The organism is Frankia sp. CeD (assembly GCF_000732115.1).
In the GTDB taxonomy this organism is placed as follows: Bacteria; Actinomycetota; Actinomycetes; order Frankiales; family Frankiaceae; genus Frankia; species Frankia casuarinae.
In genome coordinates, this window is sequence record NZ_JPGU01000017.1 from 1 (window position 1) to 57,671 (window position 57,671).

Here is a 57,671-nt window from a genome sequence, read left to right on the forward strand (position 1 = left end):
TGTGAAAGGTTTACGATCATGGCTGATATTAGTGTTGTCGAACGGCGTACCTACACCGTCGATGAAGTGGCGGTGCTTCTCGGTGTGAGTCGTGGTGTGGCTTATGTCATGGTGCGTTCGGGTGAGATTCCAGCGATTCGGGCCGGTGTCCGCCGTTGGGTGGTCCCCCGGGCGCGTTTCGATGCGTGGATCGCGGGACGGGTGGAGGCGGCCTAATGGGGCATATCGTAAAGACCCCGTCGGGGACTTGGCGTGCGAACTGGCGTGACCCTTCCGGTCGACAGCGAGCCAAGACCTTCCGCACGAAAAAGGATGCGTCCGGTTTCCTGGCGACGGTGGAGGCGGAGAAATCGCGGGGGACCTACCTCGATCCCTCGGCAGGGCGGGTGCTGTTTCGTGACCACGCCCGTCGTTGGGAGGAAAGCCGTCGGGTGGAACTGACGACGGCGGATGCTGCGAAATCTCGGATGCGGTGCCATATCGTTCCGCAGTGGGGAGACTGGCCGTTGAATAAGATCTCTTTCCTCGATGTTCAGGCGTGGGTGACTCGCCTGGCGGGAAGCCTTGCGGCGCAGACGGTGATCTCCTGTTTTGGCATCATGTCCTCGATCATGAAGGCCGCTGTCCGGGGCCGCCTGATCGCGATCAACCCATGTGAGGGCGTCCGTCTGCCTGCGCGCCGCAAAGGTTCGGTGGCAGACGAACTCATCACCCGTGAGGAGTTGGCGGGGAAGCTCCTGCCAGAGGTACCGGAACGGTATCGGGCGCTCGTCCTCGCTGCGGCCTACGCGGGGCTCCGGTGGGGTGAATGCGTCGGTCTCCACTGGCGAAACGTTGACCTGCTGTCCGGACGCATCGTCGTGGTGGAGACGGCGGTGGAAGTCTCGGGGGGTATCAGCATGAAGTCGTACCCGAAGACGGAAGCCGGGCGGCGGGTCGTGCCCGTGCCATCCCTGCTCGGGGCTGCGCTCCGGCGGCAAGCTGGGGTCGTCCCTACAGGACATGATGATCTTGTTTTCCCTGACTCGGTCGGGCATCACCTGCGGCGCTCGAACTTCCGGCGGAACGTGTGGGTGCCTGCGCGTGACGCTGCCGGACTACCTTCCTCGCTGACTTTCCACAGGCTCCGGCACTGCTATACGACGTGGCTCGTCTCGGAAGGGGTGCCGGTGAATCTGGTTCAGGCGGCGTTGGGGCACGAGCACGCCAGTACGACTCTCGATCGATACACCCACCGACCGGCGGACTATGAAGATCGACTTCGAGCGGCGCTCGATGACCCTGCTGACGATCCGCTGACGGGCACCGACTAACAATGATCGTCGATCATGCAAACCTGCTGGTGGAGACGAGGGGACTCGAACCCCTAACCCCTGCCTTGCAAAGGCAGTGCTCTGCCAATTGAGCTACGCCCCCCGCGGGACGCACTCCGGCCGGGACGGAACCACCCGACGATGACCACCTCGGCGAAGCGCTTCACAAGCGTACGGCATGACGGTCTCCTCGGACGTTGGTCCGGCACGGGAACCATAGGGGGACACCGATGCTCGGGTTGATCCGGTCTTCCGGCGATCACAGTGCCCGCCTACGACCATCGGGCCCCGCGGGCGCCCTGTGGATAACCGGGCCGCGACTCCCCCAATCGCCACCCTGTGGATAACCGGCCCGCCGACGCCGCCGTCAGCGATGGCTACGGCTACGGCCGTGCCGGCACCGGCCGCGAGGCCCGTCGGTCAGGACCGGCGCAGGGTCGGATCGATGAAGGCCAGCCGCTCCCGCACCTTAACCGCGAGATCCCGGAAGTCGGAGTAGCAGCGCCGCACCGCGCTCTGCGTACCGCCGAGTGCGCCGTCTCCGGCCCGCAGCTCGAACATCGGCTTACGGGCGTCGTGCGCCAGCGGGATCAGGTTCGCGTAGTGCCCCAGGGTGGCGATCTCGAAGGAACGGTCATGCGGTCCGGGGTTCCCGCTGGTGAGCACCGAGGTCGCGAACACCTCGGGAATCCGGTCGAGCCACCGGTCGTGCGCCTTCGCCGGCCGGTCGGTCCGCGTCGGCGGCTGCATCACGATGTACCCGATCGGCATCATCAGCCCGCGCGGGGCCGAGATACGCTCGGGAATCTTCGGCAGCACCATGCCCTGCCAGGTGGAACGCCACTCCCGCAGTGTGGGGCCGAGGTTGCGCAGCCCTCGCAGCGAGAATAGGTCCGCCGTCAGTGGCATGAGCACGGTGTCGGCGGACAGCAGCGCGGCCCGGTTGATGGCCCCCAGATTGGGCCCCACGTCGATGAGCACGATCTCGGCGCCGACCGAGCGGGCACCATGGTCGATGACCCGGTGCAAAGCCGTCGTCGTACGCAGCGCCGCGATGTCCTTGCCGAGGAAGCTGTTCGGCCAGGCGGCCGACAGCCGGTCCTCGAAGACGCTCAGCTCGACGTCGCCGGGCAGCAGCCACAGACCGTCCTCGATCGTCACCGGATCGAAGAGCGTGACGTCCCCGACCCCCTCCATGATTGGCCCGATCGCCGTCGCCATCGTCCCCGTACCGGGGACGATCCGAACCGGGCGCACGTCGAGGTCGATGATGGACTTCGGCGCGGACGACGCGGTGACCTCCGGCTCCTCCCACAGCTGGGTCAGCTCGTCCTCGTCGAGGAACTGGGCGGTCAGGTTCGCCTGCGGATCGAGATCGACCGCGAGCACCCGGTGACCCATGCGCTGCAGCATGTGCGCCAGGTGGTAGGCGAGGGTCGTCTTACCGACGCCGCCCTTGTTGTTGAACAAGGCCATCGTGATCATGAAAAGCCCCGGCCGCGATCCCCACGTCGCCCGCGCGCCGCCTCACCCCAGTTGTCCCTGTTGTCCAACACGGCAGACATTGTCGCGCTAGCCGGAAACCTCAGAAGAAGCCCGCCCCGTCGCGGGTCCCGCCGGCCCCCGACCCGGGACACCGAGCGGCCGGCCGGTCAGTCCGAGAAAGCGCCGGTCATTCCCAGGGGGCGAGGGTGGGCCAGTCCGGCCGGCCCGGGTCCCGGCCGGCGAGCCAGCGCAGCGTCGGCCTGGTAGGCGCGTCGACGACCACGCGCCGCTGCCCGCGACCGACGGCGGTCGACGGCCGGTCCCCCGGCGCCAGCACGACGGTGATCTCCGGGGGTACTCGGGCCGGCAGCCCGCGCAGGGTCCACTCCCATTCGGCCTGGACGTAGGCCGGGCTCAGGTCCGCCCAGCCGGGACCGCCGAGATCGGCAAGATCGAGGTCGACGAGGTGTATCTCGGTCTCCCGCCAGCGGAGGAAGACCAGATCGGCAAGGGTCGTCAGGCCATAGGTGGCGGTGTGCCCGAGACCCGTGCGCCAGACGTCGACCTGCACGCCGTCCCAGGCCCGCTCCAGCCGGGTCACCGCGGCCACCAGGTCGTCGCGGACGTGCGCGGCGGGCAGATCGCGACCGGCGGCGATGCCGTCCTCCCGCTGCCGCGCGCCCCCGGGATACTGGGCCCGGATCCCACCGGCCCGGGCGGCTTCGACCATGCCGGTGTGACCGTCCGCGTTGCGGGCCAGGTGGGTGAGCAGATGACCGACCGTCCAGCCCGGCAGGCCCAACGGACGGCGCACGACGACGTCGTCCAGCCGGCCGGCCACCTCCAGCAGACGCCGATGGGCCGCCGCGCATCCGGCGAGCCGATCGTGCGGAACCACCGAGGGGAGGTAGGAGGGACCGGACGGCGGCGACGTGTCGATGCTCGACTCCTGAGCGATGCTCACGCCCGCCCCGGGGTCGGCATCGGCTCCCGCGCCGGGAACGAGGGCGTCGGACGGTCGAGACGAGGTCGGGGTGGTCATGGTTCTACGGTGCCTCCCCACGCCACCACACGCCAGGTCAAGCCTTCTGCCAGCGTCTTTACCCGCAGATTCCTTATAGTCGGCACACTCCACGCTCGAGATCCACGCCGCGCCCGACGCTCCCTCGATGGCCGACGTAACGCGGTGGAAACAGCTCCGAGCGAAAATACCCAGAGGAAGATACGGAAAGCATGCACACGGATACCCGACGGAAGGATGAGCGGATGTTCACGACTCCTCGCTTCCTGCAGGGCATTGTCCCCTTCGAGGGCAAAGGTCTGGATGTTCCGATTTCGCTTGGCTCGTCGTTCAGCTACGTCGTCCCAGCCGGCATCACCGCCCAGCCGCTCTACTTTCGGGGCGGTAACTCGACGGACGAGCTGATCTGNCCGATCCTCCTGCGGAACGGGATTCCCATGCGCTTCTTCCCGATCGGAGCACGGGGTTCAATCCACGTGCCGCTGCGCGTCGTCGAGGATTTGGTACCGGAGACGCACATCGAGCTGCACCTCGCCGCCCCGACCGGGCTGGTCGGCACCCTGGTCGTCGACGTGGGCCTAGTCGAGCTCTGAGGCCCTGAGCTGGAAGCTTTGACGGGCTGACNCCTCGGGCNCCTCGGGCCGGGGTGGCAGCCCGGCCTTGCCGCGGACCTCAGCGCCCGCCGGCCGGGGCGCCCGCCGCGGAGGTCGCCTCCCGCCAGAGGTCGATCTCCTCCTTGCCCCTGCCGCGGCGCCGGACGGCGGTCAGCGCGGCTCCGGCGCTCGCCAGTAGAGCCAGCACGGTCACCTTGCGAACCATCTCGTCTCCTTCGTAGGCCNCCTTCNCCCAACGGTATCCCGCCCGCCGGCACCGTGGTCGGACCGGGTCGCATCGTCCTGATCAACGTCACTGCGAACCGATCAACGCCGCAGCAGGCCACGCAGCCGGGATCGGGCCGGCCAGGACGGCGGGGGTCCCGACACCGCATAGGCCGGGAACACCCGCCCGGCCACGTCGACCAGCATCGCCACGTCGATGGGCCGAAGCACGACCCCGGCGGAGAGCACGTAGTCGGCCACCCCGGTGGTGGGCAGCAACAGCACGCCCTCGACGAGGGCCAAGCCGGCGGGAAGATCCGCGCGGGCGAAGGCTACGACCGGCTGGACCTCCAGCTGCCAGCCCGCCGGCAGTTCCGCGAGGAGCTGCGCGGTGGCCTCCTCGCCCATCCACGCGACCAGCCCCAGCATCGCCCGCAATGGAACCTTGCCGGCCCAGACCCCGGCGGTGTTCTGGCGGATCGGTCCCGGATGGGCGTCGGTCTCGATCACCCAGGCCCCGGATGGCCCGATGACGAGATGGTCGATATTGCCGGCCGAGTCGGCCAGCGCACGGTCGTGCAGGACGGTGTAGCCGGCCCGGGCCAGACGGTCCAACGCCCGTGCGGTGCTGCGTTCGGCCTCCGCGTCCTCGCGCCAGGCCTCGATCTCCGGCGGGGACCGGAGAAACCGGGTCGCCGCGACGAGGACCACCACGACGGCCGAGATGATCGCGAGCTGCACGGCCACGAGCGCGGGCAGCCCGGCCAGGAGGATGNCCACGGCGACGANGNGGGNGACGNCNCCCGCCGTGGCCCCGGCGACGGCCATCGCCCGCCGTTTATGATCGCTGCGCTCGGCGACGTAGAGCTGCTTGCGCCGCAGGTACTCGGCCATGGCCGAACGTCCCGCTGACTGCCGATCGGACACGTCCGCGGTCACCACCTCCCGGCGCCGTCACGACGCCGTTGCGCTCGGCGTTGTCTCCGGGTCCGGAACCGGCTCCGCCGTCAGCCAATCACGGCGCGCTGCCGACTCCCGGTCCGTCCCGGTCCGTCCCGGCCACCATTCCATCGAATACACAACAGCGACAGGGTCAAGGGCGTGGAATATGCGAGGGAGAAGAACGTTGGAAACACATCTATACCACCCATCGGCGAGACGGCCGAGGCGACACCGGGTACGGCGGCCGGGTAGGGGGCCGGCGGCGCAGGGGAGAACCCACCGGAGGCCGCCGTCGGGCGCGGTGTCGAACAGTTGCAGTGCCGGAGAGGAGCCACAGGATGCCACGCCACGTGACACCCGAGGGGATCCGGAATGACGAGCCGCAGCCACCACACCCTCACTCACAGCCGCAGCGGCGGGCGATCGACACCGACCAGGTATGGGCCTTCGCGGCCGGCTGCGTCACGCCGGTCCACGGGACAGGCGATGAGGCGGCCTACGGGAACGACCGCGGGAACGACCGCAAGGGCATCCGGGGGAACGACCGCAAGGACACCCGGGGAAACGGTGGCCCGACGGTACCGGGAGGATGCGTCGGCATCGAGACGGAGTGGCTGATCGTCGACNCGCAGGCAGTCCACTGTCTGANCCCGCCGGCCCGCACGCTGGCGTCCCTCGCCCGGATNCCCGGGNCCNCCCCGGGTCCCGGCGGGCCGGTCCTGCCCGGGGGCAGCCGCATCACCTTCGAGCCCGGCGGCCAACTGGAGCTGTCCGGGCCGCCGGCCGAGCTCACCGCGGCCGTGCGGGCGAGCTCCGCCGATCTGAACCTGGTCCGCTCCGCCCTGGCGGTCGACGGCCTGGCCCTCGTCGGCATGGGGGTCGATCCCCTGCGCGTCGGGATGCGGCAGACCACCGCGTCCCGATACGNGGCGATGGAGGAGCATTTCCGGACCGGGGGCGGGGCGTCCGGCACGGTGATGATGTACTCGACCGCCTCCGTCCAGGTCAACCTGGACCTCGGCGGCTCGCCTGCCGAGGCGGCGCGGCGGTTCCAACTCGTCCACGCTCTCGGCCCGGTCCTCACCGCCCTGTTCGCCGCCTCACCCGCGTACGCCGGCCGCCGGACCGGATGGCGGTCGACCCGCCAGGCGGTGTGGGACGGCATCGACGCGAGCCGAACCCGGCCCGTCGCGGCCGCTCTCACGGCCCCGGGGTCCGGGGACACCGAGCCCGATCTCGTCGACCTGTGGGCGCGGTACCTGCTCGACGCCAAGCTGATGATGGTCGAGAATCCCGCCAGGGCCGGCAACCCCGAAGACGATCATCATTTCNTCCCGGTCCGGGACGACTCAACCTTCGGGGACTGGCTCGCCGGCCGCGGCCCGGTCACCCGTCCCCCGACCCGCGAGGATCTCTCCTACCATGCGACCACGGTGTTCCCCCCGGTCCGACCGCGTGGCTGGTGGGAACTGCGCTACCTCGACGCGCAACCGGGTGACGGCTGGCAGGCTGCCGTCGCGATGCCGACGGTACTGCTTGACGACCCGGTCGCCGCGGACGGAGCGTTCGAGGCGTGCCTGGCCGTCGCGCATCGCTGGCCGGCCGCGGCGATGCTCGGCATGGCCGACGAGCCCCTGCGACGCGCGGCGGTGCGCTGCGTCGACCTGGCCGTGAGCGCCCTGCGCCGCGGCGGCGCGACCGATCTCGCCGAGACGGTCGAGTCGTTCGCCGGGCGCTACCTCGACCGCGGCCGATGTCCGGCCGACGAACTGACCGAACGACTTCTCGCGATCGGCCCGGCCGGTCTGCTGCGTGAGGAGGCCCACCGGTGCGTCTCACTCGTCTGACCCGGTCCCCGGCATCCCTGGCATCCCCAGCCGCCCCGGCCGACCGGGAGACCGCCGCCGACCAGGATGCGAAGCCGATCCGGGAGGCGAAGCCGATCACCGCCGACACCGTCGCCGACGCCCTGCGGACCGCACGCCAGCGTTCACTCACGTACACCGACATCGCCGCGGAGGATCTCCTCCGCCAGCACTCGCCGCTGATGTCCCCGCTGGTCTGGGACCTCGCCCACGTCGGCAACTACGAGGATCTCTGGCTGGTGCGCGCGCTGGCCGGCGGCACNGGGACGCGGCNGGGGCTCGACGACATCTACGACGCGTTCCGGCACAGCCGCGCGAGCCGCAGCCGGCTGGCCCTGCTCGGCCCCGCCGAGACCAGGGCGTACCTGCACGAGGTCCGCGGCCGCACTCTCGACCTCCTCGACCGGTTCGGACCCGACCGGTTCGGACCCGACCGGTTCGGACCGATGGCTGGCGCCGGCGCGGAAACCGCTGCCGNACCGGAGCGGGAACGACTGCTCGCCGACGGCTTCGTCTACGGCATGGTCGTGCAGCACGAGCACATGCACGACGAAACGATGCTCGCCACGCACCAGCTCCGCCAGGGACCGCCGGTACTTGCTCCCGGCGCGGCGCCACCGCCCGGCCGCCGGGTGCCGCGGCCGGAGGTCCTCGTGCCGGGCGGCGAGTTCACCCTCGGCACCAGTATCCATCCCTGGGCCTTCGACAACGAGGGTCCCGCCCACCGCGTCCACCTCCCCGCGTTCTGGATCGACACCCTCCCCGTCTCCAACCGGGCGCAGATCGCCTTCATCGACGCCGGCGGATACGACGACGAGCGGCTCTGGTCGGCGGCGGGATGGGAATGGCGCCAGACGGAGGGCCTGAGCGCGCCCGCGTTCTGGTGGCGCGAGGGCGGCACCTGGCTGCGCCGCCGGTTCGGCCGGGTCGAGCCGGTTCCCCTCGACGAGCCGGTCCAGCACGTGTGCTGGTACGAGGCCGAGGCGCATGCCCGCTGGGCCGGCAGGCGGCTACCGACCGAGGCCGAGTGGGAGAAGGCCGCCGCCTANGACCCGGTCACCGGACGTTCACGGCGGTATCCGTGGGGGGACACCGATCCGACTCCGGAGCGTGCCAATCTGGGCAACTGGACGAGCGGCCCGGCCCCGCTGGGGGCCTATCCCGCGGGCGCGAGTCCCTGCGGAGCCGAACAGATGATCGGGGACGTCTGGGAATGGACGGCGAGCGGGTTCACGCCGTACCCGGGCTTCGTGTCTTACCCCTACCGGGAGTACAGCGAGGTCTTCTTTCCGAAGGCCGGGCGGGAGTCGTCCTTCCGCGTCCTGCGCGGAGGCAGCTGGGCGACGGACGCCGTCGCCGTCCGCGCCACGTTCCGGAACTGGGACTACCCGATCCGCCGGCAGATCTTCGCCGGATTCCGGCTGGCCCGCGACGCCGGGTGACGAACGAGCACGCGTGCGAAGGAGACCTCGGTGTGCCGGCACCTCGCCTGGATCGGAACGCCACGGACCCTGGCGGGGCTGACCTTGGAGCGTCCGTACAGCCTGCTGCGCCAGTCGTGGTCGCCGAGGCGGATGCGCCACGGCACGGTGAACGCCGACGGGTTCGGAGTCGGCTGGTACGCCCCGGCGCTGCGGGCAGCGCCGGCCCGGTTCCGCCGGGCCGTGCCGATGTGGACGGACGCCTCGTACGCCTCGATCGCCGGCGCGGTCGCCTCCGGCTGCGTGCTGGCGGCCGTGCGTAGCGCCACCGTCGGCATGCCGATCGAAGAAAGCGCGACGGCTCCCTTCACCGACGGCCACCGGCTGCTCAGCCACAACGGCCGGGTCGACCCGGTGGCCGTCCGGCGGATGCTGCGCGACCGGCCCGACGCTCCGGTCCCGGACTCGACGTGCGACTCCGCGCTGCTCGCCGCGCTGGTGTGGGAGCACGCCGGGAAGCGTCCACTCGCCGAGGCGGTCGCCGAGGTCGTGCTGTCGCTGGACGCGGCGGGTTCGGGCGAGCGGGCCCGGCTGAACCTGCTGGTGGTGGATGGAACCCAGATCGTGGCGACCGCCTGGCGGGACAGCCTGTCATACCGGAGGGAGAAGGATGGAGTCCTGGTCGCAAGCGAACCAGACGATGACGAACCGGGCTGGGTGGACGTTCCGGACCATCACCTCCTGGTAGCCGACACACATCAAGTCACTCTTCGTAACATGATCTCCTAGATCAGTTACCGTGGGTTGCACCACGTTGATGGAGGGTACATCCATGACACCAAGGACTCCGACAACCACCCGAGCGGATGATGCCGTCCCTGAGGGGACGGGCGCGAACGGCACGGCGGAGATCCCGTTCCCGGGCCTCTCCGTCGACCGCCACCTGCACGAGTCGGATCGCGCCGTCACGCTGGCCCGCGACGTGCTCGCCGGCCTCACCGCGAGCCCCCGCGAGCTGCCGCCGAAGTGGTTCTACGACACCACCGGCGGCATGCTGTTCGACAAGATCACCCGGTTGGCGGAGTACTACCCGACCCGGCGGGAACGGGCCATCCTGGTCAGTTACGCCGACGAGATCGCGGCTGCCTGTCCGGCCGACACCCTCGTCGAGCTGGGATCGGGAACCTCCGACAAGACCAGGCTGCTGCTCGACGCGCTGCGGGCGGCCGGCAACCTCCGCCGTTTCATCCCCTTCGATGTCGACGAGGCGGCCCTGGTGCGGGCAGGTCGCGGAATCCTCACCACCTACCCGGGGCTCTCCGTGGCGGCCGTGGTCGGGGACTTCGAACGGCATCTGCACCAGTTGCCCCGAGGTGGCCATCGGTTGCTCGCCTTCCTCGGCGGCACGGTCGGCAATCTGCGCCCTGCGCAGCGGCAGAACCTCCTCCGTACGCTGCGCGAGCAGGCCGAGAGCTCCGACGCCCTACTGCTGGGAACGGACCTCGTCAAGGACGTCGACCGCCTCGTCGCCGCGTACGACGACGGTGCCGGGGTCACCGCCGCTTTCAACCGCAATGTGCTGACGGTGATCAACCGGGAACTCGGGGGCGACTTCGACATCCGCGGATTCGCGCATGTGGCGGTCTGGAACGCCGAGAACTCCTGGATCGAGATGCGGCTACGTTCCGTTCGGGAGCAGCGCGTCTCGATCGCGACCCTCGCCGTTACGGTCGACTTCCAACCGGGGGAGGAGATCCTCACCGAGATCAGCGCTAAGTTCACCCTGGACGGCATCGCCTCGGAGCTTGCGCTGGCGGGCTGGGCGGTGGCGCGGCAGTGGACGGATCCCGATGGGGATTTTGCCGTGACGCTCGCGACGCCGTCGTCCGCCCCCGCCGCCGTCCCGGTCTGAACCCGTCCCGGTCCGAACCAGGCCCGGTCCGAACCAGGCCCGCCCGGACGCCGCCTCATCAGCCGCCGAGCAGACCGACGTCGCGCGCGGCACCGGTGGAGGCCGAGGTCGCCATCGCCGCATAGGCCCGCAGCGCCATGGACACCGGCCGTTCCCGCCCGGTGGGACGGTAGCCGCCGGCCGCCTCCAGCGCCGCGCGTCGGCTCGCCAGCTCCTCGTCGGAGACCACGAGCTCCAGCCGGCGGGCCGGGATGTCGATCTCGATGATGTCCCCGTCGCGGACCAGGGCGATCGTCCCGCCGTGGGCCGCCTCCGGGGAGACGTGACCGATCGACAGTCCGGAGCTCCCGCCGGAGAACCGGCCGTCGGTGATCAGGGCGCACTTCGGGCCGAGACCGCGGCCCTTGAGGAACGCGGTGGGGTAGAGCATCTCCTGCATCCCCGGACCGCCGCGAGGGCCCTCGTAGCGGACGATGATCACATTCCCGGCCTTGACCCGCCCGGTGAGGATGGCGTCGACCGCTTCTTCCTGGCTCTCGACCACGAGCGCCGGGCCGCGGAAGGTCCACTGGCCCTCGTCCACACCGGCCGTCTTCACGACGGCGCCCTCGACGGCCAGGTTGCCGAACAGCACCGCGAGCCCACCCTCGGCGGAGTAGGCGTGCTCGACCGAACGGATGCAACCGTCCCTGGCGTCGGTGTCAAGGGTGTCCCACCGATTGGTGGAGCTGAACGGCTCGATCGTGCGCACGCCACCCGGCGCCGCGTGGAACAGCTCGATCGCGTCCGGCGAGGGGCTCGGGCCGCGGACGTCCCAGCGGTCGAGGAACTCGCGCAGGCTCGCGGAGTGCACCGTGTGCGGGTCCGGGTCGAGCAGCCCGGCCCGGTCGAGCTCGCCGAGGATCGCGGGGATGCCGCCCGCCCGGTGGACGTCCTCCATGTAGTAACGGGTGGAGCTCGGCGCCACCTTGCACAGGCAGGGGNCGGTGCGGGAGATCTGGTCGATGTCGGCGAGGGTGACGTCAACGCCGGCCTCGACGGCGGCGGCCAACAGATGCAGCACGGTGTTCGTCGAGCCGCCCATCGCCACGTCGACCGCGAAGGCGTTACGGAAGGCGGCGGCGGTCGCGATCGACCGGGGCAGGACCGCCTCGTCGTCCTTCTCGTAATAGCGCCGCGCCAGGTCGACCACGAGGCGCCCGGCCTCGACGAACAGCTCACGGCGGGCGGCGGCGGNGGNCAGGGNCGACCCGTTGCCGGGCAGGGACAGCCCGATCGCCTCGGTCAGGCAGTTCATCGAGTTCGCCGTGAACATGCCGGAGCAGGATCCACACGTCGGGCAGGCCGAACGCTCGATCGTCGACAGGTCGCCGTCCGAGACGTCCGGGTTGACCGCCGCCGACATCGCGGTGATGAGGTCCAGCCTGGACCGAGCCGTGCCGCCGGAGATGACCGCGTTGCCCGACTCCATCGCTCCGCCGGAGACGAACACGGTCGGGATGTTCAGCCGCAGTGCCGCGAGCAGCATCCCCGGGGTGATCTTGTCGCAGTTGGAGATGCAGACCAGGGCGTCGGCGCAGTGGGCGTTCACCATGTACTCGACGCTGTCGGCGATGAGCTCGCGGGACGGCAGCGAGTAGAGCATCCCGCCATGCCCCATCGCGATGCCGTCGTCCACGGCAATGGTGTTGAACTCGCGCGCCACCCCACCGGCCTCGGCCACCGCCCCGGCCACCAGCGAGCCAAGGTTACGCAAGTGCACATGCCCCGGGACGAACTCGGTGAAGCTGTTAGCCACGGCGACGATCGGCTTGCCAAAGTCGTCGTCGGTCATCCCGGTCGCGCGCCACAGGGCGCGGGCGCCGGCCATGTTCCGGCCGTGGGTGGTGGTGCGGGAGCGCAGGGCGGGCATCTCGACCTCGAAGATCAATTCAGTGGCACTGCTGGCGGGGACCGCCGGCACTGACAGACGATGACACGACGGTACGCCACCGCCCGGACGGGTCCAGCCTGCCGTGTCGCGCCGCCCGGCCCGCCGGGCGGCGAACGACGAGCGACGGAATCAGGCGCCAGAGACCAGGAACCGGACCAGAAATCAAGAACCCGTGATCAGGAATCAGGGTCCGCCTCGGCCGGTGGCGGGGACGGGGGCGCGCCGGGTGGTAGGCCCCCCGGTCTGGGCCCGCTGGGCGGAACGGCCCAGGGGTAGCCGGCGATCCGCCGACCGGCCCCGCGACCGCCGTCCGGTGCCGCCCGATGACCCGCGGGCCCAGACTGATNCCCCGGCTGACCGGGATCNCCCGCCCCGCCTGCCGGGTCGTCTTCTCCCCCGCCCGGACCGTCTCCTCCCCCGCCCGGGCGGGGCTGATCCGGCTGCGTAAGCGAATATCCGGCGGTCTCGGGATACCCGGATGGACCTCTCGCGACCGGCCCGGCCTGCGGCATGGGGGGGTACGGGTGGCCGGGCTGATGCGGATAACCCGGCTGCACCGGCGGGCCGGGGNAACCCGGCTGCACCGGCTGGACCGGGCCGCCACGTCGCCTGCTCGCCACCTGCCGCGTGCCCAGTGGCCGATGCCGGCGCCACTGCCGCCGAACAGCCCAGAGGAGGGCCAGGGATGCGACGGCGCCGGCCGCCGGCGCGACGTCGTGGCCGGCGTCCAGCACCAGCAGGTAGAGGGCCATCAGCCCGCTGAAGACGTAGCCGGTGACGAAGAACGCGAAGGGCCGCAGGTTCAGCCGGCTCACCACATCCGTGTTCCGGAGCAGGATCGCCGGCACCAGCCAGATGAGGAAACCGAAGAAGAGCGCCGTAAGCGGCGCGAAAAACAGGTACCCGAGGAACGCTGCCATGATCAGAGGTCCGGCGGTCGTCGAGGGTCAGGCCGGGCCGGGAGCGGCGGGGACGTCTGCGCTGTGCGCCACCGTCGGGGTGCCGTCGAAGTACGGGCCGAGGGCGGCACGCCAGCGGACAAACCGCTCCGACTCCCGGAAGTTCGTCAGATGGGCGTCCAGGCTGTCCCACTCGACGAGCAGCACGAAACTCGACGGTGACTCGACCCCGCGGGTCATCCGCGCGGAACGACAGCCCGGCGTGCCGACGAGCTCCGCACGCACCCCGTGATACGCGGCGACGAAATCGTCCTCGCTGCCCGGTTTGATGTCGANCCGGGCAACTTCGAGGNCCGCCCCGGNGGGCCGCCCGCCGTCCCGCCTCTCACTCGCCATGGATGATCCTGAAACTCATACCGCCCAGTCTGGCAGCATCGGGAGATCTGCGGTCCGCCAACATGAACCATGACCACGCCAAACACACCCGGGCACCCACCCGGGCCGCTGGCGGGCCGCTGACGCTCTCCACCCGTGGGCCTCGTCCCGCTCCCGGGCCGAGAATTCAGTTCGCCATGTCGACGAACCGTGAGTAATGACCCTGGAAGGCGACGGTGACGGTGCCAGTCGGCCCGTTGCGGTGCTTGGCGATGATGAGGTCCGCCTCGCCGGCGCGCGCCGACTCCTTCTCGACCGTGTCCTCCCGGTACAGCAGGATCACCGCGTCGGCGTCCTGCTCCAGGCTTCCGGACTCGCGCAGGTCGGAGACCTGGGGACGCTTGTCGGCCCGCTGCTCGGAGGCGCGGTTGAGCTGGGAGATGGCGACCACCGGAACGTCGAGCTCCTTGGCGAGCAGCTTCAGCGACCGCGAGATCTCGCTGACCTCCTGCTGACGGTTCTCCACCTTCTTGGGCGACGACATCAGCTGCAGGTAGTCGAGGATCACCAGACGCAGCTCGTTACGCTGCTTCAACCGCCGGGCCTTCGCCCGGACCTCCATCATCGTCAGGTGCGGGCTGTCGTCGATGAACAGCGGGGCCTCCGCGACCTCGCCTATCCGGCGGGCCAGGCGACCCCAGTCGTCGTCGGTGAGCCGGCCCGTGCGGATGTTCTGCAGGGACACCCGCGCCTCGGCGGACAACAGCCGCATGGTGATCTCCATGCGGCTCATCTCCAGCGAAAAGATGACCGACGCCATCCCGTTCTTGATCGACGCCGCCCGGGCGAAGTCCAGGCCGAGGGTCGACTTGCCCACGGCCGGCCTGGCCGCGACGATCCACAGCTGGCCGCCGTGCAGGCCGTTGGTCAGCTCGTCGAGGTCGACGAAACCGGTGGGCACCCCGGTCAGCGAACCGTCGTGCCCCTGGATGGACTCGATCTCCTCCAACGCCGGGTTGAGCAGCTCCCCCAGCGGCAGGTAGTCCTCGTTCGTCCGGCGCTCGGTCACCTCGTACACGGCCGCCTGGGCGCGGTCGACGACGTCGCTGACGTCCGGAGCCGCGCCGTAGGCGAGCTGCACGATGCGGGTGCCGGCCTCCGCGAGGCGGCGCAGGACCGCCTTCTCCGCGACGATACGGGCGTAGTACCCGGCGTTGGCCGCAGTGGGCACGCTCGAGATGAGGGTGTGCATGTAGGCCGGACCGCCCACCCGTTCGAGCAGATCTCGGCGGCTGAGCTCGGCGGCGACGCTGATGACGTCCGCAGGCTCCCCCCGGCCGTAGAGATCGCCGATGACCTCGTACACGAGGCCGTGCGCGGGACGGTAAAAGTCACCCGTCCGCAGGACCTCGACGACGTCGGCGATGGCGTCTTTCGACAGCAGCATGCCGCCGAGCACACTCTGCTCAGCGGGCAGGTCGTGCGGGGGAGTCCGGTCGAACTCTGCACTCCCACCGGAACCACGCGAGATCTCGGTGACGCTCACGACGCACCCTCCCGGGACTCCCGTAGACCCGTATTCGAACGTATGTTCGTACAGATCGGAACCGCTGTCAACGACCGCTCCGCCCCCGACCGGCCGGGGCTTCCAGCAGGGACCGAACGGGCGGCGCCCGGTGAGCCTCTCGCCGGGCGCCGCCCGCGTCACCGAAGGAGGCCTGGCCCGATCAGGCTAGAAGTACCTTCCTCGGCCTGGAGGGTCCGACCTTACGGACCGGCGGGCACACCCACCAAAAANTTATCCACAGGCCCTTGTGGAAAAGCTGTGGGCAACCGGCCGAAACCTGGGGAGGACATCGGGACGGAAATCGGAAACCTGTGGACACCCGAGACCACAACCTCGACGAAACCTAGCTGGCAGGCGCCTGCATCCCGAGTGCCCTGTGGATGAGAAAAAGTTTCGGATCTGGTCGTCGCCCCTTGCCCCACACACAACGAACTCCCCTGGCCGACCACCTGAGACGGTCGGCCAGGGGAGCCCGTACAGCGAGCGCGGCGGTACAGCGGGAGAAACGGCGGATGCCACCCCGTCAGACCCGCCTGACCTCGGGCCCATCCGGCCGCGATCAGGCCCGCCCTGCCCTGGTCAGACCTGATCAGGCCTGCGTGACCTGGAGCTTCACGGTCGCGGTCACCTCGGGATGCAGATGCACGGCGACGGTGTAGGCGCCCAGGGACTTGATCGGCGTGGTGAGCTCGACGCGGCGCCGGTCGAGCTCGGGGCCACCCGCGGCGGTCACCGCCTCCACCACATCGGCCGCCGTCACGGAACCGAACAGGCGGCCTTCCTTGCCCGCCCGGCTGGTCAGCTCGACCTTGAGGCCACCGAGCTGACCGGCGATCTCCTGAGCGTGCCCGAGATCGCGAACCGCGCGGGCCGACCGGGCCCGCTTGATCTGCTCGACCTGGCGCTCCGCGCCCTTGGTCGCGAGGATCGCGTACCGGCGGGGCACGAGGNAGTTACGCCCGTACCCGTTCGCGACCTCCACGATGTCACCCGGACTGCCGAGACCGGGGACCTCCTGGGTCAGGATGAGCTTCATTGCCACCCCCTACCGGGCCGAGGCGGTGTAGGGCAGCAGCGCCATCTCGCGGCTGTTCTTCACCGCCGTCGCCACGTCGCGCTGGTGCTGGCTGCAGTTACCGCTCACCCGACGGGCCCGGATCTTACCCCGGTCGGAGATGTACTTGCGCAGCAGCGAAGTGTCCTTGAAGTCGATGTAGTCGACCTTGTCCTTGCAGAAAACGCAAACCTTCTTCTTGGGCTTGCGCACGGCCGCCTTGGCCATGGGTGTGCTCCTACCTCGTTGTGTCGTTCGCGAGGACGACGACCGGCCGCTCAAAACGGTGGCTCGTCGGAGTAGCCGCCGGCCGGTTGCGACCAGGGGTCATCGATGGGTGCTCCACCACTACCGCCGCCGTAGCCGCCGCCGGCCGGAACGCCCGCGGGAACACCGGCAGGTGCGCCGGGGGGCGCGCCGGCAGGCGCGCCGTAGCCGCCTCCGCCCCCGTAACCGCCGCCACCACCGCCACGCGCGGCCTTGACGACCTTGGCGGTGGCGTAGCGCAGGCTCGGACCGATCTCGTCGACGTCGAGCTCGATCACGGTGCGCTTCTCACCCTCGCGGGTCTCGAACGACCGCTGCTTGAGGCGGCCGGTGACGATGACCCGAGCGCCCTTCTGCAGCGACTCGGCGACGTGCTCCGCCGCCTGGCGCCAGATGGAGCAGCGCAGGAACAGCGCCTCGCCGTCCTTCCACTCGTTGGTCTGGCGGTCGAGGGTGCGCGGCGTGGATGCGACGGTGAAGCTGGCGACCGCGGCACCGTTCGGGGTAAACCTCAGTTCGGGGTCGTTGGCTAGGTTGCCGACGACGGTGATGACGGTTTCACCGGCCATGGGCACTCTCCCGGAGATCGGCGGCCCACGACGGCACGGGGACTGCCGTCGCCGCGGACCGGATCATGCCGCCGCCCGGCGGCTCTGACGTGGCTTCTTCGGCTCTGGAAGCCGGATGACCTTGGTGCGCATGACCGACTCGTTGAGGACGAGCTGACGGTCGAGCTCGGCGACGACGTCGGGCTCCGCATGAAGGTCGATGACGGCGTAGATGCCTTCGTGACTCTTGGCGATCTCGTAGGCGAGCCGGCGCCGCCCCCAGACATCGACCTTCTCCACCACGCCGCCGCCCTGACGGACGACACCGAGGTACTGGTCGAGAGAGGGCGCGACAGTGCGTTCCTCGAGGTCAGCATCGAGGATCACCATGAGCTCATAATGACGTGCCAAGGCTGAACCCACCTCCTGTGGACTCTGGCGGCCACGGATCTTCCGTGGCAGGAGGGACCGCGACCGGAACCTGTGCCGTCTCGAACGTGCTCGACGCGATGGATCTGAGAGGGAACCGCCCGTCAGCACATCCGGACGATCATCAGGGCACGCGGGCCACCCGGAGGCGCGCCGACCAATCATGACGAGTGGTCGGCCTGGACCAGCGGATGGACACACGTACGCCGGCGCACGGCATGTCCGGCCGAGCTTACTCGATTCCCCCGGGGGCCCTGGCGGCCCCGACCACGAGAACCACGCGAAGCCACGCCGTGAACACCCCGGCGAGGCAGACGAGGTTCACCGTGATCAGGAGGCCACGCATGTGCCGGGAGGGGGAGGGATCCGCGAGGGCGAACACGAGCACCGCGAGCGCCGCGGCGACCGCGACCACCGCGAGCATGCGGGCAGCCAGCTGCGGACCGACGCGCCCGGACCCGGAACCGCCGTGGCTGCCCGGGGAAGAGTCGTGGTCGCTCCCGGACGGGTCGCCGCCGACGTCCCCGGCGCCGGGCTCGGGCTGACCCGGCTGGGTATCCTGCCTGTCCACAGCATTGCCTCCCGTAGTTCCAAACGCCGAAGGCGAGGCGACGGAAACCCCGCACGGCCCCCGATGCCAGGGGCCCCCGCATTGCGCCGAAGGCGCCCGAAGGCTCCCGACGGCTCCCCCAGGAACCTCGCCGAAGGCGAGGCGACGGAAACCCCGCACGGCCCCCGATGCCAGGGGCCCCCGCATTGCGCCGAAGGCGCCATGCGGGGAAAGGCTAGTCCACCCACTGTCCCTGCGTGAAGGCGACGACCAGGGCTGCCATGATCGGCGTACCGGTACATAGATATACCGACTGTACCCAGCTCTGCCGCGCGGCGGCTCGCGCGAGCATCAGATACAACGGAAAGGCCACTAAAATTCCACGGATTCCCGATGCATAATAATTCGTGCAGGCCATTATCACGGTCATCACGCCGAGGAAGGTCGCCTCACCCCACCGTCTCCCGGCCAGCAGGATGATGGTCAGCAGTACCCCGACGACCACCGCGAGCAGTTCCCCGCGCCAGAACCAGACGAAGGTCGACGCACCGTTGCCATCCGTGGCCGATGCCCAGGTGGCGGTCCAGCCCGACCAGGGCCAGTCGAGGCCTCGGTGCCAGCCGTCCCGCATCGCGTCCGTGTAGGAGCCCCAGCCCCCGGTGCGAATCCTGAGATAGCCCAGGTAGGCGAGGACGGGGATGGGTGGAAGCCCCAGCGACAACGCCGGCCGGGCGAACACCGGGAGGCCGGCGGAGCGCCGGCTCGCGACGTACTGCACGGCCAACGCGACCCCGAAGGGAATACCACTGATCCTGGCGGATGCCGCCCCGGCGCCCAGCAGGCCGGCCAACCACCAGCGGCTGCGACGTGCCGCCAGCCAGGACGCCGTCGCGAACCCCAGGAAGATGCCCTCCGAATAGGCGGCGAACAGGAACACCGCGTAGGGGAAGCAGATGAGGCTGAGGACGGCGAACCGCGCCGCGGACTTGCCGACCTCGTCCGCGGCCAACCGCCACAGCGCGGCGACCGCGACCGCACCGGCGAGGAACGACACGACCAGACCCGCGACAATCCAGTCCGGAACGACAATATGGACGATCCGCATCGCGATCGGGAGGCCGGGAAAGTCGACTTCTGTCCGGTCCGAGTAGGCGGGGGAGAGATAACCGTACCGGGCGACCTTCGTGAACAGGCCGACATCCCACCGGTCCCAGAGCGTGCGCAGGCCGGGAGCGTTTCGCGCCGGCGCCGAGGTAAGGACCCGCGCGGCGGCGAGCGCCAGCAGGGCGACCGCGACCCGGCTCCCGAACCAGATCGGCAGCGTGGCCCGGACCGGCTCCGGCAGCCGGGCCCAGGCCGCTCGGACCATCCCCGGCCCGATCGGATCATGCACCGCCGGACCCGGCCCCGTCGGCGCTGCCGGCGCCCGGGCCTCCGGCCGGCTCGCCGGTGGCCGCCGCCGTAACCCACGCCGGCCGGCCGCCGCGGACATCGGGGGCATGGTCCAGCACCCCGCCCGCAGGGTCGTCAACGGCGTCCGGATCGCCGACGGCAGCGGAGCCGACCGCGACACGCGGATCACCCGGGTACGCCATTCCGCCGGTCCGCACGATGTCGGTATGCGGATGCAGGATCTCCCGGACGACGAATCCGGCCAGGACGAGCAGCACCAGGTCGCGCAGGGCCACCGCGCCGACGAACCATCCCCGGTCGATGCCGTGACGACCCTGCGTGTCGTTGTAGATGAAGTGCATGAATCGGGTGAACAGCACCCACGCCTCGCAGACCTGCCACAGCAGGAACAGCCTCCATCGGGGCCGAGCCAGTGCCGCCAGCGGTAGCAGCCAGATCGTGTACTGGGGTGAGAAGACCTTGTTGGTCAGCAGGAAGGCGACGACGAGCAGGAACAGCACCTGCGGCAGACGGGGCCGGCGCGGTGCGAGCCAGGTGAGTAACCCGATGGCGACCACCGAGACCAGCAGGGCCGCCCCAGTGATGATGTTCAACGTGGAGATGGGCAGGCCGTTGTTCCGCAAGCCCTGCAGGATCATCGGGAGGGCGACGACGATCGTCACCCAGCCGGCCGCGGCCGCCGCGATGACCAGCCGGCGCGCATCGGGCCGATGATGGATCGCGGCCGCGGCCACCGCGACGAGGACGACGGCAGTGAGCGCGGAGACCACCAGGTGCAGTGCTCCGAACCAGGCCGGGTCGTAGCGGCCGGCAAGCCAGGTCGCGCCGAACGCCAGCGAGTCCCAGTCGGCGCCGCGGTCGGAGTTCAGATCGAAGAACCGGGCGATGGCGTTGCGGGCCCCGTCCGGACCACCACCGACCAGCCGGATCCAGTCACCACCTCGCCAGAAGGTCGACCAGATGCTGTCGCCGACGCGGGCGTTCTCCGCGTTGAAGTAGCCGGCGGTCAGCCATAGCGGGACGATGACCACCAGCACCGTCACCGCCGCCGCGCAGACGGTCCGGGCCAGTTCGCGCAGCCTCCCGGCCCGGAGGCAGAGAAAGGCCAACCCTAGCAGGAACAGGGCCGGATAGAGCTTCGTGAGGATGCCGAGTCCGATTAGCATCCCGGCGAGCTTCGGAGCCCGTCTGGACCAGGCAAGCAGGCCGCCCGCCGCGAACGCCACCGCGATGATGTCCCAGTTCGTCAGCAGATGCAGCACGAGGGTCGGCGCCAGCGCGAACAGAGCGGCGTCCCAGATCCGCCTCGATCCGGCCGCCAGCGCGGTGCAGCACACCGCGACCGAGGCCACGATCAGGAACAGCAGGGCGGTGAGGTCGTAGAAGACGGCCGACCGCATGTCCATCGTGTAATGGTCGAAGACGCGCTCGCCGTTCTCCTCCCGGTAGACCGCCCGCGGTCCGTTCGCGAGACCGGCCGGCCAGGCGACGAGCTGCATGGTGGCGCCGATCAACGGCGGATATTCCGTCGGGTAGTCCAGATAGGGGATCTTCCCGTCGACCAGCCCCTCCTGGCTGTACAACGCGACGATGTCGGAGTAGCACAACGCCGTGTACTGGTGCTCATGCGTCCAGTTCCGGGTGTCCCGGCAACTGATCTTCTGGGTGTAGCCGAGGACCCCGGCCACGATGACCATTGCCATCAGCACCCGCAGCGGGGTCAGCCAACCACGCCGGTCGGGCACGGCCGCGTGCTCACCCGGCGGCCCACCGATGAGCTGGCTTGCCCCCGCGACGACCGGGTCCTCCCGGGCCGGGCTGACGCGGACGGGGGACGCCGGGGACATGGCCATGCCCGTCATTCTCGCCCCATGACAGCCCATGACCAGCACTGAACTCGNCCTCCCGGTCAGTTGAACGGGTCGGAGAAGATCCCCGTCTGTCGAGCCGGCCGGCCCGCCTGGCCGGCACCCTGCTGCTGACCACCGCCGTTGCCGTTGCCACTGGGGTTCAGGAGATCGCCCAGGTTGACGCCGGTATCGCCGGGCTGGCTCGATGAGGCGCTCGGCGCCGGGGTGGGTGTGGGAGTCGGCTCGGGCTCGTTATCCTGCACGAGGCCACCGAAGGCCGGCGGATCGAACTTCGACGGCGGCACCCCCGTCAGCGCGGCGTCCATGAACGCCTTCCACACCTTGGCCGGGTAGGTACCCCCGTAGACGCCCTTCTCGGCGCCGGGAATGCCCTTCAGCACATCCTGCTCGGTGCCCTTGCCCCGGAACATGTTCACGCAGGACGCGAGTTCCCTGGTGTACCCGCAGAACCAGGCCGACCGGAAGTTGGTCGACGTCCCGGTCTTGCCGGCGGCCTCCCGCCCGCCGTCCAGCCGGGCCCGCTTTCCGGTGCCACTCGAATCCGTCAACACGCTCTGCAGGGCGTACGTGGCGTCGCGGGCCACCGTGGCCGGGATGACCTGCTTCACATCCGGGGNACCCGAATAGATCACCTGCCCGTTGCCGTCGACCACCTTGTCCACGATGTGCGGTGTGGCCCGCACTCCGGCGCCGGCGAGGGTCGCGTAGACCGTGGTCATATCCACCGCGTGCACGTCGTCCTGGCCCAGCGTGATACCCGCTTCGTTGCGCAGCTGGGTACTGGCCGGGATGCCAAGGTCGCGCGCGGTCTTGATGATGTTCGAGACGCCGATGTTCTGCCCCAGCGGTACGTACACCGTGTTGATGGAGCCCGCCGTCGCCTCGATGAGGTTCTTGTATCCGAGATCGCCCGCCTCACCCTCGTCGTTGCTGACCACGTAATTCCCCGGCAGTGTGATCTTGGCGGGAGCGGCGAAGGTCGACTTGAGGTTGATGTTCTGACGCAACGCGGCGACCAGAGTGATCGTCTTGAAGGTGGAGGCGGACTGCACCTGCGCCCCTGACACGTTGTCGACGTACTGCTCGTGGCCCTGTGCGTCCTTGCCGTAGAGCGACCCGCCGTACCAGGCGAGGATCCTGCCGGTCCCGGGTTCTATCGCGGTGAGCCCGGTACGCAGATCCGGCACGGCGGCGTACGCCGGGCCCAGCACGTCGCTCACCGCCTGGAAGGCCTTGAACTGCCGCCCCTTGTCGATCGTGGTCGTGATGCGCAGTCCACCGCGGTTGATCTGATCCTCGGTGATCTTCCCGACGGTCGTAAGCTCACGTTTGACCTGATCGCGGATGTACGCGATCTGGTCGGACGAGGCGGCGGCGTCCTGCGCCTTCGCGGCCACGGGTGGGGGGCTCTGCTGGGCGAGCCCCGGCGGAGCCCAGCCCTCGNCGACCATCGTCGCGACCACGTCGTGCCAGCGGTTCGCCGCCGGACCCGGGTTCTTGGCCGGGTCGAGGTAGTTGGGTGATCGGATCAGGCCCGCGATGACCGCCCCCTGGGCGGGGGTGAGTTTGGCGGCCGAGGTGTTGAAGTAGGCTTTCGCCGCCGCTTCGATACCGTAGGCGCCCCGGCCGAAGTAGATCGTATTCAGGTAGAACTCCAGGATCTGTCCCTTGGAGTACTTCTGGCCCAGCTTCACCGCGAGCACGATCTCGCGCATCTTGCGGGTGAAGGTCCGCTCCTGCGACAGGTACGCGTTCTTGGCGTACTGCTGGGTGATGGTCGAACCNCCCTGCAGCTCCCCGCCGGTGACGTTCACGTAGAGCGCCCGGGCAATGCCCTTGGGAGAGATACCGGGTTCGTGATAGAAGTTCTTGTCCTCGGCCGCGAGCACCGCGTGCTGCATGTCCACGGACACTTCGGCGAGCGGCACGTCGGTGCGGTTCACGGTGCCGATCCGGGCAAGCTCCTCACCGTTGTCCTGGTGCGAGCCGGCCGGCGGTCCGTAGAAGATGATCGACGTCTGGTCCGTCTTCACCTCGGCAGGCAGCGGGACCCGGGTCGCCGCGTAGATGACGCCGATGCCGGCGGCGAACAGGAGAAGACCGGAGAAGAAGCTGGCGAAGACCAGACGGCGCAGCCAGCGCGGGCGCCGTCGCCACCACATCGGGCCGTGTCGCCCCTGGCCCGGCCGGGGGGCCTTCCCGTTGCGGCGCCCGGGTCCTCCCGCCCCGCCCGGGACACCCATCTCCGCCCGGGAGGATCGGCCCGGGCCGGCCCGGCCTGGACCGGGCCGGCCTGGACCGGTCCGGCGGGGCTCGATCCNATCCGCGCCCGGTCGCCCACCCGCCATCCGGCGGGTAGCGGCCGATCCGTCTCCCTCCCGTGCCCGGCTCCGGACGGCCATCAGTTCGGTGGCGCGGGTGAGGTCGCGCCGACCGGCCACCCGCTGAGCGGGCGTCACCTCGGTCATGCGGTCGCGGTCCGACACACCGTTGCGGCGGCCATTCCGGGAGTCCCGCTCCGGCATCACCTTGTGGTAAACGGTGGCGTCCACGGTGCGTTCCCGGACATCGACCCGTCGTAGGGCTTCCTGGTCGACGGTGTCGTACAGGGTGTTGACCTCGCCGGCTGTCCGGTCTGCCGGTTGGTCCGGCCCACGATCGGGGACGCCGCGGTCAGAGGCGGTCCGATCGGAGAACCCACGGCCGGGAACCCGCCGGGTGGGGGTCGCCCGACCGGAGGGCGCGCCGCCGCCTCGGCGACGACCGGTCGCCTCGCCGACGGGCATGCCGGGACGAGCGCTGGACGGTTCACGGCCGGGCGCGTCGGACTTCCCGATGCCACGGTCCGGCACCCACCCCCCGACGGTGGCACCGGCACCCCGACCGGTCCCACCGTCCGGCGGCGTGTTCGTCCTCGCCGCGGCGGAGGGAGCCGCGGGTGGCACGAGAGCGGTGCGTTCCCCTCTCCCGCCGGTGGGCCGGCCCGTCGGCGGCACCAGCCGGCGTCCCTGGGCCTGGCCTGCCCGGGCCTGGCCTGCCCGGGCCTGGCCTGCCCGGGCCTGGCCTGGCTGGGCCTGGCCGGGCTGGGCCTGGCCGGGCCTGGCCTGCTCCGGCCGCCGGGCGCGGTCCGGGGGTACCCGGTCCGGGGGTACCCGGGACTGGCCGTCCGGGTTAGGCCATGCTCGGTCAGGTGCAGGACCACCCCGACTAGAGCCCTGATCGTAGGGAGAGCTCACCAACCGCTCCATCCGTCGCCGCGGGACTCCCCGGTATCCGGACCGCCNCAGGAGACGGGCCGGCGCCCCCAACCATCACCGAAGGTCCGATTTCCACAGGATCTACAGAACCGGCCCGTCTCGGCCCGGACCGTGCACGATCCCGGCGACCACCGGTCCACCATCGGACCGGGGCCGACTACGTGATGTTCGCTCACTCGCCGCATTCACCCGGCGAGGCTGTGACGAGGTCAGCCCATGGCGGATGCGACGCCAGGACCTGCCATGAGACCCACATGGCAGACCAGGGTCTCACGCCGAATTCCGCCCCCTCGCGCAGGGCGTCCTTTGCGCCTCTCGGGGACGACCAGCCGTCAGCGGTCCGCGGTCCGCCGCCGGATCTGCTTCTTCGCCCTCGGCTCCCCCGTCCCGATCACATAAGAAGTGACCAGGTGGTTCCAGCCACAGGGCGGACACACCTCCACCACATAGATCCGCAGCTCGCTGTACCTCGACGCGAGCGCGGAGAGCTCCCTGGTGGTGCGAACCCGCCCGGAGCTCTCCCCGAGCTCGTCGCCGTAGGCGTAGGTGACATGGATGAGCGGATCGCCGCCTCGGCAGACCGGGCATCGCTTCGTGGTCCGCTCACCGTGGTACCTGGCCGCCCGCAGCAGATAAGGATGCGCGTCGCAGACATCCAACGACGAGATCCTGCCCGCGAAGAGATCCGCCAGCGTCGCCCGGCGGGCGAGCGCGTAGTCGATGACCGACCGCGGACGCATGCCAGCAACGGTACGCCGGAGCCGGCTTCCAGACAGACGGTCCGCACAGACGGTCCGCACAGCCGCCAAACCGGTCTCCCAGCTCCACATCCCGACTGTGATCCGGATGACAGTGTGAGCCCGCCCGCACCGGGATCTGGCCGCGCGGGACCGATGGTCCGGCAGGGGTCGGGATGCACCGGCAGGGCGCCTATCTGTCATCTCCCGGTCGCCGACTGGTCATTCCTGGTTGCGGTGCTCGTCCCGCGACGTCTATCCTCGATGTATCGCTCCGATATGTCGAGCTGACCGTTCCGCGGGCCGTGGTCCACCACGGCCCGCGGAACGGTCGGCAGGGCATCACGGGGCATCACGGGGCATCACGGTCGAGAAGGGGTGGATCATGCTGGAGCTGGCGGTCCTCGCCCTGCTCTCCGAGAGCCCTATGCACGGCTATGAACTGCGCAAACGGCTCGCGGCGCTCCTCGGCGCGTTCCACCGGTTCAGCTACGGCTCGCTCTATCCCTGTCTGCGTCGTCTCGCGTCCGCCGGCTACGTCACCGCGGACGACGTCGGCGCCGCGAGCCGTCTCGGCGGGCGCAGTCGGGNCGNCTACACCTTGACGGGCGAGGGCAAGGAGAAGCTCGCGGACCTGCTGGGCGAGGGCGGACCGTCGTCCTGGGAAGACGAGATGTTCGGCGTGCGCTTCGCCTTCTTCTCGAAGACGGACGCCGCTGTCCGCCTCCGCATCCTCGAAGGTCGCCGCGGGCGGCTCGAGGAGCGCCGGGAGAAGGTTCGATCGGCCCTGACCCGGACCGTCGAGCGTTTCGACTCCTACACACTCGAGTTGCAGCGCCACGGCCTGGAATCGGTCGAACGTGAGGTCCGCTGGCTGAACGAGCTGATCGAGACCGAACGCGCCGGCACCCCCGTCGGCACCCAGGGACCACAGTTGTCCACAGGATCCACAGGTTTGCCCACAACCCCGTCCACAGGATCCGTGCAGCCGGGGGTACCCGTCGTCGAACCAGCCCGCCCAAGCGGGCCGGGAAGCCCTCCGGCGCAGGCGGACCGCCAGGACGACCCGCGCGCACGGGATGGCGGCACGCCTGCCGACGGCGACGCGCACCTGAACGTGAACGTGAACAGGCGTGGCCGGAGCAGGCGGGCCCCGCGGACAGCCGGCCAGGACCCCGACGGCGAGGTCCCGACCACCCGATGAACGTCATCCCGTAGCGGGTCCCTGTTCCCNACCAGCATGATCGGGAATGCCGCGGCGGAGCTGCGTGCCCCATATGACCCACTTCCACGAAGATCTCAGCTAAGGAGCAGACCATCATGGGCTCGGTACGTGTCGCCATTGTCGGCGTAGGCAACTGCGCTGTCTCGCTGGTCCAGGGGATCGAGTACTACCGCGATGCCGACCCGTCAGCCCGGGTCCCCGGGCTGATGCACGTGCGGCTGGGCGAGTACCACGTCTCGGACCTGACATTCGTCGCCGCGTTCGACGTGGACGCGAAGAAAGTCGGCCGCGACCTCTCCGAGGCCATCGCCGCCAGCGAGAACAACACCATCAAGATCGCGGACGTCCCCCCACTCGGGGTCACCGTCGGCCGCGGCCACACCCTCGACGGCCTCGGCCGCTACTACCGGGAGACCATCGAGGAGTCGGACGAACCGCCGGTTGACGTCGTCGCAACCCTGCGGGAGACCCGTGCCGACGTACTCGTCTGCTACCTGCCGGTCGGCTCCGAGGACGCCGCGAAGTTCTACGCCCAGTGCGCCATCGACGCCGGCGTCGCCTTCATCAACTGCCTGCCGGTGTTCATTGCCGGGGTGCCCGAGTGGGCGGAGAAGTTCCGCGCGGCAGGCGTGCCGATCGTCGGCGACGACATCAAGTCACAGGTCGGCGCGACCATCACCCACCGGGTTCTGGCGAAGCTCTTCGAGGACCGCGGCGTGATCCTGGATCGGACCATGCAGCTCAACGTCGGCGGCAACATGGACTTCAAGAACATGTTGGAACGCGAGCGGCNGGAGTCCAAGAAGATCTCCAAGACGCAGGCCGTGACCTCCCAAGTCTCCCACGACCTCGGCAAGGACAACGTGCACATCGGGCCGTCGGACTACGTCGCCTGGCTGGACGACCGCAAGTGGGCCTATGTCCGCCTCGAGGGACGTGCCTTCGGCGACGTGCCGCTGAACCTCGAGTACAAGCTTGAGGTATGGGACTCCCCCAACAGCGCCGGGGTGGTCATCGACGCGGTGCGCTGCGCCAAGATCGCACTCGACCGGGGCATCGGCGGCCCGGTCCTCTCCGCCTCCTCCTACTTCATGAAGTCCCCGCCGGAGCAGTACCGCGACAACGAGGCCCGGGACCGGGTGGAGGCGTTCATCCGCGACGAGGGCTGATCGAGGGCTGATTCCTCGTCGTCCTCATCTTTCTCGTCGGGTCCTCCTCGTCGGATCGGCCGGCCAGCGGACCCGGTCGGAAACACAAGGTCCGGCCGCCCGGAGGGGGGCGGCCGGACCTTGTGCCCCGAGCCGACCAGTCTGGTCCTAGGCTGACGACGTGGCCCGGGCGGAGAACCTTCGTGAGCTGCTGCACGATCGTGGGTTCCGGATGCTCTACGCGTCCAGGCTCACCTCCCAGGCCGCCGACGGCGTCTTCCAGGCGAGCCTCGTCAGCTATGTGCTGTTCTCTCCCGAACGGGCGACCTCAGCGGCGGCCCTGGCCGCGTCGCTCGCGATCGTTGTGCTGCCGTTCAGCGTCATCGGACCCTTCGCCGGCATCGTGCTCGATCGCGTGTCCCGCCAGCGGGTTCTGGTGGTCTGCTCACTCGTCCGGATGCTGTTGATGGGCATCCTGGTCGCTCTGATCGCCACCGGCCAGACGGGCCTCGACTTCTACGCGGTGGCACTGGCTTCGGTGAGCATGAACCGCTTCGTGCTGGCGGCGCTGTCCGCCGGGCTCCCGGTCGTGGTCGGCCTCGACCGGCTTGTCACGGCGAACGCCTTGTCCGTCACCTCCGGCACCGTCGCGACGCTCGCCGGAGCCGGTGTCGGCAGCGGACTGCGCGGGCTGATCGGCGGCGAGGACGGGGCGGTGGCGTTCGTCGCCGCTCTGGCGGCTCTCACCTACCTTGTAGCCGCCGCCACCGCGGCGCGGGCGGGGCGGAGCGACTTCGGTCCGCTGGAGACGATGGCCTGGCAGGGCGCCTGGGCGCAGACCACCCAGGTCGTCGCCGACATGCTCGACGGCGCCCGCTATCTGGTGAACCACGGGCCGGCCCGGCGGGCGCTCGCCGCCCTCACCACCTCGCGGGCCGCCTACGGCCTGATCCTCGTGATGACGGTGTTGCTGTATCGCAACTACTTCACCGGCTCGGAAGGCGGGCTCGCGGGACTCGCCGCCGTCGTCGCCGCCAGTGGAGCCGGCACGATCAGCGCCGCGCTCGCGACTCCCCGCGTCACGCGGCGCATGCCGAAGTCGAGCTGGATCGCCCTCGTCCTGGTACTCGGCGGGGTCGTCGAGGTCGCGCTCGGGCTACCCTTCTCCTCGACGCTGTTCATCGTCGCGGGAGCGTTGCTCGGGTTTTCCGCACAGGCCAGCAAGATCTGCGTGGACACCATCGTGCAGGAGGAGACCGACGACGCCTACCGCGGTCGCGCCTTCTCGCTCTACGACCTGCTGTTCAATGTCGCCTTCGTGGNGGCCGCGGCGGTGGCCGCCGTGGTCCTGCCGGACGAGGGCCGGTCCGTTCCGGTGGTCCTGGTAGCCGGGGCCGGCTACGCGCTCGCCGGGATCCTGTACTACCGGGCCGCCCACCGCCATCCGGAAGACCGGATCATCCGTCACATCGGCGAGCCCGGATCGGCACGACCGGCTGACCGCCCTGGCCCGGACGGTCAGCCCAGGCCCGTCACCCCCGCCGAGGCGTGAGCTCACCGGGGACGGGCGCATCACCGGGGACGGGCACCTCGTGCTCCCGGGCCCACCGGAACAGTTCGGCCTCGGCGGCCTCCCGGCCGACGATCCCGTGCTCGAAGCGGAACTCCAGCATGTGCGACCGGGCCTGGCCCACCAACCGGGACGGTGGCAGCCCCAGCAGCACCATGATGTCGTCCCCGGAAAGCTCCGGCCGGATCGCGGCGATCTCCTCGCGCGCGGCGAGCTCGGCGATCCGCTCCTCGAGCGAGTCGTACGTCCGGGACAACGCCGCGGCCTTGCGCCGGTTGCGGGTCGTACAGTCCGAGCGGACCAGCTTGTGCAGCCGGGAGAGCTGAGGACCCGCGTCGTGCACGTAGCGGCGTACGGCGGCGTCGGTCCACTCGCCCGCCCCGTATCCGTGGAAGCGCAGGTGCAGGTAGACAAGCCGGCAGACCGCGTCAGTCACGTCCTTGGGGAAGTGCAGCGCCGCGAGCCGGCGGCGGGCCATGTCCCGGCCGACGACCTCATGGTGGTGGAAGGACACCCGCCCACCCGTCATGTGCCGGCGGGTCCGCGGCTTGCCGATGTCATGCAGCAGCGCGGCCCNGCGCAGCACCNCGTCCNGCTCCCCCNGCTCCTCCAGGGTCATCGCCTGACGCAGCACCGTCATGGTGTGGGCGTAGACGTCCTTGTGCTGGTGGTGCTCGTCGATCTCCATCCGCATGGCGGACACCTCGGGCAGCACGATGTCGGCGATCCCGACCTCGACCAACCGCTCCAGACCGGCGACCGGGTCGGGAGCCGACATGAGCTTGCGCAGTTCGTCGCGGATCCGCTCGGGGGAGACGACCGCGAGCCGATCGGCCCGCGAGCGCATCGCCGCGACCAGCTCGGGTACCGGGGTGAGGCCCAGGGCCGCCTCGAACCTGGCGGCCCGCAGGATGCGCAGCGGGTCGTCGTCGAACGACGCCTCGGGGCTTGCGGGGGTACGCAGCACGCCGCGGGCGAGATCTGCCATCCCGCCGAACAGGTCGACGAAGTCATGGCCGGGCACGGACACCGCCATCGCATTCACGGTGAAGTCCCGCCGGGACAGGTCCGCCTCCAGGCTGTCGCCGTAGGTCACGGCCGGATTGCGGGACTTCCGGTCGTACGCCTCGCTACGGTAGGTAGTGATCTCGAACCGGACACCGTGCCGAGCGAGCCCGACCGTGCCGAAGGCGATTCCGGCCTCCCAGGTCGCCTCCGCCCATCCTCGGGTGATCTCCAGAACCCGCTCGGGGCGGGCGTCCGTGGCAAAGTCGAGATCGGCCGGTACGGCCCCGGACACAGCGGATGCCGGCCTGCCGAGCAGGGCGTCCCGTACCGAACCACCGACGAGGTGAAGGAGGTAGCCGTTCGCGGTGAAGACGCGGCCAAGCTCATCGGCGGCCGGCGGCACCCTCAACAGCTCACTCACCACCCGTTCGGCCGAGTCTCGCGGATTGTCCAGACTGATCACTGACACACCTTCAGGTTACGGCCTCACCGCCGGTGATCCGGCACGTGGACCCGAAACAATGATCATGATTTCTCGGCGTCCAACCGGGGAGGGCCTAGCGGAACCAAGCCGTAACCCCGGCGTTCCGGACAGGCGGGCCGGCTGGTCGCCGGGGGCTCGTACGATCAACCCATGCCGCCGCCGACCTCCACCACCGGTCGCGCGCCGTTGCGCCGGGCGGCGGAGTGGGTGCTGTTGACCCAGGTGACCGGCAGCCTCGCGTACGCCGATGAACGCCGCCTGATCCACGAGGTGCCCACCCTGCTGACTACGACCGCATGACCACACGACCGCATGACCACACGACCGCATCGACAGACTTCGGATGAGTGAGACAGGCTGTTCGGATGAGCGGGACAGGCTGTGACGATGCGTGAGAAGGGACCCGGGCGGCGCCGTCGTGGACCTCGTTGGGCGGCGATGCTCGCGGCGCTGGCCCTGTTCGCCGTGGCCGTGCCCGGGGTCTGCGCGGCCTCGGCTTCGGCTTCGGCCCCCGCGTCGGCCGGGGGAGTCCTCGTCGAACCGGTTACCCACCACGGTTCATCTACAAGAACACCACGATCTTCCGCATCTTCATCCACCGATAAATCGAATAATTTGCCATCTATCACTCCGGATAACACGGCAGCCAGGCCCGGTGGTTCGCCGAACCCGGTGACGATCGATCTGGATGAGGTAAGTCCCCCCACCCCGGGGGGCTCGACCATGCTCTCCGTCAGCGGCCAGCTCATCACCACGGTCGGGGAGCCGCTGGCCCACCTCTCCATGAGCCTGTGGATAGGCGCCAGGGTGACCTCACGCGGGCAGCTGGCCACCCTGACCGATGACCCGGCCACGGCGAGAACACGCAGCTACCGCCAGGTGGTCCTCGCGAACGGCGACGGCACCCAGCCGCTGGCCGCCCCGCCCACCCAGGGTGCCGCGCCCGTGCCCTTCCGGATCGCCACCGATCGCGCCGCGCTGGACCTGCCGCCGAGCCTGGGGGTGTACCCGATCCAGCTACGGATTACCGGCTCCGTCGGGGGCCGCGCCGTGGCACCGATCGGCGCGGCCTACACCTTCCTGGTCTGGGCGCCGAATCCGCAGCAGCCGAGGACGCCGATCGCAGCGGTCCTGCCGATCGCAGATCAGCCGCGCCTGCGCTCGGACGGCAGGCTGACCGACAACGCGCTCGCGGACGAGGTGAAGCCGGGCGGCCGGCTGTCCCGGCTGCTGACCGCCGCCGCGCCGCCGGTCACGCTCGCCGTCGATCCGACCCTGGTGCAGGCGCTGACCATCATGGCGCAGCCGGGCGGCTACGACTACGCCACCCCGGGCGGGCCCGTTCATGCGCAGGCGAACGCCGATGCGGCCCTTTTTCTCTCCGACATCGTGCGCTTCGCCGAGCACGGAGGCATGGTGTTCGCGCTGCCCTACGGGGATGCCGATCTGACCGCGCTCGTCCACGCCCGGAAGCTGGACACGATGAAGTACGCCGTCAAGACTGGCGAAGTTGTGCTGGCCCAACTGTTGGGGCGTGCCCCTCTACAGAAGGGCACCATCGCATACCCTGCCGACGGGTCGGCGGACGCCACCACCGTGGACGTACTGCGCCAGCTGGAGGTCGGGACCGTGATCCTCGATGACCAGCTGCTACCCCCCGCGACGAAGATCACCTATACTCCGTCAGCGACCGTCAGCCTCGCCACCTCGGCCGGACCGATCCAGGCGCTCGCGGCCGACCGCCGGCTCACCAGGATCGCAACCGCCTACACCGGGCTGCCCGACGGTCCCGACTTCGGGACGGCCCTGGCACGCCTGCGGGCCGAGCTCGGCATGATCACCGCCGAACGACCCGAGCAACGGTTCCAGGTCCTGGCGCTGCCCCGGGACTGGGATCCGCCGAGCGACTGGGCACGGTCGGTACTCGACACCCTCACCAGCGGCTACTCCACCTCGGTGGGACTCGACGCAGGTGCCGGGGGCCAGGGCCGGCCGGCCGACCGGCCGGGCCGGCTCGTCTACCCGGCCGAGGCACAGGCCCGCGAACTGCCGGCCAACTACCTCACCGCCGTCGAGGACGTCCTCGACGAGGTGCAGGCCCTGAGCCCCGTGCTGTGCCCACCCAGGCGCGGTCCCAGGTGCCAGCTGCAGCTCATCAACCCGATGAAGAACGCGCTTGTCACGGCGGCCTCCGCCGCGTGGCGGGGAGACCGCAGGGNTGACGGNGTGTCGTTGAGCCAGCAGGTGGACGGGGAGGCGTCCGCGATCCGCAACGGAATCCAGGTGGTGGCCTCCNGCAGCGTCAACCTGACGAGCAAACGTGGGCTGGTCCCGATCACCTTGGAGAACAACACCCAATACGAGGTCACTGTGGTGCTCGCCTTCTCTTCGACCAACCGGTCCCGGCTGCGCTCGCCAGCCCGGCAGACACTCCGCCTTCCCCCAGGGCAGAAGGCTCAGGTCGAGATCGGGATGGAGGCCGAAGGCGCGGGAACGTTTCCCCTCGAGATCCGCAAACTCAACCTCGACGGGCAGGCGCTGTCCAAGGAACCACCGAACCGGGTTCTCGTCCGATCCACCGTCTACGGCGCCATCGCGACCGCGATCACCATCGGTGCCATCGGCGTGCTGCTCCTGGCGGTCATCATCCGCCTGGCGCGACGGCTACGGGCCCGCCTGCGTGGGGCCGAGGACGACCTGGGTAGACCGGCGGGTCCGCACGAGGCTATGACCGGGCCGACTGCCCCGCTCTACCCGGTGAACCAGGTGAACCAGGTGAACCAGGTCGATCCGGTCGCCCCCGCCGGTCCGCTCACCCCCGCCGGTCCGCTCACCCCCGCCGGTCCGCTCACCCCCGCCGCCTCGGTCTCGACCCGGCATAGTGGCGACGACGAGCGCGAAGCCGCCACCTCGACTACGACGACGCCGGTGGTACGGACGGCCGTCCGGCGCTATGACGACCAGGACCGAGACACCCTTCGCCACGGCCTCGACAGCCAGGAGGACACCGGCGACTCGGCGGCCACAGCTCCCTTCCGACGGCGACGGAGCGGCCCATGACGCCGGTCGAGGAGGAGGGCCGGCCTGGGGCCCGGCATCGCAGGGGTGCTACCGACCCCCGGCGTGATCGCGGTACCGGCGGTGGACCGTCGGACCGGGACCCACCCGATGTCGGGTACTGCGACGAGGACGGCTACCCGGCGGCCGAACGCCCGGCCCGGTTCCCCCCGGACCAGTCGTATCCCGGTTATCCCTGGCAGACCCGTCCGGAGCAGCCAGATCCGGACCGGGGACTCGCGCGCCGGCCCCGGCACTCCGAACGGGACCATCCGGAACGGGACCATCCTGTCGACCCGGACGGACGCCGTGGCGCGCCACGGTTCGACGCGCCACGGTTCGACGCGCCACGGTTCGACGCGCCACGCCATGAAGACCGGCGGCAGGGCGACCCACGGTACGACGGCGCGCGCTATGACGGCCCGCGCCACCCGGACCCGCGCCATGACGATCCCGCGAGCTCCCGCGACGAGCGGTATCCGCGATCCGCAGACCGCCTCCCCGCTCCCGGCGCTCCGCGCATGACCGCCGGCGAGCAGACCCGGAAGCTTCCCGCCACGTCGGGCCCACCACCGCCGCCTCCCCATGTGCCGCCTCCGTCGGAAGGAGGNCCCCCGCCGGGGCCACGCATACCGGAACGATCGCAACGCGGCNCCCCGCCGCTGGACGACGGGCGGACGAGCCGGCTGCCGACCCCGCCCGGGGTCGGCCCTGTCATCCCCATCGGACGATCCTCATGGCGGGACACCCCAGACCGCCCAGAGCCTGCGGCGCGTCNGGAGCGACGCACCCGAGCCGACCGTTCCCGTCGGGACGGCGACGAGCGCCGTCGGCCGTCCTTGAGCGAGTCCAGGCCGACGGTGGCACTTCCTCGCAGCAACGTCCGCCGCATCCCCCCCGAACCGGCCCGACGAGACACCGGCACGGCGCCGCACGGCAGCACAACGGCGCGGCGCGACAGCACAACGGCGCGGCGCGACAGCACAACGGCGCGGCGCGGCAGCGCAACCATGCAGGCCGGCAGCCCGGCCGAGGCCGGGCCCGGCCTCGGCCTCGGCCGGGCCAGTGGAACCATGGCGATCGGCACGATCGTCTCCCGGGCATCCGGGTTCCTGCGGACCGTCGCGATCGCCGCGGCGATCGGGACCGGTGCGGTGAGCCAGGCCTACAACGTCGCCAACACCACGCCGAACATCCTCTACGACCTGCTCCTCGGCGGCGTCCTCACGAGCGTCGTGGTGNCGGTCATGGTCCGCACCGCGAAGGAGGATCCCGACGGGGGGGACGCGTTCGCGTCGTCGCTGCTCACACTCATGATCCTCGGCCTCGGGGCCGTCGTGGCAGTGGGCATGCTGATCGCCCCGTGGATCATCAGTCTCTACCTGCACGCCGGCTCCGACGAGCGGGCGCTCGCCGCCACGATGCTGCGGTGGTTCCTGCCGCAGATCGTCTTCTACGGGGTAGGCGCGACGATCGGGGCGATCCTCAACGTCAGACAGTCGTTCACCGCGCCCATGTTCGCCCCGATCCTGAACAACCTGCTGGTCATCGTCACCTGTCTGGGCTTCACCTATTTCATCGCGGGGCCGCGCCCGCCGGGTGTGGACGGGCCGAAGGCCATCACCGACACTCAGGTGACGGTGCTCTGCGCCGGGACGACGCTGGGCGTCGTCGTCATGACCCTCGCACTGCTCCCCTCGCTGCGCAAGGTCGGTTTCCACTACCGGCCGCGGTTGGACATGCGGCATCCCGAACTGCGCTCGACGGCCCGGCTGGCGGGGTGGACGCTGCTGTTCGTCGTGATCAGCCAGGCCGGCTATCTGGTGATCGTCAACCTGTCGACGGCGACGACCGCCTACACGATCTACACGTACGGATACCAGATCTTCCAGCTCCCGTACGCCATCATCGGCGTCTCGGTCATCACCGCGCTGTTGCCGAGGATGAGCGGGCACGCCGCCCAGGGGCGCAGCGACCTGGTGCGGGCCGACATCTCGATGGCAACCCGGATCACGATCACCGCGATCGTGCCCGCCGCCCTGTTCATCCTCGCCCTGGGCCGGCCGATCGCCGTCGCCGTGTTCCATCACGGCGCGACCGGCTACGGCGACGCTGTGGACATCGGCGACACCCTCAGCGCCTTCGCCCTGGCCCTCGTGCCGTTCTCTCTGTTCCAGGTGCAGCTACGGGTGTTCTACGCCTACCAGGACAGTCGCACCCCGGCCCTGGTCAACATCGGGGTCGTGGCGGTGAACGTCATCGGTGCCCTGGTCCTCACCGTGGTCGTGCCCGAGGAGCACCGGGCCGTCGCGCTGGCGCTCTCCTTCGCCACCGCCTACCTGATGGGCCTCGCTGCGACGAGCGCCCTGTTGCACCGGCGGCTCGGGGGAATCGATGGCAATCGCACCGTGCGGGTCATCACCCGGGTTGCGATCTCGGCCGGGATCGGCGCCGTCCTCGCGTCGCTTCTCGCCCGAGGTGTCCGCGCGGTCGTGGGTGAGGGGTGGCTTGGTTCCGGGATCGCGGTGGTGCTCGCCGCGGCCGTGGGAGGCGGGCTCTTCCTCGCGGTCGGCACCCGGACGGGGATACACGAGATCAACGCCCTGCTGGCGGAGGTGAACGGACGACTCGGCGGCCGGCTGCCCCGACCGCCGGGACGGTCATCGCAACGCGACTGACCGGCGGTGATGGCACCTACGGGCCAGCCGAGACGATCCCGCCGGCACCAGGAAGATCCTCGTCGTCGTTGCTCTCGGGGCATCCTCGCACGTCACCGGAAGAATCGGCTCGCCGATCGTCACAGTCGGTACACATGGGCGGGTTGTCCCAAGACATTCGCGAGATCCTCCTGACCTCCTCGTACACTGGACACGCTGTGCGCGGGCCCCACCCAACGTCGCCGGTGAACCAGGCGCAGCCTCCCGCTCGTCGCTTCGTTCATCGAGGCGGCTGGTCAGAGCGACGGAGGGTACCCGGGTGTCCGCCTACGGTGGCGGCACGCTGGGCGGAACCCCTGCCCGGGTGAGGTAGGGAAGCCGACGGCGGATTATGGACGCCGGGCCCGTGGACGACGGAGGCGCTGTGGTCGACGGAAGCAACCGACCGCAGGCCGGGGACGTCGATAACGACGTGAACCCGAACGCNCCCGGAGTCNGGGGTGCGNCNCCNCCCNCCGGCNCCGCCATCCTCGCCGAGTCCGTGCTCGACCGCCGCTACCGTCTACTCTCCGCATTGACGACCCGTGGGCCCGTCACCCTCTGGCGAGGCGACGACAAGGTGCTCGCCCGACCGGTGGCGGTGCGCATCGTCGAGCACGGCCCCGCGTCCGCGGGCGGCGGCGGGCCGGTCACGGATCCGGCGCAGGAGCAGGCGGCCCGTCGGCTTCTCACCGCGGCGATCAACTCCGGTCGGCTGGTGCATCCCGGGGCCGCCTCGACCTACGACGCCACCACTACCACGGCCGAGTCCCGACGCATCTCCTACGTCGTCTCGGAATGGGTGGACGGCAAAACGCTGCGTCAGCTTTCCACCGACGGGCCGCTACGCCCGGAGCAGGCCGGCGCCGTGGTGCTCGCAGCGGCCCGAGTCATCGCCGCGGCACACGAGCGCGGCATCCATCACGGTGACCTGAACCCCGGTGACGTCATCGTCTCCAGCCACGGCACCGTCAAGGTCATCGACCTGGAGATCGGCGGGGNGCTCGCGGAACTCGACGGTTCCCTCCCCGCGACGGAGCTCGACGGGCACGGCAGGCAGCCCGACCAGAGTGGGATCGGCGGGGACGACGGTTCCGGCCCAGGCACGGCCGACCGCGCGGGCGGCGGCTCCGACGCCACGGCGGTGAATCCCGACCTGATCGCCGCGGCCGACGTCCGGGCGCTCGGTGGCCTGCTGTATGCCGGGCTCACCGGTTACTGGCCCCTTGGCGGGGACCACGGTCTGCCCACCGCACCCACCTCGGGCGGCCGGCTGCGGACTCCCCGACAGATCGCCTCGTCAGTTCCGCGTGATCTCGACGCCATCACCATGGCCACCCTCGGCGACGACCGGGTCGGAGCGCCCATCACCACGGCGGCCGACCTGGTCGAGGAGCTGGAGTCGATCAACCCGGTGGACGCCGTGCTCGACACCGGGTTGATGAGCCTAAGCGACGCCCCGCCCAGCACCGAGGCGATGGATGTGGACGCCTTCGCCTCCTCGGACTACCTCGCGCCGGGGAATTACCCGGCGCAGGGCCGCTATGCCGACACGGCCGGCTACCCCGGCCCCGCCCAGGCCCGGGACGCCCGGTACGCCCGGTACGACACCCGGGTGGAAGGCCCCCGCGGGTCGCGCGCTGGCGGGACCGGCTACGGCCGCGGCGGATACGACGACCGCGGCGGATACGACGACCGCGGCGGATACGACGACCGCGGCTATCCCGCCGGGGGTGGCGGTTACCCGGCGGGATCCGACCGCTACCCGCCTGGTTCCGGCCCGAAGCGCCGCGGCGGGCCGTCGCTGGGACGGGCCGTGCCGTGGATCGCTCTGGTGGTGGTCGTCGCGATCGCGGTGGTCGCCGTGATCGCCCTGCGTGACGACGGCGGAAAGAACAACACCCCCAAACCCGGCACCTCGACCACGGTGCCGGCAACCCCCACCGGAACCATCCTCAAGCCGAGCAGCACGGACTCCTTCGACCCGCTCGCACCTGCGGGTGAACCCAAAACCGAGAAACCGGCGGATGTCGGCAAGGCATTCGACGGGAACACGTCGACGGAGTGGACGACGAGCAACTACACCAGCGCGACGTTCGGCAACCTCAAGTCGGGTGTCGGGCTGCGCATGGCGTTTCCGCAGAAGATCCTGCCCACCTCGGTCACCGTGACGGTCGGCAGCCTGGGTCCGGTGTCGTTCGAGCTGCGCAGCGGCGACAGGCTGTCNGATTCGCTCGACGGCTTCGACCGCGTGGTCGCCCAGAAGTCAGGCGCCAGCGGCACGGTGGTCCTGCCGATGTCGTCGGACGTGAACCCCTCGCAGTACTGGGTGCTGTGGCTGACCTCGCTGCCGTCGAACGCCGGGCAGTACCGCGGGTCGATCGCGGAGATCACGTTCCGGTCCTGACGGGAGGACAGTTAGGAGTCGCGGTCCNCCCGCCGAGGTCCTGGTGACCGCCCCCGACGCCGAGCTGGACCGCGCCGCCGTACCGCCCGCCCGACGCTGCCCATGACGACTACCCCGAAAGGCCATATTCGTGATCCGGCCGATCCCGGCGAGTGCGTCGCCGAGCATGACCCGCCCCTGGGCGTCGAGGAGGCGCTTGACTGGCTGACGCCCGGGTTGCGGACCGCCGTGGCGCTGGTGGACGTGGCAGGGGACCCGTCGCCGAGGCGGCGGGGCTGCCGGGAGTTCCGGTCGGGACGGTGAAAAGCCGGCGCTCGCGCGGCCGCGCGCAGCTCGCCGTCCTGCTGGATCCCCCCCAGCCAGGGAACCCGGCGGCTTCGCCCACCGTCTCAGAAGGAAGACACCAGGATGCGGCGGGCTCACCGGGGCGGCAGCCCGTTACCCGAGGTCGGCCCGTCGGCCGCGGCCCCGCGGGCGCGGCCGACGCCATCCGGATCTGCCGAAGGAGGNGATCAGCAATGGCGACTGAGCCTGCGGGGGACCGACGTCAACCGGCGGCTCCCTCCGGTCCCTTCCCGGCGGGTCGCCGCTTGCGCACGCACGGGCATCACCCGGACGCCGAGCTGCTGGACGCCTTCACGGACGGAGAGCCGCTCCCCCGCTCCGTCCGCGAGCATATCGAGGGCTGCGTCTCATGCCAGGAGTCGATGGTCGCCCTGCGCAGGGTCCGTACGGACCTCTCCCGCCTGGCGACCCTGACGATGCCCGGCGAGGTGGCCGAACGCCTCCAGGCTGCGCTGGCGGCCCACGCACCTGCTCCCTCTCGGCCGGGACCGGGCCGGAACCCGGCCGCGCCGACCGGTCCGGGGCCCGCGAGCTCCGGCTTCGTCGGCACCGCGGGAGCCGCCGGGGTCACCGGCACGGAACCCCTCATGGGGGATACCGAGGCCGTCCACACCGATACGGGGGATGACACGGGGCGTGCCGGTGCCGTAGGCGCTGGCACCGGTGGGCGGGCGGCGAGTGGCAACGGGCCAAGGCGACCCGGCCGAGGTCAGGCGGGGGCTGGGCTCACAGACCGCCAGCCGGCCTGGCACCGGGATCCGCGGAGCCGTCCGGGTACTCCAGGTACGCCGGGTACTCCAGGTACGCCGGGTGCGCGCCCCCGACGGGACTGGGTGTCCATCGTGGCGGTCTGCATCGCCTTCATCACCNTCGGAGCGGCGATCTTCGTGTACCACGGTCTGCGGAGCGCCAACGTCGATCACAGGGTGGCGGCGTCCAACCCCGTAGACAGCTCCGGCCCGGCCGGCGGCTCGGTGGTGGCCGAATACGGCTCCGCCAGCTCCGTTCCCCTTACCGTGATGGCGCTCTCGCAGACGAGCGTCGCTCCCTCGGACGTCGTGCGGCACGGCCGGGAACTGCTGGCCGGCCGGATCCCAGGGTCCGCGGCGCTGCCGCTCGTGCCGTCCGCGCCCGCGGCGGCCGGCCGCACGACGACCCCTGCGACGGTGGACGTCGACCGGTTGCGCTCGGTGCTGGACACCCCTGACCTGCGTCCGTGCTACCAGAGCCTGACGGCGCAGACGGGTGGCACAATCCTCGCTGTCGACCGCGTCGTCTACAACGACCAGCCGGCGCTGTTGATCGTGCTCTCCGTGCCCATGCAACCGGCGGTGGCCAGGGTGCTGGTCGTCGACGCCCACTGCGGCGTCACCACCGTCTCCACCGCGCCGTGGTACAGCGTGTCCACGCTGCGGCATTGAGGTGGTGGTTGACGCATCGCGGGGCCGGGAGCCCAGCCGTGGCGCGCACCGGTGGCGGGCGCGGATGGAATCAGATGCCCGCGGAGACGGTTGTCGCTGTCGGACACCGTCTCCATGGACGGACCGATGAACGAGGAACTCGGATGAAGCCGGGGCGACAGGTACCGGCGAGGGCCCACCCGGCTCACAGGGATCCCGTAGCGTGAAAGGAGCGGGTGTGACAGCCCAGGAGGACGGCCAGGATGTCACCGGCCGCAGCAGCCAGCTCGACGGCGATGACGACATACGCGATGTCGTCATCGTCGGTTCGGGCCCGGCAGGGTACACGGCCGCTGTCTACACCGCCCGGGCCAACCTACGGCCACTCGTGTTCGAGGGCGCGGTATCGGCCGGCGGAGCGCTCATGAACACCACCGAGGTGGAGAACTTTCCTGGGTTTCCGGACGGCATCCAGGGTCCGGAGCTGATGGAGAACCTGCGACGGCAGGCGGAGCGGTTCGGAGCCGAGCTGGTGGCCGACGACGTGACCGAGCTCGACCTCGCGGCGAACCCAAAGGTCGTCAAGATCGAGGACAGGACCTACCTCGCCCGCACGGTCATCGTCGCCACNGGTTCGGCCTACCGCATGCTCGGCGTCGAGCACGAGGAGCGGTTGCTCGGCCGCGGGGTCTCCGCCTGTGCGACCTGCGACGGCTTCTTCTTCCGGGATCAGGACATCGCGGTGGTTGGCGGGGGCGACTCGGCGATGGAGGAGGCGACCTTCCTGACCCGCTTCGCCCGCTCGGTGACGGTGATCCACCGGCGGGACAAACTCCGGGCCAGCGCGATCATGCAGGAGCGGGCCTTCGCCAACGAGAAGATCCGGTTCCGGTGGAACGCCGAGGTCACCGAGCTCCTGGGCGCGGACAAGCTCACCGGCGTCCGGCTGCGCGACACCGTCACCGGTGAAGCGAAGGATCTTCCGGTCACCGGACTGTTCGTCGCTATCGGTCACCTTCCGCGTACCGAACTCGTCCGTGGTCAGCTCGACCTCGACGACGCCGGCTACATCTCGGTCGCGCACCCGACCACGAAGACGAACCTGGACGGGGTCTTCGCCTGTGGCGACGTGGTCGACCACACCTACCGCCAGGCCATCACCGCAGCCGGCACNGGCTGCGCCGCCGCGCTCGACGCGGAGCGCTTCATCGCCGCCGGGGAGGGTCCGGGCGAGGTGACCACCGTGGCTCCCCGGGTCGTGACCCCGACGCCGCAACCCGCCTGATCCGGGCATCTGTCCGGGCGGCCGATCAGGCGGCGCCGGAGCAGGCCTGCCCGACCCGGCTGTCCGAAGGCCGTTCGGGCGCCGTCCGCGGGCCACCACCGGCCTGTTGATCGCCTACCCGTCCACCAAAAGATCATCCATCAGGGAGAACAACATGGCAGGTTCCACCACCCCCGTGACCGACAGCACCTTCGTGACCGAGGTGCTGGAGAGCGACAAGCCGGTCCTGGTGGACTTCTGGGCCGAGTGGTGCGGCCCTTGCAAGATGGTCGCACCCGTCTTGGAGGAGATCGCCAAGGAGCATGGCGAGAAGCTCCGGGTCGTCAAGCTGAACATCGACGAGAACCCGGAGACCGCCCGGAACTACCAGATCATGTCGATCCCGACCATGGCTGTGTTCGTCAAGGGCGTGATCGACAAGAGCATCGTCGGCGCGAAGCCGAAGGCCGCCCTGCTGCGTGACCTCTCGGCCTACATCTGATCTCGTCNCGCGGTCGTTCCACCGTCGGCCCGCCGGGTGTGATCCCGGCGGGCCGACGTCGTTCCCGGACCGGTCCGCGCCGGTTCGCCCACGACAACCGGATACCACGTGCGGACCGGGAACTTTCTCCCGCCGTCACGAGCATCGGGGGAGTATCACGGCGGCCCGGTCACGCACGGTCAATACTGGAGGATTCGGTTCGCGGCCGGTCGAGACCGCACGGGCATGCCCTAGGCTTGAGATTCAGCAATCGGCCGTCGGCGCNTCATTCGTCGACGCGGTGGCCCCGACCATCGGGTTTCGCCAGGGGCACCGGGTTTCGCCAGGGGCACGTTGGGCAGGCGAGCTGAAAGGTATGCATCGGTGAAGCTGCTGCGTCTGGGAGACCAAGGTTCCGCCGTTGCCGAGGTTCGGGCGGCCCTGACCTATCTTGGTTTTCTTCCCGTGACGCCCCGGCAGAGCCGGGATCCGGCCGGCCCAGGTAAGGGTGACCCAGGTAAGAGCGCTCCGGATAAGAGCGCCCCGGATAGAGGTGTTACCTCCGCCGCGGAACCGTCCCAGGGCACGCGGGTCCCGGCTGTCGACGGTACTCTCGGCGGTGTTCCGGCCGAGCCGGCCGAGCCGGCCGATCGGTTCGACCGAGATCTCGACAACGCGCTGCGCGCCTTTCAGCAGAGCCGGGGGCTGTCCGCCGACGGGATACTCGGTCCGGACACGGCGCGTGCCTTGGAGGAGGCACGCCACAAGCTCGGCGACCGTCTGCTCTACCACAGCCCCGCGTACCCTTTTGTCGGCGATGACGTGGCGGCGCTCCAGGAACGCCTGTTCAACATGGGTTTCGACGTCGGCCGCACGGATGGGATCTTCGGGCCACGCACCGAGTCCGCGGTCCGCGACTTCCAGCGCAACCGGGGTCTCGATCCGGACGGCCAATGCGGGCCACACACCCTGCGCGAGCTCAAACGCCTGCAGCGCACGGTCACTGGTGGCCGGCCCGACATGCTGCGGGAGTCCGTCCGGCTGTTGGCCCACGGCTCCTCGCTGCTCGGAGTCGTCGTCGCCATCGATCCCGGCCACGGTGGCGACGATCCGGGCATCGTCCGCGGCAACCTGTGCGAACGGGATCTCATGGCCGACCTCGCCGCTCGGATGTCCACGCGGCTACTCGACTCGGGCCTGCGGGCGCACCTCATCCACGGCCTGGACGAGTCCCCCAGCGAGGAGGAGCGGGCCGCGCGGGCGAACGAACTCGAAGCGGATCTCCTGATCTCGCTGCACGCCGACAGCAGTCCATCCCCGCGCGCCCAGGGGGTGTCGGCCTACTACTACGGCAACGCGCGCGGGTCGTCCGCCGTGGGTGAGCGCTTCGCCCAGCTCGTCCACCGTGAGATCGTCTCCCGGACCGACATGCTGGACTGCCGCACCCATCCGAAGGTCTGGAGCCTGCTTCGGCGGACCCGGATGCCGGCCGTACGGCTCGACCTCGGATATCTGACAAACGAACATGACGCCAAGGCCCTTGGCTCCACCGCATTCCGGGCAACCGTCGCCGAGGCGGTGCTCGCCGCAGCCCAACGACTCTTTCNCCCNCCCGAGCAGGACGCGCCGACGGGCCAGCTTCACGNCCCCCGCCTCGCCAGCCGCACCTGACCGGCCACCAAGGCGTTCCATCGACAAGGCTGACGTTTCACGTGAAACGAGGCCGGTGCGTCGATGGGGAAGATTCATGCTCGGCAGCCTAGGCTGATTCCGTGACAGCCTCCGCATCCGTCGACGTTGACCTCGGCGGCCGGAGGCCCGGTAGCCGACCCATGGAGCGCCTTTTCGATGAGCCGTCGCATCGCGAACATCACCCTGGACAACATCGACGATCTCCCTCTACCCTGCCGCCGCTGCGTCTTCTGGGAGCTCGATCCGGTGGCCCGGAGCCGCGCGGAGGAGGCCGGCGGCACCGACCTCGAGAAGGAGGCGTGGGTTTCCCTGGCTCTCCTGGAATGGGGAAGTTGCGGAAAGATCGCCTATATCGACAACGTCCCGGCCGGATTCGTGATGTTCGCTCCGCCGGCCTACGTGCCTCGATCGGTGGCCTTTCCCACCAGCCCGGTCTCACCGGACGCGGTGCTGCTCATGACAGCGTCGATCGTCAATGAGTTCACCGGACAGGGCCTGGGGCGGATCCTCGTCCAGTCCGTCGCNAAGGACGTCATCCGCCGCGGCTTCAAGGCGGTGGAAGCGTTCGGTGACCTCCAGAACTCGGGTACCCGCTGCATCCTGCCCGCCGACTATCTCCTCGCGGTCGGTTTCAAGACGGTCCGGCCCCATCATCGATGGCCGCGGCTGCGGCTAGAGGTGAAGAACGCGGTGAGCTGGCGAGAGGACGTCGAGGTCGCCCTGGAACGTCTGCTGGGATCGATGACGCCGGAGGGCATGCTGCGCAAGGTCAGCCAGGCCGGCAATCTGGCCTGAGCACGGCGATCTGGCCTGAGCACGGCGATCTGGCCTGAGCACGGCGATCTGGCCTGAGCACGGCGATCTGGCCTGAGCACGGCGATGGCCCGGCACTCGGCGGGCAATCGGCAGACATGCGCGCGGCCACCCGGGGGAGTCCGGCACAGCCCTGGGACCGCGCGATCCGCGTCCGGCTCAAGAAGCCCAGAGAGCCCCGAGCGAACCCCGAGCCGGACGCCTAGTCCAACAAGCCGTCGACCGAGGCCGACGGCGACATCACGGCGACGATCCGCTCCAGATCCTCGATCGAGGCGAACTCGACCGTGATCTTCCCCTTACTGCGGCCCATGTCCACCTTCACGCGGGTCTCGAAGCGATCCGAGAGGCGGTCGGCGAGCCTCACCAGGGCCGGTGAGGCGGCCCCTGGTGCCCNCGACGCCCGCTTACGCGGGGCCTCGTCGTCCAGTGCCACGATCTCCTCGACGGCCCGCACCGAGAGACCTTCCGCGACGATGCGGGTGGCGAGCCGGTCCTGGGCGTCCGGATCCTGTAGCGAGAGCAGCGCGNGGGCATGNCCCGCCGACAGCACGCCGGCCGCCACCCGCCTTTGTACCGCGGGCGAGAGCCCGAGCAGCCGGATCATGTTGGTGACATGCGACCGGGACCGCCCGAGCCGACTGGCCAGTTCCTCGTGCGTCGCCCCGAAGTCGCGGAGCAGCTGTTCGTACGCCGCAGCCTCCTCCAGCGGGTTGAGCTGCTGGCGGTGGAGGTTCTCCAGCAGCGCGTCGCGCAGCATGGCGTCGTCCGCGGTCTCCCGCACGATGGCGGGAATCCGGGGAAGCTTGGCGATCTTCGATGCACGCCACCGGCGTTCACCCATGACGAGCTCGTAGCGCTCGGGGGCCACCTCGCGTACCACGATCGGCTGGAGCAGCCCGACCTCGCGGAGGCTCGCCGCCAGCTCTTCGAGGGCGTCCTCATCGAAGTGAGTCCTGGGCTGGCGCGGGTTCGGGCTGACCGACTCGACGGGGATCTCGCGGAAGGTCGCCCCGTGTACGGGCAGCGGCCCGGTGCCGTCGCCGGAGCCGCGATTCGTCCCCCGGCCGCCGTAGCCACTGGCGTAGTCGGCGTAGTCAGCGTAGTCAGCCGAGGCGGTGCCCGCCTGACCGTCGAGGGGAGGAGGAGCAACCGGGATGAGTGCCCCCAGCCCTCGCCCCAGACCACTGCGCCGAGCACTCATCACGCCGCTCCATTCGAGTCCCGACCCCGTTCCGCGAGTTCGCGCGCCGCGGCCAGATAGGACAGCGAGCCGCGCGACGTCGGATCGTACGTCAGCGCGGACTGCCCATAGCTCGGCGCCTCCGCCAGACGCACGTTCCGGGGGATGGTAGTGGACAGCACCCGGTCCCCGAAGTGTTCCTTGACCTCATGGACGACCTGGTCGGCCAGTCTGGTCCGGGAGTCGTACATCGTGAGCAGGATGGTCGACAGACGCAGCTCCTGGTTCAGGTGCGCCTGCACCAGTTCCACGTTGCGCAGCAACATGCCGAGGCCCTCCAGCGCGTAGTACTCGCACTGGATCGGGATGAGCAGCTCACGGGCGGCCACGAGGGCGTTGACGGTCAGCAGCCCAAGAGAGGGCGGGCAGTCGATGAAAACATAGTCGACGTCCCGTTGCATGCTCGCGATGGCCCGCCGCAGCCGATTCTCCCGCGCCACCAGCGACACCAGCTCGATCTCCGCGCCGGCAAGATCGATCGTTGCGGGCGCGCAGAACAGCCCCGACGCCTCGGCGGACTTCACGATGACCTCGTCGAGGGGCCGATCCCCCACCAGAACCTCGTAGATCGAGGGGACCCCGGAGTGATGGTTGACGCCGAGCGCCGTCGAGGCATTGCCCTGCGGGTCAAGATCGATCACCAGGACCCGGGAGCCATGAGATGCCAGCGCCGCCGCCAGGTTGACCGTCGTCGTCGTCTTCCCCACACCGCCCTTCTGGTTGGCGACCGAGATGATGCGCCGCCGGGTGGGGCGAGGGAATGGTTGTCGTCGTTCTACCGCCAGTGCTTCCACTGCTGCTGCCGCCGCCGCTCCGATCGGGGTCGAGGGATCGAGCAGGTCCAGTGCGGGGAGCGCGGAGTCATAGCCCCGCAAGCCCCCACCCCTGGTCCCACCCTGGCCCGCCGACGCTGTTTCACGTGGAACGAGACTGTCCACGTGTCGGCTGGTCACGACCGACCTCCCGTGATCGGAGTGAATCCCGTGACGTCCGTCTGACCTGTCTGCCATCGTGCCGCTCACCGTCGCCGCGCCCTCCCCTGCTCTCGGCCCGGGTGCGCTGGGATGAACGTACGGCCCGGAGGACACGGGCGGGTTCCNCCNCCCGCCCCTCCCCGCACCTCACGACATCCACGGGATGCCAACCCTGAGTTCCGAGACCGCTGCGCGCGTCCTGCAGTTCCTCCAGGATCCGTGAACCGCGCATCGCCAGCATGACACCACCTGGTCGTAGCATCGGAAAGAGGATTGCGCCCAGCCGCTCCAAGGGAGCGACCGCGCGGGCTACGGCTATCCCGAATCTACGACCGTCCGGGCCGATTCCGGCATCTGGCGCGCGGCCACGTACCACAGAAATCTGGTCCTCCAGGCCTATGGTCGCCACAACCTCGTGCAGGAATCGGCACCGGCGTTCCATCGGCTCGAGCAGCACCACCCGCAGATCCGGGCGGGCGNGCGCCAGCGGGATACCCGGCAGCCCCGCGCCGCTGCCGACGTCCACGACATCGGCCTGCACCGGGACCACGTCGGCCAGGACCGCGCAGTTGAGTACGTGGCGGTCCCAGAGCCGGTCAGTCTCACGCGGACCGATCAGCCCGCGTTCGACCCCGTCGGTCGCCAGCAACTCGACGTAGCGCGCCGCGGATCCGGTCCGCGTGCCGAAAATCTCCACCGCGACGGGGGGCACCTCGGGGGCATCCGGGAGACCCGTCATGGCCGGATCCTCCGCCGTGCCGTGCGACCAGCCCGCGCCGGCCGGGCCGCCTGCGTCACCTCGACCGGCCACAGCATCGAGCCGGGCCGGGTTGGGACCGTGGGCATCACCAGGTGACCGCCGGCAGCGGGTAGGTGGAAGACCGGATCCGTGGACCCGGCCGGACAGGACCAGAAGGCTGGACAGGACGAGAAGGCTGGACAGGACGAGGAAGTCAGAAGACCGCGCACCCGACAAGCATCCCCGCCGGCCTCGACATGCTCCCGCCGCCACCCCCCCCCCCCGCGGGAGGCACGGTTCCGGCCCGGGGACGGATGTCAGGTCGTCCGGTAGGACACCACGGTCCGCCGCGGCCGATCGAGTCGCGGGGCGGCGCCGGCGCAGCGATCGAAGACGGTCAGCGTTCCGGTGAGGGGGAACTGCCAGCCACGGCCGGCGCACCACCCCGCCNGGGGCAGCGCGGCCAGGTCGGGCGCGAGCGCCGGCCGCTCCGCGTCGAAGAGGAAGACGAGCAGCCGGGTCGGCGGGACCCGGCGGTTCGCCAGCTCGCCGACCAGGGAGGTACCCGCAGCGCCGAAGAAGATCGTGTCCTGCCGTGGTACCCGGGCCGGTACCCGCCCGGCGCCGGCGCTGGGGAGAGCTGCCGGCTCACGCGCCGGGTCGTCACTCGCCTCCATCGCGTACAGCCAGCCAGGCCGGGCGAGGCGACCCCCGACCACCACCAGGTCTCCCGGGCGGTGCAGCTGCCGGGCCGCGATGGCCGCGTCGACCATCCGATCGAGGCCACGAGTCCGGTGCCGATGATCCCAGAGCTGCCCGCTTCCCGACAGCGAGGTTCCCAGGAGCGGGACACCAAGCAAGATGATCATTGCGAGGCCGGCCAACGGCAGCACGGCGGTCGGAGAAATCGTGTTCGCGCTGGCGCTCGACGTCGGCGAGACACCGGAAACATCCAATCGTGACCGCTTGGTTACGGTTCCTCCGGTAGGGAGGGTCGGGGTCGCGGCCATCGGTGCCGGTACGGCCGGCTGAGGCCCGGCGGCGGGGATACGAGGTCGCACCGCCGCCACGAACAGGGCCACCAGCCGCCGGGTGCCCACCACGATCACAACGACGATCAGTGGCACGACGAAGAGGTTGGTCCGGGTCGGCCCGAACGGCCAGTACCGCGCGGCGCTCGCTCCCAGCATCAGCACCTGGGCTCCGCCGAGCGCGGTGAGGAGCAGCCTGCCGTCCGGTCGTCGCGCCAGCACGAGGACGCCGGTCAGGCCGGCGATCNACACCGCCACGGCGAGCAGCACCGAGACAACCGGTCCCCCGGGCACCGTCGCATGGATGAGGCTCGGGTCGAACCGGTCGATGCCGGGCGGCATACCGGTAATGAAGGCTCGCATCTGATCGACGATGAAGCGTACGGCCTCGACCGGCCCACGACCGGCAATGAACTGGCGATCCCAGTAGTCGCCGCGACGCTGACTGGACTGGTGCCCGATGAAGAACACGGTGTGTGCCACGCTGATGGCGACCGCGGGCAGGCATTCCACCAGTCGCCAGCGCCGCGCCGGACCGCGCCATACCTCCGCGGTCGCCAACGGCAGCACCAGAAAGATCCCGGGCACGGCGGTCAGGGCCAACAGGCCCGCCGCGGTGCGTCGCAGGAGCCGGGCACGGGAGAACCCGCCGGTGACAGGTGCAGGCCACGGGGACAGCGAGGGCCGCGGAGATGATCCGGTCGACCAGGCGAGGACGATGCAGACAGCGGCCAGCGCCTCGACGGAATACGGCTTGAGTTGGGTCGCGAGATCCAAGAAGGTCACGTTCAGGCACAGCCAGCACGTGGCGAACACCGCCGCGACCAGGCCGGTGAAACGGCGGGNGNGCAGGACGATCGCGGCGCCGAGCAAGGGCACGGCAAGATACCCGGGAAGCCGGAGCGACCAGCTGTGCCAGCCGAGGAGCTCGCCGGCCACCCGGGTCAGGCCGAACCAACCCAGCGCCGAGGGGGTGTTGGCGACGGTCAGCTCCGGCCAGAACGAGGACGCCGGTTCGCTGACGAAGTGGGCGCGCCAGATCTCGTCGTACCAGAAGGGTCTGGTCAGATAGGCATGCAGAACGCCGAGCACGGCCGCCAAGCCGACACCCACGGCGGCGGCCAGCACGAGGGAACGCGTCGGCCGGCGCCGCCCCGCCATCGGTCGGCGCCGGTCAGCCGAGAAGGATGACTACCCGGCGGCCGGGTTCCTCGCCCTCGGACTCGCTGTGCACGCCGTCGATCCCGGCGACGGTGTCGTGCACCACCTTGCGCTCGAACGGCGTCATGGGAGCCAGCTTCTCCGGCTCACCGCGCGTGATGGCACGCGACGCCGCGGCGATCGCGATCTTGCGTAGCTCGACCCGCCGCCGGGCGCGATGGCCGCCGACGTCGAGCATGAGACGGCTGCGGGTGCCCGTCTTCTGGAGCACCGCGAGCCTGGTCAGTTCCTGCAACGCCTCCAGCGTCTCGCCGCCCGCCCCGATGAGCTTGTCCAGCCCCTCGCCCACCACGGCGACGACGGCGCGGCCGCTCTCGACGTCGAGGTCGAGGTCACCGTCCATGTCGACGATGTCGAGCNGACCCTCGATGTAGTCGGCGGCGATCTCGCCTTCCAACTCGAGATCGGACAGACGCCGATCCTCCGTGCCGGCGGTCTCGTCCGAGGAAGCGTGCTCGTCGGAGGCTCCGGCTCCATCCACAGCCAGTTCAGGTGCCGAACCGGTCATCAGCGACTCTCCAGGGGAACGGGGACAGCGGAGCAGAGATTACGGGATGCCGCCACTCGATGACGAAATCGGGTCGGCAGCCTGCCTGCCGGTCGGTCGGGAACGGCGTCTCCCGGATCAACGCCGCCCACCGGGCCGCTTGCTCTTGCCGCGCCGTTTCGCNGGTCGGGAGCCGCCGACCTGGCGCCGCACTCCGGCGGGTACGGGTGCCGGCCGGGGCGTGCTCTCCCCGTCGGAGGGCGCCGTCGGCCCGCTCGCCGCGCTCTGCCCGGCATTCTTGCCCGGGGCGTTCCTGCGGCCCGCCGCGCTGGTCTTCGCCTCCGCGCTGCGCCCCGTGGATGCGGCCGTGGTAGCGGCGACGCCGTTGTCCGAGACGCCGTTGTCCGAGACGCCACCGCCCGAGACGCCGTTGGCCCCGGGACCGCCCGGCGCCCCCGCCTTACCGCTCTTCGGGGTCGTCGCCGCTTTCGGGGTCGTCGTGGTACGGCTCGCGGTCGAGGTGCCGTTACGGGACCGGGTGCCGGGGGGAGCCGTCGAGGACGTCCGACCGGCCGCCGCGGCACCGGAATCGCCGCCCTTGGTCGGGGTCACCGAGGCGGACCGGGGGCGGTTCTTCGACTTCGCCCCGGCTCGGACACCGGGAGCCGGCCGAGCGGGGGTGACGGCACCGCCGGCGGCCGGACGGGCACCGGGCAGCCGGCCGTTCGCATCCGCGGGCTTGATCGGCGGCATCTTCTTCATGATGAAGAACTGCTGGCCCATGCTCCACAGGTTGGTGGTGAGCCAGTACAGCAGCACAGCGATCGGGAAACGGAAACCAAAGAAGGCGAGCATCAGCGGGGAGCCATAGAGCAGCGCCTTCTGCACCATCGCCTGCTGCGGGTCGAGCGGCCCGGTGCGGGCCATGATCTGGCGCTGCGTGAGGAAGGTCGTAAGACCCATCAGCACGATCAGGACGATCGCGAGAATCCTGACGTGCGTGCTGTCGACGCCGAGGAAGTGCGAGAAATCGCCATCGGAGGTGAACTTGCTCGCCAGCGAGATGCCGAACACCTTGGCCGAGGCGATCTGCTCCACCTGGTCTGCGGAGAGCCCGACCCGGGGACGCCAGACCAGCGAGTGGTTCGGACCCTCGTTCATCGGCGCCAGGTGGGTGAACACGTGGAACAGCGAGATGAACAGCGGGATCTGGAGGAAGATCGGGAGGCAGCCGAGGAGCGGGTTTCCGTGCTCCCGCTGCAGCGCCATCATCTCCTGCTGCATGCGGGGTTTGTCGTGCCCATGCTTCTCCCGGATCTCCTTGATCCGGGGCTGCATCATCTGCATCGTCCGCTGCGACTTCACCTGCTTGACGAACAGCGGGAAGATCAGAATACGGACGCAGACGACCAGCAGGACGACCGAAAAGGCCCAGGAGAAGAAACTGTCAGCACCAAAGATCGGCGCAAATCCCCGGTGAAAGAAGACGATCGCGTTCGCCGCGAGGTGGTATAGGGGATCCAACAACGGTCTGACTCCTCACACCCACGGTCCACGACCGGAACCGACGATCTCGGCCCGCATCCCCTGACTGGGAGACGGGGGACCATGCCTGTGGNCGGGCGGTACGGCGACGGCCGGATCGCCCGCGCTCCGACCGTCGGGAGGCCCGCCGGGGTCGGCCGTCGCGCCCCTGGGTCTCCGAACGATTCCCGGACCCGGATCCGTTCCCGGCACGGGGTCGTAGCCGCCTGCCGCGAGCGGTTGGCAGCGCAGCAACCGGGCGACGGCGAGGACACCGCCACGCACACCCCCGTGGCGCCGCACCGCGGCCAGCGCGTAGGCGCTACAGGATGGCTCGAACCGGCACAGGCCGGCGTTGCGGGCCGACCAGCCGGCTCGGTAGAGCCGCACGAGCCCGGCAAAGGTCCAGGATAGGGGACCGCGTACCGCGCCGTCGGCGTTGCGGGCGACCCGCGGCAGGCGGCGCCACACCATCCGGGAGGCCAGCAGGAGGTCGACGACGGCCGCCGTGGCCAGCAGCACGACCAGCACCGTCCCGGCGGTCATCGTCCACGCCCATCCGGGCGCCTGGCACCCGCCGGCCGGGCCACCCTGGTGAGCGCGGTGTCCAGCGCACGGCCGAGCTCCGCGGAGCTCGCCGTCGCCGCATCGGGCAGCGCACGCACGACCAGCATCGTCCCTGGCGCGAGCGTGTCCAGCCGAACCCGTACCTGTTCCCGCAACCGGCGCCGCACCCTGTTACGCACGACCGCCTTCCCCACCCGGCGGCCGACCACGANGCCGGCCCGCGCCGGATCGTCGCTTGTTGTCCACAGGCTGTGGACAACAAGCGGACCGGATCGGGTTCGCCGACCCATGGTCCCCACCCGGGCATGTTCGTCCCGGGTTCGGACGCGAGAGCCCTCAGGAAGCATGACCGGCGGGGGNACCAGCAGGACCAGCGGGAACCCGCCGTCAGGCGGAGAGCTCGCTGCGGCCCTTACGACGGCGGGCGGACAGGATCGCGCGGCCCGCGCGAGTCCGCATGCGCAGTCGGAACCCGTGCGTGCGGGCCCGCCGACGGTTGTTCGGCTGGAAGGTGCGCTTACTCACGTGAGAACTCCGTCTGCAAGATGGACGCGGGCGGTGATCTTCGCCGCCGAGGGAGAGTGGGCCGCACCACACGGTCCTGANAAGCAGATCCCACGACAAACGAAGCGGTCTAACACCGCGGTTCGGCCTAGCCTACACAGGGCGGTGCCTCGGACGGTCCGGCGGCGAGGGATCGCTGCCGGGCAGGGGGCCTTCGGCGGCCGGCGGCCGGCGGCCGGCGGCCCCGGGCCCGCCGGCCGCCGCTGGCCGCACCACCACCATTCGGTCATCACCCGGTCGCCGCCAGGGCAACCCGGACACGACGGCACCACACCGGAGGTCAAGGTGCGAGCGCACCGCGGCCGCGGCGGGCCGGCATCCGTCCGGCGGCCGTGGAATGCCACACTGCCGTGGCGGGCCCTCGGTGCCGCCGACGATGGGGCAGGGACGCGGCGCGGCCACCGCGGATACGTTCCGGCCCCGGCACGGCGGCTCGGGCCGCGCCTTACGATCCTGGTGGCAACGTCTCACTCGGGGCGGGCACCAGACGGCGTCAGGTATGCCCGCGTTCGGTGAGAACGACCGGCTCGGTGCACCCTGACCTGTGGAAAACGCCTGTGGAGAGGGCGGTCGGCGGAGGGGCCAGGGCGGAACGGGGGGACCTGAAGCGGATTCGAATGACCTCACTAATACAGGTTCATCCCCGGGAACGAGCCGGTTGCGCCACGCCGCATGCCGTGTCGTGTCCATGCACAGGTTGTGGACGACGATGTGGAGAACCATCGCGACGAGGCCCCTCGGTCGCTCGGTGGCCGGGGACCACATCACCAGCCGCATCAGCCGCGGCGCACCTCCAGCACGCGGGGAGCAGCACCACCCGCAAACCGTACCGAACTGCCCGAGGAGCCCCCGTGTCCAACCTCCGCGCCGACTCCGTCGCCGGTCTGCCGTTCGGGGACGAGCCTTCGGGTGACCCGGACCTGGCCGCGGTGTGGAGCCAGGCCGTCGCCGGGGTCGCCGACGGCACGCTGTCCGCCCAGCAGCGTGCCTGGCTGCGGCTGACCCGCCCCCTCGGGCTCGTCCAGGACACGGCTCTGCTGGCCGCGCCGAACGAGTTCACCAAGGATCTCCTCGACTCGCGCCTGCGCCCCTTCTTGTCCACAGCGTTGTCCACAGCCTATGGGCGGGAGATCAGGGTCGCGGTCACCGTCGAACACCTGCCCGATCCGGAACCAATGAGCGGACCGATCCGGATCGTACGGCCGGTGGATGCCAGGGGCGACACCACACCCGGCCAGGGCTCGGGCCCCGCCTCCGGTTCGGCGTTGAACGCGGGTACCGGATCAGGATCGACCGGCGCCGCCGCAGCCCCGGCACCGGCACCAGTGCCGCCGGCGCCGGCGGCACTGGTGAACGGCGAACTGCCCTTCCCCGACGCCACCGAGGGAACACCACCGGTACGGGTCAGCGCGGGTCTCGGACGCGATGCGGCGCCGCACGAGACCGAACCGGCCCAGGCCCGGCTGAACCCCCGCTACATTTTCGAGACGTTCGTCATCGGCGACAGCAACCGGTTCCCCCACGCGGCAGCGGTGGCCGTCGCCGAGGCACCCGCGAAGGCCTACAACCCGCTTTTCATCTACGGGGACTCCGGGCTCGGCAAGACTCACCTTCTGCACGCGATCGGTCACTACGCACTCAAGCTCTACCCGAACATGCGGGTGAAGTACGTGAGCTCCGAGGAGTTCACCAACGACTTCATCAACTCGATCCGGGACGACCGCCAGCAGGCGTTCCAGCGGCGCTACCGTGACATCGATGTCCTGCTCGTTGACGACATCCAGTTCCTGGAGAACAAGGAACGGACGCAGGAGGAGTTCTTCCACACCTTCAACGTCCTGCACGACGGCGAGAAGCAGATCGTGATCAGCTCCGACCGCTCGCCCAAGCAACTCTCGGCCCTGGAGGACCGGCTGCGCAGCCGCTTCGAGTGGGGGCTGATGACCGACATCACCCCGCCCGACCTCGAGACGCGCATCGCCATCCTGTCGAAGAAGGCGGCTACGGAGCGCCTGCCGGTACCCCCGGATGTCCTCGAGTACATCGCCACGCACATCGAGCGCAACATCCGTGAGCTGGAGGGGGCGCTGATCCGGGTCGCGGCCTTCGCGAGCTTGAACAAGTCCCACGTCGACCGCACGCTCGCCGAGATCGTGCTGCGTGATCTCATCCCCGATGCCGGCAATCCCGACATCACGGCCGCCGCCATCATGAACGCGACGGCGGCGTACTTCGGCGTCTCGATGGAGGACCTGTGCGGCACCTCACGTAGCCGCGTGCTGGTCACCGCCCGTCAGATCGCGATGTACCTGTGCCGGGAGCTGACCGACCTGTCGCTACCGAAGATCGGCCAGCACTTCGGGGGTCGGGATCATACGACGGTCATGCATGCCGATCGCAAGATCCGCGGTCTGATGGCGGAACGGCGCGCGATCTACAACCAGGTCACCGAACTGACAAACCGCATCCGTCTGCAGGCCCGGCAGGCCTAGCGCCACTGCCCACTGTCCACCGCCGCCCACCACCGCCGCCCACCACCGCCGCCCACCACCGCCGGGCAGCACCACCGCCGGGCAGCACCACCGCCGGGCAGCACGGTTCCTCCTACCTCCCCCCGGCCGGAACGTCCCGCGGACCGGTGGCTGCCGCCCGAAGGTGGGGTGTGACGCCTCGCCGGGTGTCACACGTGGCGCAGGAACCGGACGCCGCGGGGCAGGACTTCCCCAAACGACCCCGGACAACCACGGACGGCTGGGGACAACCGGGGACGACCTCACCGAGCCCACGGGGTGGTTCCGCCCACAGCTTGTGGAAAACGTTGTGGACAGCCTGCGGTCGGAACGGTGGAGTGGCAGTGGACAGCCTGTGGACAACTCGGGGATGGCCTGTGGAGGGACAACGTGGTCCTTGTGGACGCAGATCGGGCCTGGGGATAACCACTGCGCGCATGCACAGATCCACCCACAAGATTTGCACCGGCCAACAACCCCTCTGACCTGCAGAAACAGAGGTTATCCCCAGTATCCACACCCCCTACTACTACGACCAACTAGATCTTTCTAAGAATGATCAAAAGCTCTTAGTACTAGGGGGTGTGGACAACGGCTCGAGCGCGGCTCCGAGAGCCCTACGTGCCGCGACTCGGCCCCGGGCAAGCGCCCGGGGCACGGCCGACCGCTCGTCGGCGCCTGCTGGCACTCTGAGATGCTGGTCGGTGTTCCCTGCGGGGTGACTCCGAACAACCGGAGGGAACGACAGGAGGCCTAACCATGAAGTTCCGGGTGGAACGGGACGAATTCACCGAAGCGGTCGCCTGGACCGCACGCACGTTGCCGAGCCGGCCGACCACCCAGTTGCAGGTGCTCTCGGGCCTGCTCCTCGACGCGACCGGACCGATACTCAAGATCGCCGCGTACGACTACGAGGTGGCCGCCCAGTGCACGGTGCACGCGACCGTGTCGGAGGAGGGGCGCGGGCTCGTCAACGGCAAACTGCTCGCGGAGATCACCCGGGCGCTGCCCGCGGCACCGGTCGATCTGGGCATCGACGGCACCCGCCTGGTGATCACTTGTGGCAATGCTCGGTTCGCGTTGCCGATGCTGCCGGTGGACGACTATCCCGCCCTTCCGGCCATGCCCCCGATCACGGGGCACATCGAGGGATCCGCGTTCGCCGCGGCGGTCTCACAGGTGGCGATCGCGGCCGGTCGTGACGACACGCTGCCGGTCCNCACCGGGGTCCGTATCGAGATCGAGGGGGACACTCTCACCCTCGCCGCGACCGACCGTTACCGGCTCGCCGTGCGGACGTTGAAGTGGCGGCCGTCGGAGACAGCCGCCGGGCCCGATGAGGACGGCGTGACCGGTGTGGACGGCCCCCCGCCCACACCGGTCACTGTCGCTCTCGTGCCGGCCCGCACCCTGCTCGACACCGCGAAGTCGTTGTCGGGTTCGGGGGTGGAGGTATCCATCGCGCTCGGGACCGGCCCCTCCGGCGAGACGCTGGCCGGTTTCGCCGGCTCGACCCGGCAGACGACGACCCGGTTGCTCGACGG

General features: G+C 70.1%; 47 protein-coding genes and 1 tRNA gene (1 of these 48 running past the window's edge). 21 read left to right on the top strand and 27 right to left on the bottom strand.

Annotated elements, in window-relative coordinates; all coding sequences use genetic code 11:
* Positions 1-216: helix-turn-helix domain-containing protein (locus CED_RS11425; RefSeq protein WP_235187031.1), on the top strand; the 216-nt coding region annotated here is incomplete at its 5' end.
* Positions 216-1,313 (top strand): site-specific integrase, encoded by a 1,098-nt coding sequence (locus tag CED_RS11430; RefSeq protein ID WP_035910422.1) that lies wholly within the window; start codon positions 216-218, stop codon positions 1,311-1,313. The genes CED_RS11425 and CED_RS11430, both read left to right, overlap by 1 nt.
* 27 nt (positions 1,314-1,340) lie before the next feature.
* Here the strand turns inward: CED_RS11430 and CED_RS11435 are convergent.
* The 3 genes from CED_RS11435 to CED_RS11445 all read right to left on the bottom strand — a co-directional run bounded on the left by CED_RS11435 (position 1,341) and on the right by CED_RS11445 (position 3,840).
* Positions 1,341-1,416, bottom strand: a tRNA-Ala gene (locus tag CED_RS11435).
* A gap of 317 nt (positions 1,417-1,733) precedes the next feature.
* Entirely contained in the window at positions 1,734-2,798 is a 1,065-nt protein-coding gene (locus CED_RS11440) for a ParA family protein (protein ID WP_011438861.1), read from the bottom strand.
* 187 nt (positions 2,799-2,985) lie between these two features.
* Positions 2,986-3,840 (bottom strand): maleylpyruvate isomerase family mycothiol-dependent enzyme, encoded by an 855-nt coding sequence (locus tag CED_RS11445; protein WP_011438862.1) that lies wholly within the window; start codon positions 3,838-3,840, stop codon positions 2,986-2,988.
* A gap of 224 nt (positions 3,841-4,064) precedes the next feature.
* On the opposite strand from CED_RS11445, the gene CED_RS11450 reads away from it, so the two are divergent.
* Positions 4,065-4,412, top strand: a complete 348-nt coding sequence (locus CED_RS11450) for a hypothetical protein (protein ID WP_035910423.1) — start codon at positions 4,065-4,067, stop codon at positions 4,410-4,412.
* A gap of 79 nt (positions 4,413-4,491) precedes the next feature.
* Here the strand turns inward: CED_RS11450 and CED_RS11455 are convergent, their stop codons facing one another.
* Both CED_RS11455 and CED_RS11460 read right to left on the bottom strand, forming a co-directional pair.
* Entirely contained in the window at positions 4,492-4,638 is a 147-nt protein-coding gene (locus tag CED_RS11455) for a DLW-39 family protein (RefSeq protein WP_035729042.1), read from the bottom strand.
* Between the two features lie 101 nt (positions 4,639-4,739).
* Positions 4,740-5,531 carry a nuclease-related domain-containing protein gene (locus CED_RS11460; RefSeq protein WP_035910424.1) on the bottom strand — a complete coding sequence of 264 codons (792 nt, stop codon included), beginning with the start codon at positions 5,529-5,531 and terminating at the stop codon, positions 4,740-4,742.
* Positions 5,532-5,917: 386 nt separating this feature from the next.
* Between CED_RS11460 and egtA the strand changes: the two genes are divergently transcribed.
* The 4 genes from egtA to egtD all read left to right on the top strand — a co-directional run bounded on the left by egtA (position 5,918) and on the right by egtD (position 10,777).
* Positions 5,918-7,426 (top strand): ergothioneine biosynthesis glutamate--cysteine ligase EgtA, encoded by a 1,509-nt coding sequence (gene egtA / locus CED_RS11465; RefSeq protein WP_035910425.1) that lies wholly within the window; start codon positions 5,918-5,920, stop codon positions 7,424-7,426.
* The gene (egtB, locus tag CED_RS11470) at positions 7,408-8,886 is read left to right on the top strand and encodes an ergothioneine biosynthesis protein EgtB (protein WP_084680767.1); all 1,479 of its coding nucleotides are present in this window, start codon (positions 7,408-7,410) and stop codon (positions 8,884-8,886) included. Before egtA ends, egtB begins: the two co-directional genes overlap by 19 nt.
* 30 nt (positions 8,887-8,916) lie before the next feature.
* Entirely contained in the window at positions 8,917-9,654 is a 738-nt protein-coding gene (gene egtC, locus CED_RS11475; RefSeq protein ID WP_011438867.1) for an ergothioneine biosynthesis protein EgtC, read from the top strand.
* A gap of 43 nt (positions 9,655-9,697) precedes the next feature.
* Entirely contained in the window at positions 9,698-10,777 is a 1,080-nt protein-coding gene (gene egtD / locus CED_RS11480) for an L-histidine N(alpha)-methyltransferase (RefSeq protein WP_011438868.1), read from the top strand.
* 58 nt (positions 10,778-10,835) lie between these two features.
* Here the strand turns inward: egtD and ilvD are convergent, their stop codons facing one another.
* The 12 genes from ilvD to CED_RS11545 all read right to left on the bottom strand — a co-directional run bounded on the left by ilvD (position 10,836) and on the right by CED_RS11545 (position 25,680).
* Complete coding sequence (ilvD, locus tag CED_RS11485) at positions 10,836-12,689, bottom strand: dihydroxy-acid dehydratase (protein ID WP_035910485.1); 1,854 nt, start codon at positions 12,687-12,689, stop codon at positions 10,836-10,838.
* 968 nt (positions 12,690-13,657) lie between these two features.
* The gene (locus CED_RS11495; protein WP_035910426.1) at positions 13,658-14,005 is read right to left on the bottom strand and encodes an antibiotic biosynthesis monooxygenase; all 348 of its coding nucleotides are present in this window, start codon (positions 14,003-14,005) and stop codon (positions 13,658-13,660) included.
* Between the two features lie 166 nt (positions 14,006-14,171).
* Positions 14,172-15,530: a replicative DNA helicase gene (gene dnaB / locus CED_RS11500; protein WP_011438872.1), complete on the bottom strand. Its 1,359-nt coding sequence runs from the start codon at positions 15,528-15,530 to the stop codon at positions 14,172-14,174.
* A gap of 610 nt (positions 15,531-16,140) precedes the next feature.
* Positions 16,141-16,587, bottom strand: a complete 447-nt coding sequence (gene rplI, locus CED_RS11505) for a 50S ribosomal protein L9 (RefSeq protein ID WP_035729030.1) — start codon at positions 16,585-16,587, stop codon at positions 16,141-16,143.
* Positions 16,588-16,596: 9 nt separating this feature from the next.
* Positions 16,597-16,833, bottom strand: coding sequence for a 30S ribosomal protein S18 (rpsR, locus tag CED_RS11510; RefSeq protein WP_011438874.1), 237 nt, complete (start codon positions 16,831-16,833; stop codon positions 16,597-16,599).
* A gap of 50 nt (positions 16,834-16,883) precedes the next feature.
* Positions 16,884-17,441, bottom strand: coding sequence for a single-stranded DNA-binding protein (locus tag CED_RS11515; protein ID WP_023839971.1), 558 nt, complete (start codon positions 17,439-17,441; stop codon positions 16,884-16,886).
* Positions 17,442-17,504: 63 nt separating this feature from the next.
* Positions 17,505-17,831, bottom strand: a complete 327-nt coding sequence (gene rpsF, locus CED_RS11520) for a 30S ribosomal protein S6 (RefSeq protein ID WP_011438876.1) — start codon at positions 17,829-17,831, stop codon at positions 17,505-17,507.
* Between the two features lie 250 nt (positions 17,832-18,081).
* Positions 18,082-18,420 (bottom strand): hypothetical protein, encoded by a 339-nt coding sequence (locus CED_RS11525; RefSeq protein ID WP_035910427.1) that lies wholly within the window; start codon positions 18,418-18,420, stop codon positions 18,082-18,084.
* Between the two features lie 214 nt (positions 18,421-18,634).
* On the bottom strand, positions 18,635-19,792 hold the full coding sequence (locus tag CED_RS11530) for a hypothetical protein (RefSeq protein WP_011438878.1): 1,158 nt from the start codon (positions 19,790-19,792) through the stop codon (positions 18,635-18,637).
* Positions 19,785-21,674 carry a glycosyltransferase family 87 protein gene (locus CED_RS11535; RefSeq protein WP_011438879.1) on the bottom strand — a complete coding sequence of 630 codons (1,890 nt, stop codon included), beginning with the start codon at positions 21,672-21,674 and terminating at the stop codon, positions 19,785-19,787. Before CED_RS11535 ends, CED_RS11530 begins: the two co-directional genes overlap by 8 nt.
* Before the next feature lie 47 nt (positions 21,675-21,721).
* Positions 21,722-24,919, bottom strand: coding sequence for a transglycosylase domain-containing protein (locus tag CED_RS11540; protein WP_035910489.1), 3,198 nt, complete (start codon positions 24,917-24,919; stop codon positions 21,722-21,724).
* Between the two features lie 353 nt (positions 24,920-25,272).
* Positions 25,273-25,680, bottom strand: a complete 408-nt coding sequence (locus tag CED_RS11545; protein ID WP_035910491.1) for a DUF5318 family protein — start codon at positions 25,678-25,680, stop codon at positions 25,273-25,275.
* Between the two features lie 382 nt (positions 25,681-26,062).
* Between CED_RS11545 and CED_RS11550 the strand changes: the two genes are divergently transcribed.
* The 3 genes from CED_RS11550 to CED_RS11560 all read left to right on the top strand — a co-directional run bounded on the left by CED_RS11550 (position 26,063) and on the right by CED_RS11560 (position 29,602).
* On the top strand, positions 26,063-26,881 hold the full coding sequence (locus CED_RS11550) for a PadR family transcriptional regulator (RefSeq protein ID WP_035910428.1): 819 nt from the start codon (positions 26,063-26,065) through the stop codon (positions 26,879-26,881).
* Between the two features lie 116 nt (positions 26,882-26,997).
* Positions 26,998-28,071, top strand: coding sequence for an inositol-3-phosphate synthase (locus CED_RS11555; protein ID WP_035910429.1), 1,074 nt, complete (start codon positions 26,998-27,000; stop codon positions 28,069-28,071).
* Positions 28,072-28,231: 160 nt separating this feature from the next.
* Positions 28,232-29,602 (top strand): MFS transporter, encoded by a 1,371-nt coding sequence (locus CED_RS11560; RefSeq protein WP_035910430.1) that lies wholly within the window; start codon positions 28,232-28,234, stop codon positions 29,600-29,602.
* Here the strand turns inward: CED_RS11560 and CED_RS11565 are convergent.
* A complete protein-coding gene (locus tag CED_RS11565; RefSeq protein WP_035910431.1) occupies positions 29,583-31,091 on the bottom strand; it encodes a CCA tRNA nucleotidyltransferase in 1,509 nt (502 codons plus the stop codon). The genes CED_RS11560 and CED_RS11565 overlap by 20 nt on opposite strands.
* Positions 31,092-31,262: 171 nt before the next feature.
* Here CED_RS11565 and CED_RS24285 point away from each other — a divergent pair, with 171 nt between their 5' ends.
* From CED_RS24285 to CED_RS11605, 9 genes are all read left to right on the top strand, one after another.
* Positions 31,263-31,412, top strand: a complete 150-nt coding sequence (locus CED_RS24285) for a hypothetical protein (RefSeq protein ID WP_023839965.1) — start codon at positions 31,263-31,265, stop codon at positions 31,410-31,412.
* Positions 31,413-31,550: 138 nt separating this feature from the next.
* Entirely contained in the window at positions 31,551-34,172 is a 2,622-nt protein-coding gene (locus CED_RS11570) for a DUF6049 family protein (protein WP_235187035.1), read from the top strand.
* Positions 34,173-35,029: 857 nt separating this feature from the next.
* The gene (gene murJ, locus CED_RS11575; protein WP_369807824.1) at positions 35,030-36,847 is read left to right on the top strand and encodes a murein biosynthesis integral membrane protein MurJ; all 1,818 of its coding nucleotides are present in this window, start codon (positions 35,030-35,032) and stop codon (positions 36,845-36,847) included.
* A gap of 403 nt (positions 36,848-37,250) precedes the next feature.
* Positions 37,251-39,272 carry a protein kinase family protein gene (locus tag CED_RS11580; protein WP_035910495.1) on the top strand — a complete coding sequence of 674 codons (2,022 nt, stop codon included), beginning with the start codon at positions 37,251-37,253 and terminating at the stop codon, positions 39,270-39,272.
* Positions 39,273-39,374: 102 nt separating this feature from the next.
* Positions 39,375-39,575, top strand: a complete 201-nt coding sequence (locus CED_RS23655) for a hypothetical protein (protein ID WP_023839961.1) — start codon at positions 39,375-39,377, stop codon at positions 39,573-39,575.
* Positions 39,576-41,255: 1,680 nt separating this feature from the next.
* A complete protein-coding gene (trxB, locus tag CED_RS11590; RefSeq protein WP_035910434.1) occupies positions 41,256-42,302 on the top strand; it encodes a thioredoxin-disulfide reductase in 1,047 nt (348 codons plus the stop codon).
* A 154-nt stretch (positions 42,303-42,456) separates the two neighbouring features.
* Positions 42,457-42,783, top strand: coding sequence for a thioredoxin (gene trxA, locus CED_RS11595; RefSeq protein ID WP_035910435.1), 327 nt, complete (start codon positions 42,457-42,459; stop codon positions 42,781-42,783).
* Positions 42,784-43,146: 363 nt separating this feature from the next.
* Positions 43,147-44,433, top strand: a complete 1,287-nt coding sequence (locus CED_RS11600; protein ID WP_035910436.1) for an N-acetylmuramoyl-L-alanine amidase — start codon at positions 43,147-43,149, stop codon at positions 44,431-44,433.
* A 177-nt stretch (positions 44,434-44,610) separates the two neighbouring features.
* Complete coding sequence (locus CED_RS11605; protein ID WP_011438893.1) at positions 44,611-45,249, top strand: GNAT family N-acetyltransferase; 639 nt, start codon at positions 44,611-44,613, stop codon at positions 45,247-45,249.
* Between the two features lie 220 nt (positions 45,250-45,469).
* Here CED_RS11605 and CED_RS11610 read toward each other — a convergent pair whose 3' ends face one another.
* The 9 genes from CED_RS11610 to rpmH form a co-directional block, all read right to left on the bottom strand.
* Entirely contained in the window at positions 45,470-46,471 is a 1,002-nt protein-coding gene (locus tag CED_RS11610; RefSeq protein WP_035910438.1) for a ParB/RepB/Spo0J family partition protein, read from the bottom strand.
* Positions 46,471-47,463: a ParA family protein gene (locus CED_RS11615; RefSeq protein ID WP_035910440.1), complete on the bottom strand. Its 993-nt coding sequence runs from the start codon at positions 47,461-47,463 to the stop codon at positions 46,471-46,473. Before CED_RS11615 ends, CED_RS11610 begins: the two co-directional genes overlap by 1 nt.
* Complete coding sequence (gene rsmG / locus CED_RS11620) at positions 47,426-48,223, bottom strand: 16S rRNA (guanine(527)-N(7))-methyltransferase RsmG (RefSeq protein WP_035910496.1); 798 nt, start codon at positions 48,221-48,223, stop codon at positions 47,426-47,428. Before rsmG ends, CED_RS11615 begins: the two co-directional genes overlap by 38 nt.
* Positions 48,224-48,540: 317 nt before the next feature.
* On the bottom strand, positions 48,541-50,415 hold the full coding sequence (locus CED_RS11625; RefSeq protein WP_035910441.1) for a hypothetical protein: 1,875 nt from the start codon (positions 50,413-50,415) through the stop codon (positions 48,541-48,543).
* A gap of 13 nt (positions 50,416-50,428) precedes the next feature.
* Positions 50,429-50,983 carry a R3H domain-containing nucleic acid-binding protein gene (locus CED_RS11630; RefSeq protein ID WP_035910443.1) on the bottom strand — a complete coding sequence of 185 codons (555 nt, stop codon included), beginning with the start codon at positions 50,981-50,983 and terminating at the stop codon, positions 50,429-50,431.
* A gap of 117 nt (positions 50,984-51,100) precedes the next feature.
* On the bottom strand, positions 51,101-52,489 hold the full coding sequence (yidC, locus tag CED_RS11635; protein ID WP_011438899.1) for a membrane protein insertase YidC: 1,389 nt from the start codon (positions 52,487-52,489) through the stop codon (positions 51,101-51,103).
* A gap of 12 nt (positions 52,490-52,501) precedes the next feature.
* Positions 52,502-53,032, bottom strand: coding sequence for a membrane protein insertion efficiency factor YidD (gene yidD, locus CED_RS11640; protein ID WP_035910446.1), 531 nt, complete (start codon positions 53,030-53,032; stop codon positions 52,502-52,504).
* On the bottom strand, positions 53,029-53,400 hold the full coding sequence (rnpA, locus tag CED_RS21530; protein ID WP_051868770.1) for a ribonuclease P protein component: 372 nt from the start codon (positions 53,398-53,400) through the stop codon (positions 53,029-53,031). Before rnpA ends, yidD begins: the two co-directional genes overlap by 4 nt.
* Before the next feature lie 40 nt (positions 53,401-53,440).
* Positions 53,441-53,578 carry a 50S ribosomal protein L34 gene (gene rpmH, locus CED_RS22540; RefSeq protein ID WP_011438902.1) on the bottom strand — a complete coding sequence of 46 codons (138 nt, stop codon included), beginning with the start codon at positions 53,576-53,578 and terminating at the stop codon, positions 53,441-53,443.
* An 890-nt stretch (positions 53,579-54,468) separates the two neighbouring features.
* Between rpmH and dnaA the strand changes: the two genes are divergently transcribed.
* Together dnaA and dnaN are read left to right on the top strand one after the other, a co-directional pair.
* Complete coding sequence (gene dnaA / locus CED_RS11650) at positions 54,469-56,109, top strand: chromosomal replication initiator protein DnaA (RefSeq protein WP_035910448.1); 1,641 nt, start codon at positions 54,469-54,471, stop codon at positions 56,107-56,109.
* A 777-nt stretch (positions 56,110-56,886) separates the two neighbouring features.
* Positions 56,887-57,671 carry the 5' portion of a DNA polymerase III subunit beta gene (dnaN, locus tag CED_RS11655; protein WP_035910449.1) on the top strand. 424 nt of this gene lie beyond the right edge of the window, so 785 of the gene's 1,209 nt are visible here — the first part of the coding sequence; its start codon is at positions 56,887-56,889; the stop codon falls past the right edge of the window.

What these genes read in the sequence shown, in the direction of transcription:
- CED_RS23655 (WP_023839961.1), top strand. Translation starts at nt 39,375, where the DNA reads ATGACGACTACCCCGAAAGGCCATATTCGTGATCCGGCCGATCCCGGC.
- rpsR (WP_011438874.1), bottom strand. Translation starts at nt 16,833, where the DNA reads ATGGCCAAGGCGGCCGTGCGCAAGCCCAAGAAGAAGGTTTGCGTTTTC.
- CED_RS11535 (WP_011438879.1), bottom strand. Translation starts at nt 21,674, where the DNA reads ATGACGGGCATGGCCATGTCCCCGGCGTCCCCCGTCCGCGTCAGCCCG.
- CED_RS11430 (WP_035910422.1), top strand. Translation starts at nt 216, where the DNA reads ATGGGGCATATCGTAAAGACCCCGTCGGGGACTTGGCGTGCGAACTGG.
- CED_RS11545 (WP_035910491.1), bottom strand. Translation starts at nt 25,680, where the DNA reads ATGCGTCCGCGGTCGGTCATCGACTACGCGCTCGCCCGCCGGGCGACG.
- trxA (WP_035910435.1), top strand. Translation starts at nt 42,457, where the DNA reads ATGGCAGGTTCCACCACCCCCGTGACCGACAGCACCTTCGTGACCGAG.
- CED_RS11440 (WP_011438861.1), bottom strand. Translation starts at nt 2,798, where the DNA reads ATGATCACGATGGCCTTGTTCAACAACAAGGGCGGCGTCGGTAAGACG.
- egtD (WP_011438868.1), top strand. Translation starts at nt 9,698, where the DNA reads ATGACACCAAGGACTCCGACAACCACCCGAGCGGATGATGCCGTCCCT.
- CED_RS11515 (WP_023839971.1), bottom strand. Translation starts at nt 17,441, where the DNA reads ATGGCCGGTGAAACCGTCATCACCGTCGTCGGCAACCTAGCCAACGAC.
- CED_RS24285 (WP_023839965.1), top strand. Translation starts at nt 31,263, where the DNA reads ATGCCGCCGCCGACCTCCACCACCGGTCGCGCGCCGTTGCGCCGGGCG.
- CED_RS11445 (WP_011438862.1), bottom strand. Translation starts at nt 3,840, where the DNA reads ATGACCACCCCGACCTCGTCTCGACCGTCCGACGCCCTCGTTCCCGGC.
- CED_RS11455 (WP_035729042.1), bottom strand. Translation starts at nt 4,638, where the DNA reads ATGGTTCGCAAGGTGACCGTGCTGGCTCTACTGGCGAGCGCCGGAGCC.